63 protein-coding genes and 2 pseudogenes (1 of these 65 running past the window's edge) are annotated in these 57,671 nt (G+C 38.8%); 27 read left to right on the top strand and 38 right to left on the bottom strand.

The window, feature by feature from the left end; translation table 11 throughout:
* From HNR53_RS18555 to HNR53_RS18545, 3 genes are all read left to right on the top strand, one after another.
* Positions 1-921: the 3' portion of a rhodanese-like domain-containing protein gene (locus HNR53_RS18555; RefSeq protein WP_184528824.1), read on the top strand. Its footprint begins 444 nt before the window's first position; only the last 921 of its 1,365 coding nucleotides appear in the window; its start codon lies beyond the left edge, outside the window; the stop codon is at positions 919-921.
* Between the two features lie 128 nt (positions 922-1,049).
* Positions 1,050-1,460, top strand: coding sequence for a hypothetical protein (locus tag HNR53_RS18550; RefSeq protein ID WP_184528822.1), 411 nt, complete (start codon positions 1,050-1,052; stop codon positions 1,458-1,460).
* Between the two features lie 180 nt (positions 1,461-1,640).
* Complete coding sequence (locus HNR53_RS18545) at positions 1,641-2,708, top strand: sulfite oxidase (protein ID WP_184528820.1); 1,068 nt, start codon at positions 1,641-1,643, stop codon at positions 2,706-2,708.
* Positions 2,709-2,922: 214 nt separating this feature from the next.
* Here HNR53_RS18545 and HNR53_RS18540 read toward each other — a convergent pair whose 3' ends face one another.
* The 3 genes from HNR53_RS18540 to HNR53_RS23730 form a co-directional block, all read right to left on the bottom strand.
* Positions 2,923-3,705 carry an alpha/beta fold hydrolase gene (locus HNR53_RS18540; protein ID WP_184528818.1) on the bottom strand — a complete coding sequence of 261 codons (783 nt, stop codon included), beginning with the start codon at positions 3,703-3,705 and terminating at the stop codon, positions 2,923-2,925.
* A 163-nt stretch (positions 3,706-3,868) separates the two neighbouring features.
* The gene (locus HNR53_RS18535; protein WP_184528816.1) at positions 3,869-4,414 is read right to left on the bottom strand and encodes a DUF1697 domain-containing protein; all 546 of its coding nucleotides are present in this window, start codon (positions 4,412-4,414) and stop codon (positions 3,869-3,871) included.
* Between the two features lie 215 nt (positions 4,415-4,629).
* Positions 4,630-4,845 carry a GNAT family N-acetyltransferase gene (locus HNR53_RS23730; protein WP_425488709.1) on the bottom strand — a complete coding sequence of 72 codons (216 nt, stop codon included), beginning with the start codon at positions 4,843-4,845 and terminating at the stop codon, positions 4,630-4,632.
* An 81-nt stretch (positions 4,846-4,926) separates the two neighbouring features.
* Between HNR53_RS23730 and HNR53_RS18525 the strand changes: the two genes are divergently transcribed.
* Complete coding sequence (locus HNR53_RS18525; RefSeq protein WP_184528814.1) at positions 4,927-5,160, top strand: hypothetical protein; 234 nt, start codon at positions 4,927-4,929, stop codon at positions 5,158-5,160.
* A 1-nt stretch (position 5,161) separates the two neighbouring features.
* Here the strand turns inward: HNR53_RS18525 and HNR53_RS23295 are convergent.
* A pseudogene (locus HNR53_RS23295) lies at positions 5,162-5,350 on the bottom strand (VOC family protein); the annotation flags it as partial.
* A 16-nt stretch (positions 5,351-5,366) separates the two neighbouring features.
* Here HNR53_RS23295 and HNR53_RS18520 point away from each other — a divergent pair.
* Positions 5,367-5,801, top strand: a complete 435-nt coding sequence (locus tag HNR53_RS18520) for a VOC family protein (protein ID WP_184528812.1) — start codon at positions 5,367-5,369, stop codon at positions 5,799-5,801.
* A gap of 112 nt (positions 5,802-5,913) precedes the next feature.
* Here the strand turns inward: HNR53_RS18520 and HNR53_RS18515 are convergent, their stop codons facing one another.
* The 4 genes from HNR53_RS18515 to HNR53_RS18505 all read right to left on the bottom strand — a co-directional run bounded on the left by HNR53_RS18515 (position 5,914) and on the right by HNR53_RS18505 (position 9,942).
* Positions 5,914-7,491, bottom strand: coding sequence for an FAD-dependent oxidoreductase (locus tag HNR53_RS18515; protein WP_184528809.1), 1,578 nt, complete (start codon positions 7,489-7,491; stop codon positions 5,914-5,916).
* 314 nt (positions 7,492-7,805) lie between these two features.
* Positions 7,806-7,937 carry a hypothetical protein gene (locus HNR53_RS23505; RefSeq protein WP_281391857.1) on the bottom strand — a complete coding sequence of 44 codons (132 nt, stop codon included), beginning with the start codon at positions 7,935-7,937 and terminating at the stop codon, positions 7,806-7,808.
* Between the two features lie 166 nt (positions 7,938-8,103).
* Complete coding sequence (locus HNR53_RS18510) at positions 8,104-9,123, bottom strand: polysaccharide deacetylase family protein (protein WP_184528807.1); 1,020 nt, start codon at positions 9,121-9,123, stop codon at positions 8,104-8,106.
* A 327-nt stretch (positions 9,124-9,450) separates the two neighbouring features.
* Positions 9,451-9,942: an RrF2 family transcriptional regulator gene (locus HNR53_RS18505; protein WP_184528805.1), complete on the bottom strand. Its 492-nt coding sequence runs from the start codon at positions 9,940-9,942 to the stop codon at positions 9,451-9,453.
* A gap of 203 nt (positions 9,943-10,145) precedes the next feature.
* Between HNR53_RS18505 and HNR53_RS18500 the strand changes: the two genes are divergently transcribed.
* Both HNR53_RS18500 and HNR53_RS18495 read left to right on the top strand, forming a co-directional pair.
* A complete protein-coding gene (locus tag HNR53_RS18500) occupies positions 10,146-10,589 on the top strand; it encodes a carboxymuconolactone decarboxylase family protein (protein ID WP_184528803.1) in 444 nt (147 codons plus the stop codon).
* 93 nt (positions 10,590-10,682) lie between these two features.
* Positions 10,683-10,862: a Spo0E family sporulation regulatory protein-aspartic acid phosphatase gene (locus HNR53_RS18495; RefSeq protein WP_184528801.1), complete on the top strand. Its 180-nt coding sequence runs from the start codon at positions 10,683-10,685 to the stop codon at positions 10,860-10,862.
* 38 nt (positions 10,863-10,900) lie between these two features.
* Here the strand turns inward: HNR53_RS18495 and HNR53_RS18490 are convergent, their stop codons facing one another.
* Positions 10,901-11,704: a metallophosphoesterase gene (locus HNR53_RS18490; RefSeq protein WP_184528799.1), complete on the bottom strand. Its 804-nt coding sequence runs from the start codon at positions 11,702-11,704 to the stop codon at positions 10,901-10,903.
* Positions 11,705-12,624: 920 nt separating this feature from the next.
* Between HNR53_RS18490 and HNR53_RS18485 the strand changes: the two genes are divergently transcribed.
* Positions 12,625-12,843 (top strand): hypothetical protein, encoded by a 219-nt coding sequence (locus tag HNR53_RS18485; protein ID WP_184528797.1) that lies wholly within the window; start codon positions 12,625-12,627, stop codon positions 12,841-12,843.
* 118 nt (positions 12,844-12,961) lie between these two features.
* Here the strand turns inward: HNR53_RS18485 and HNR53_RS18480 are convergent, their stop codons facing one another.
* Positions 12,962-13,174, bottom strand: coding sequence for a hypothetical protein (locus HNR53_RS18480; RefSeq protein ID WP_184528795.1), 213 nt, complete (start codon positions 13,172-13,174; stop codon positions 12,962-12,964).
* A gap of 268 nt (positions 13,175-13,442) precedes the next feature.
* Here HNR53_RS18480 and HNR53_RS18475 point away from each other — a divergent pair, with 268 nt between their 5' ends.
* Positions 13,443-14,438, top strand: a complete 996-nt coding sequence (locus tag HNR53_RS18475) for an aldo/keto reductase (RefSeq protein WP_184528793.1) — start codon at positions 13,443-13,445, stop codon at positions 14,436-14,438.
* A gap of 128 nt (positions 14,439-14,566) precedes the next feature.
* Positions 14,567-15,274: a DNA alkylation repair protein gene (locus HNR53_RS18470; RefSeq protein WP_184528791.1), complete on the top strand. Its 708-nt coding sequence runs from the start codon at positions 14,567-14,569 to the stop codon at positions 15,272-15,274.
* 84 nt (positions 15,275-15,358) lie between these two features.
* Here the strand turns inward: HNR53_RS18470 and HNR53_RS18465 are convergent, their stop codons facing one another.
* Positions 15,359-15,568, bottom strand: a complete 210-nt coding sequence (locus HNR53_RS18465; protein ID WP_184528789.1) for a hypothetical protein — start codon at positions 15,566-15,568, stop codon at positions 15,359-15,361.
* A gap of 187 nt (positions 15,569-15,755) precedes the next feature.
* Positions 15,756-15,869: pseudogene (locus HNR53_RS23725) on the bottom strand (enoyl-CoA hydratase); the annotation flags it as partial.
* A 198-nt stretch (positions 15,870-16,067) separates the two neighbouring features.
* Here HNR53_RS23725 and HNR53_RS18460 point away from each other — a divergent pair.
* On the top strand, positions 16,068-16,997 hold the full coding sequence (locus HNR53_RS18460; RefSeq protein WP_184528787.1) for an AEC family transporter: 930 nt from the start codon (positions 16,068-16,070) through the stop codon (positions 16,995-16,997).
* 110 nt (positions 16,998-17,107) lie between these two features.
* Here the strand turns inward: HNR53_RS18460 and HNR53_RS18455 are convergent, their stop codons facing one another.
* The 3 genes from HNR53_RS18455 to HNR53_RS18445 form a co-directional block, all read right to left on the bottom strand.
* Positions 17,108-17,386: a hypothetical protein gene (locus tag HNR53_RS18455; protein ID WP_184528785.1), complete on the bottom strand. Its 279-nt coding sequence runs from the start codon at positions 17,384-17,386 to the stop codon at positions 17,108-17,110.
* A 339-nt stretch (positions 17,387-17,725) separates the two neighbouring features.
* A complete protein-coding gene (locus HNR53_RS18450; protein WP_184528783.1) occupies positions 17,726-18,907 on the bottom strand; it encodes a macrolide family glycosyltransferase in 1,182 nt (393 codons plus the stop codon).
* Complete coding sequence (locus tag HNR53_RS18445) at positions 18,904-19,344, bottom strand: helix-turn-helix domain-containing protein (protein WP_184528781.1); 441 nt, start codon at positions 19,342-19,344, stop codon at positions 18,904-18,906. The genes HNR53_RS18450 and HNR53_RS18445 overlap by 4 nt, the downstream gene beginning before the upstream one ends.
* Positions 19,345-19,653: 309 nt before the next feature.
* On the opposite strand from HNR53_RS18445, the gene HNR53_RS18440 reads away from it, so the two are divergent.
* Genes HNR53_RS18440 through HNR53_RS18430 form a run of 3 tightly spaced genes read left to right on the top strand, consistent with a single transcriptional unit; the run spans position 19,654 to position 23,638 of the window.
* Positions 19,654-21,270, top strand: a complete 1,617-nt coding sequence (locus HNR53_RS18440) for a spore germination protein (protein ID WP_184528779.1) — start codon at positions 19,654-19,656, stop codon at positions 21,268-21,270.
* A gap of 20 nt (positions 21,271-21,290) precedes the next feature.
* The gene (locus tag HNR53_RS18435) at positions 21,291-22,499 is read left to right on the top strand and encodes a Ger(x)C family spore germination protein (protein WP_184528776.1); all 1,209 of its coding nucleotides are present in this window, start codon (positions 21,291-21,293) and stop codon (positions 22,497-22,499) included.
* Between the two features lie 38 nt (positions 22,500-22,537).
* Positions 22,538-23,638, top strand: coding sequence for a GerAB/ArcD/ProY family transporter (locus tag HNR53_RS18430; protein ID WP_184528774.1), 1,101 nt, complete (start codon positions 22,538-22,540; stop codon positions 23,636-23,638).
* On the opposite strand, the gene HNR53_RS18425 is transcribed toward HNR53_RS18430, so the two are convergent.
* The gene (locus tag HNR53_RS18425) at positions 23,631-23,867 is read right to left on the bottom strand and encodes a YczF family membrane protein (RefSeq protein ID WP_184528772.1); all 237 of its coding nucleotides are present in this window, start codon (positions 23,865-23,867) and stop codon (positions 23,631-23,633) included. The genes HNR53_RS18430 and HNR53_RS18425 overlap by 8 nt on opposite strands.
* Before the next feature lie 333 nt (positions 23,868-24,200).
* Between HNR53_RS18425 and HNR53_RS18420 the strand changes: the two genes are divergently transcribed.
* Complete coding sequence (locus tag HNR53_RS18420) at positions 24,201-24,932, top strand: polysaccharide deacetylase family protein (RefSeq protein WP_184528770.1); 732 nt, start codon at positions 24,201-24,203, stop codon at positions 24,930-24,932.
* A 219-nt stretch (positions 24,933-25,151) separates the two neighbouring features.
* On the opposite strand, the gene HNR53_RS18415 is transcribed toward HNR53_RS18420, so the two are convergent.
* Positions 25,152-26,309: a conserved virulence factor C family protein gene (locus tag HNR53_RS18415; protein WP_184528768.1), complete on the bottom strand. Its 1,158-nt coding sequence runs from the start codon at positions 26,307-26,309 to the stop codon at positions 25,152-25,154.
* Between the two features lie 324 nt (positions 26,310-26,633).
* Between HNR53_RS18415 and ahpF the strand changes: the two genes are divergently transcribed.
* Complete coding sequence (gene ahpF / locus HNR53_RS18410; protein ID WP_184528766.1) at positions 26,634-28,160, top strand: alkyl hydroperoxide reductase subunit F; 1,527 nt, start codon at positions 26,634-26,636, stop codon at positions 28,158-28,160.
* A 292-nt stretch (positions 28,161-28,452) separates the two neighbouring features.
* The gene (locus HNR53_RS18405; protein ID WP_184528763.1) at positions 28,453-28,923 is read left to right on the top strand and encodes an FUSC family protein; all 471 of its coding nucleotides are present in this window, start codon (positions 28,453-28,455) and stop codon (positions 28,921-28,923) included.
* A 58-nt stretch (positions 28,924-28,981) separates the two neighbouring features.
* Here the strand turns inward: HNR53_RS18405 and HNR53_RS18400 are convergent, their stop codons facing one another.
* Positions 28,982-29,311, bottom strand: coding sequence for a hypothetical protein (locus HNR53_RS18400; protein WP_184528761.1), 330 nt, complete (start codon positions 29,309-29,311; stop codon positions 28,982-28,984).
* Between the two features lie 203 nt (positions 29,312-29,514).
* Here HNR53_RS18400 and modA point away from each other — a divergent pair, with 203 nt between their 5' ends.
* Positions 29,515-30,345, top strand: coding sequence for a molybdate ABC transporter substrate-binding protein (gene modA / locus HNR53_RS18395; protein WP_184528759.1), 831 nt, complete (start codon positions 29,515-29,517; stop codon positions 30,343-30,345).
* A gap of 180 nt (positions 30,346-30,525) precedes the next feature.
* Here modA and HNR53_RS18390 read toward each other — a convergent pair whose 3' ends face one another.
* From HNR53_RS18390 to HNR53_RS18355, 8 genes are all read right to left on the bottom strand, one after another.
* Positions 30,526-30,975 carry a cupredoxin domain-containing protein gene (locus tag HNR53_RS18390; protein WP_184528757.1) on the bottom strand — a complete coding sequence of 150 codons (450 nt, stop codon included), beginning with the start codon at positions 30,973-30,975 and terminating at the stop codon, positions 30,526-30,528.
* Between the two features lie 94 nt (positions 30,976-31,069).
* On the bottom strand, positions 31,070-32,314 hold the full coding sequence (locus HNR53_RS18385) for an anaerobic sulfatase maturase (RefSeq protein ID WP_184528755.1): 1,245 nt from the start codon (positions 32,312-32,314) through the stop codon (positions 31,070-31,072).
* A 66-nt stretch (positions 32,315-32,380) separates the two neighbouring features.
* Positions 32,381-34,702, bottom strand: coding sequence for an arylsulfatase (locus tag HNR53_RS18380; protein ID WP_184528753.1), 2,322 nt, complete (start codon positions 34,700-34,702; stop codon positions 32,381-32,383).
* A 398-nt stretch (positions 34,703-35,100) separates the two neighbouring features.
* Positions 35,101-36,279 (bottom strand): ROK family transcriptional regulator, encoded by a 1,179-nt coding sequence (locus tag HNR53_RS18375; protein ID WP_184528751.1) that lies wholly within the window; start codon positions 36,277-36,279, stop codon positions 35,101-35,103.
* Positions 36,280-36,452: 173 nt separating this feature from the next.
* The gene (locus tag HNR53_RS18370; protein ID WP_184528749.1) at positions 36,453-36,905 is read right to left on the bottom strand and encodes a hypothetical protein; all 453 of its coding nucleotides are present in this window, start codon (positions 36,903-36,905) and stop codon (positions 36,453-36,455) included.
* A 293-nt stretch (positions 36,906-37,198) separates the two neighbouring features.
* Positions 37,199-37,615, bottom strand: coding sequence for a Spx/MgsR family RNA polymerase-binding regulatory protein (locus HNR53_RS18365; protein WP_184528747.1), 417 nt, complete (start codon positions 37,613-37,615; stop codon positions 37,199-37,201).
* Positions 37,616-37,646: 31 nt separating this feature from the next.
* Positions 37,647-38,267, bottom strand: a complete 621-nt coding sequence (locus HNR53_RS18360; RefSeq protein ID WP_184528745.1) for a TetR/AcrR family transcriptional regulator — start codon at positions 38,265-38,267, stop codon at positions 37,647-37,649.
* 70 nt (positions 38,268-38,337) lie between these two features.
* Complete coding sequence (locus tag HNR53_RS18355; RefSeq protein WP_184528743.1) at positions 38,338-38,739, bottom strand: hypothetical protein; 402 nt, start codon at positions 38,737-38,739, stop codon at positions 38,338-38,340.
* Positions 38,740-39,114: 375 nt separating this feature from the next.
* On the opposite strand from HNR53_RS18355, the gene HNR53_RS18350 reads away from it, so the two are divergent.
* The 4 genes from HNR53_RS18350 to HNR53_RS18335 all read left to right on the top strand — a co-directional run bounded on the left by HNR53_RS18350 (position 39,115) and on the right by HNR53_RS18335 (position 42,226).
* Complete coding sequence (locus HNR53_RS18350; RefSeq protein ID WP_184528741.1) at positions 39,115-39,339, top strand: FeoA family protein; 225 nt, start codon at positions 39,115-39,117, stop codon at positions 39,337-39,339.
* Positions 39,339-41,345 carry a ferrous iron transport protein B gene (gene feoB / locus HNR53_RS18345; protein WP_184528738.1) on the top strand — a complete coding sequence of 669 codons (2,007 nt, stop codon included), beginning with the start codon at positions 39,339-39,341 and terminating at the stop codon, positions 41,343-41,345. The genes HNR53_RS18350 and feoB overlap by 1 nt, the downstream gene beginning before the upstream one ends.
* Positions 41,346-41,410: 65 nt before the next feature.
* Positions 41,411-41,581 (top strand): FeoB-associated Cys-rich membrane protein, encoded by a 171-nt coding sequence (locus HNR53_RS18340; protein WP_184528736.1) that lies wholly within the window; start codon positions 41,411-41,413, stop codon positions 41,579-41,581.
* A gap of 234 nt (positions 41,582-41,815) precedes the next feature.
* On the top strand, positions 41,816-42,226 hold the full coding sequence (locus HNR53_RS18335) for a hypothetical protein (RefSeq protein WP_184528734.1): 411 nt from the start codon (positions 41,816-41,818) through the stop codon (positions 42,224-42,226).
* A gap of 443 nt (positions 42,227-42,669) precedes the next feature.
* Here the strand turns inward: HNR53_RS18335 and HNR53_RS18330 are convergent, their stop codons facing one another.
* From HNR53_RS18330 to HNR53_RS18320, 3 genes are all read right to left on the bottom strand, one after another.
* Positions 42,670-42,885 carry a hypothetical protein gene (locus HNR53_RS18330; protein WP_184528732.1) on the bottom strand — a complete coding sequence of 72 codons (216 nt, stop codon included), beginning with the start codon at positions 42,883-42,885 and terminating at the stop codon, positions 42,670-42,672.
* 75 nt (positions 42,886-42,960) lie between these two features.
* Positions 42,961-43,230 (bottom strand): hypothetical protein, encoded by a 270-nt coding sequence (locus HNR53_RS18325; protein ID WP_184528730.1) that lies wholly within the window; start codon positions 43,228-43,230, stop codon positions 42,961-42,963.
* A 287-nt stretch (positions 43,231-43,517) separates the two neighbouring features.
* Positions 43,518-44,798, bottom strand: a complete 1,281-nt coding sequence (locus HNR53_RS18320; protein WP_184528728.1) for an MFS transporter — start codon at positions 44,796-44,798, stop codon at positions 43,518-43,520.
* A 313-nt stretch (positions 44,799-45,111) separates the two neighbouring features.
* On the opposite strand from HNR53_RS18320, the gene HNR53_RS18315 reads away from it, so the two are divergent.
* A complete protein-coding gene (locus HNR53_RS18315; protein ID WP_246439675.1) occupies positions 45,112-46,308 on the top strand; it encodes an MFS transporter in 1,197 nt (398 codons plus the stop codon).
* A gap of 77 nt (positions 46,309-46,385) precedes the next feature.
* Here the strand turns inward: HNR53_RS18315 and HNR53_RS18310 are convergent, their stop codons facing one another.
* The 3 genes from HNR53_RS18310 to HNR53_RS18300 all read right to left on the bottom strand — a co-directional run bounded on the left by HNR53_RS18310 (position 46,386) and on the right by HNR53_RS18300 (position 48,256).
* A complete protein-coding gene (locus HNR53_RS18310; RefSeq protein WP_184528726.1) occupies positions 46,386-46,556 on the bottom strand; it encodes a hypothetical protein in 171 nt (56 codons plus the stop codon).
* Between the two features lie 309 nt (positions 46,557-46,865).
* Positions 46,866-47,627 carry a YdcF family protein gene (locus HNR53_RS18305; protein ID WP_184528724.1) on the bottom strand — a complete coding sequence of 254 codons (762 nt, stop codon included), beginning with the start codon at positions 47,625-47,627 and terminating at the stop codon, positions 46,866-46,868.
* Positions 47,628-47,683: 56 nt separating this feature from the next.
* Complete coding sequence (locus HNR53_RS18300; protein ID WP_184528722.1) at positions 47,684-48,256, bottom strand: thymidine kinase; 573 nt, start codon at positions 48,254-48,256, stop codon at positions 47,684-47,686.
* Positions 48,257-48,458: 202 nt separating this feature from the next.
* On the opposite strand from HNR53_RS18300, the gene HNR53_RS18295 reads away from it, so the two are divergent.
* Both HNR53_RS18295 and HNR53_RS18290 read left to right on the top strand, forming a co-directional pair.
* On the top strand, positions 48,459-48,890 hold the full coding sequence (locus HNR53_RS18295; RefSeq protein ID WP_184528720.1) for a MarR family winged helix-turn-helix transcriptional regulator: 432 nt from the start codon (positions 48,459-48,461) through the stop codon (positions 48,888-48,890).
* On the top strand, positions 48,883-50,073 hold the full coding sequence (locus HNR53_RS18290) for an MFS transporter (RefSeq protein ID WP_184528718.1): 1,191 nt from the start codon (positions 48,883-48,885) through the stop codon (positions 50,071-50,073). Before HNR53_RS18295 ends, HNR53_RS18290 begins: the two co-directional genes overlap by 8 nt.
* A 105-nt stretch (positions 50,074-50,178) precedes the next feature.
* On the opposite strand, the gene HNR53_RS18285 is transcribed toward HNR53_RS18290, so the two are convergent.
* Positions 50,179-51,198, bottom strand: a complete 1,020-nt coding sequence (locus HNR53_RS18285) for an ATP-binding protein (RefSeq protein ID WP_184528716.1) — start codon at positions 51,196-51,198, stop codon at positions 50,179-50,181.
* Positions 51,199-51,430: 232 nt separating this feature from the next.
* Here HNR53_RS18285 and HNR53_RS18280 point away from each other — a divergent pair, with 232 nt between their 5' ends.
* Positions 51,431-52,339, top strand: coding sequence for a nuclease-related domain-containing protein (locus HNR53_RS18280; protein ID WP_184528707.1), 909 nt, complete (start codon positions 51,431-51,433; stop codon positions 52,337-52,339).
* 862 nt (positions 52,340-53,201) lie between these two features.
* On the opposite strand, the gene sfsA is transcribed toward HNR53_RS18280, so the two are convergent.
* The 5 genes from sfsA to HNR53_RS18255 form a co-directional block, all read right to left on the bottom strand.
* The gene (gene sfsA, locus HNR53_RS18275) at positions 53,202-53,912 is read right to left on the bottom strand and encodes a DNA/RNA nuclease SfsA (protein ID WP_184528705.1); all 711 of its coding nucleotides are present in this window, start codon (positions 53,910-53,912) and stop codon (positions 53,202-53,204) included.
* Between the two features lie 165 nt (positions 53,913-54,077).
* Positions 54,078-55,241 (bottom strand): DUF4317 domain-containing protein, encoded by a 1,164-nt coding sequence (locus HNR53_RS18270; protein ID WP_184528686.1) that lies wholly within the window; start codon positions 55,239-55,241, stop codon positions 54,078-54,080.
* 86 nt (positions 55,242-55,327) lie between these two features.
* Positions 55,328-55,819, bottom strand: coding sequence for a TetR/AcrR family transcriptional regulator (locus HNR53_RS18265; protein ID WP_221452388.1), 492 nt, complete (start codon positions 55,817-55,819; stop codon positions 55,328-55,330).
* 2 nt (positions 55,820-55,821) lie between these two features.
* Complete coding sequence (locus HNR53_RS18260; protein ID WP_343065357.1) at positions 55,822-56,013, bottom strand: hypothetical protein; 192 nt, start codon at positions 56,011-56,013, stop codon at positions 55,822-55,824.
* Between the two features lie 248 nt (positions 56,014-56,261).
* Positions 56,262-56,678 carry a hypothetical protein gene (locus tag HNR53_RS18255; RefSeq protein ID WP_184528682.1) on the bottom strand — a complete coding sequence of 139 codons (417 nt, stop codon included), beginning with the start codon at positions 56,676-56,678 and terminating at the stop codon, positions 56,262-56,264.
* Positions 56,679-57,051: 373 nt separating this feature from the next.
* On the opposite strand from HNR53_RS18255, the gene HNR53_RS18250 reads away from it, so the two are divergent.
* Positions 57,052-57,531 (top strand): CBS domain-containing protein, encoded by a 480-nt coding sequence (locus tag HNR53_RS18250; protein ID WP_184528680.1) that lies wholly within the window; start codon positions 57,052-57,054, stop codon positions 57,529-57,531.
* Positions 57,532-57,671: the final 140 nt, after the last annotated feature.

Genomic DNA, 57,671 nt, shown 5'->3' with positions numbered 1-57,671 from the left:
TTTGATGTCAACGAATGGGCTTCCACCAAGGACTTAGCGATGGAAAGCTATCCAAACTATGAAATGCTCGTTCCGGCAGCATGGGTTAATGATTTAATCAAGAACGAGAATAACGGAAAACCATACAAAATTTTTGAAGCAAGCTGGGGAGACGAAGCACCTGATTATAAAAAAGGACATATTCCTAGCGCAGTCCATATTAATACAGACGAAGTAGAAGAAGGTCCAGTTTGGAACCGATTAAAAGATCCAGCACTTGAAAAATTCGCATTGAACAACGGAATTACTACTGACACAACAGTTGTCCTTTATGGCAGTGACTCTATGCCAGCTTACCGTGTAGCTGTTATTTTAAAATACATGGGCGTAAAGGATGTCCGCGTTCTAAACGGCGGCTTTACTGCATGGAGCAACGCTGGATATGATATCGATAAAAAAGATAACGCTAAAACAGCAGGAACAGAGTTCGGAGCAACAGTACCGGCAAATCCTGGCTATATCATTGACCTGCCACAGGCTAAAGAAATTCTTGCTGATAAAGAAGGAAGCATTCTTGTCGACATTAGAAGCTGGGATGAATTCACTGGAAAAATATCAGGCTATGACTATATTGAAGCAAAAGGTCGTCCGGCAGGCTCTGTCTGGGGCCACGCAGGCTCTGACAACAGCAATCTGCAAGACTTCAGAAATATCGATAGTACGATGAAAAACGGCCAGGAAATCCTTGCTATGTGGGAAAAAGACGGCATCACTCCTGACAAAAATCTTTCTTTCTACTGTGGTACAGGCTGGAGAGCGGCTGAAGTTTTATTCTACGCAGACGTTATGGGCTTAGAACATATCTCCCTTTACGACGGCGGCTGGAATGAATGGAGCATGGATCCATCAAATCCTGTTGAAACAGGCGCTCCAAGCAAATAATATTACTAATTGCAAAAAGACAATACGGGCAACTGTATTGTCTTTTTAGTTCGTTATGTTAGAATGCTATTGCTGTTATTTTGTGCTTATTATTGAAAAAAATAAACAGGGAAACGGAACGATAATCTATGAAGAAAGTAATCTTATATTCCATCTTTTTTATCTTACAATATGCCGTCTTGAGCGGTGCAGCGGTTCTGGAATATTTAGCACCGAAAAAAATGGGTGTTGCTCGATTTTTACTCTATAGAAAAGAAATTTACGGAGAAGCCTTTTTTACAGATGGACTAGTAAAGACTTACACTATCTTTCTAATAGCAGGATGTATTATTTGCTTCGTTTTATTTATCGTAAAGCTTAAGAAAGGTAAAAAGCATTTCTCACTGTTGATGTCGGCTCTCTACAATCTAATCGGACTCGCCCTCCTCTCAGCCGAAGAGCTTAGCGCCTACCCATTCCACATCCTCGGCATCTTCATCGCCATCGTACTGCAATATCTCTTCGCAGCGGTGATAAGAAAATCCAACAAACCACTGTGACGCTATTACAGGATTTGTTTGACGGGACAGTTCAAACCTGTCCCCCCATTTCTCACTCCAGTTTATCCTTCATTCAAAGGTTTAACAGGAACCTGCATCACTTATCTTCCTTCAAAATTGAATAATCCCCTGATTATTTCATACCCATTAAATAGTCATTCATATTAAGGAGGCAATTATTTGGATCATTCATTTTTCTCAAAAGTGAAACCCTGCCTGATTACAAAATCATTCGTTCCGGAAAACAAGGAAACGCCTATCCATTTTATTGCGAATGATATTATCGGAAGAAAGCTATTTTATAGAAGGAATCATTTTCCTTACCCGCACTTCACTTCATCGTTTTACTTTCTTCCCATTAGTGGATCTGTGAATTCTCCCAGAACCTTTTCCTTACAGGAAATTTACTCATTGCCGGCAAAAACGATTAAAGTGGTTCTTGAATGCGCCGGAAATAAACGTGAATTATTCGAACCAAAAGTCTTTGGCGAACAATGGGGCAAAGGAGCGATGTCCCAAGGGATTTGGAAAGGAGTTTCTCTGCGAACCTTGCTTCAATATACAGGATTAATGAATTCAGCCAGAGAATTTGTTTTTGAGGGATATGATTATGGACAGAGACCTGGTTCAAGCCAAAGTATTTCTTTTTCAAGAAGCCTGCCGCTGAAAAAAGCACTTGATCCGGACACCATCATTGCTTATGAATATAATGACCAGCCTCTTCCCTTCAAGCATGGTTTTCCTTTAAGACTGATTGTCCCAGGATGGTATGGCATGGCATCTGTCAAATGGCTGAAAAAACTTACGGTGATTGACCATGAATTTAACGGTCCCTTTCAAGCTGATGATTACGTTTATTATCCGGACAAAGAAATCGATACCGGAAAATTCTCTGTAACGACAATGAATGTTAACTCTACGATCCAATTTCCTTTGAACATGCAATTGCTGCGTACAGGCGTATATGACATTAAGGGCATTGCCTGGACTGGAGAAGGAAATATAACAAAAGTGGAAATCAGTTTAGATGACGGTCAAACTTGGGATCTGTGTCGATACACATCTGCCTCTGAAAAAAATTCATGGGTTTCCTGGAGTTATAAATGGGAGGTTCAGAAAAAAGGTGAATATACGCTTCAATCAAGAGCAACTGATTCTCACGGCAATGTTCAGCCAAAGAAACCCTTATGGAATCGAAAAGGCTATGGTTTCAATGCCATTGACAGGATAAAAGTAAAAGTGGAATAGAAAAAAAGACCTTTTAAGCAAAGCCTGTTTAACACGAGGAACTGTTCTACAGGCTCTGGATGTTTTCTTTTTTTCATTTCTAATTGTATTTAGTATAGTCCCCTTTATATATTGTTAACCAATTTAGTCCAATTAAAAAGGACGTATTCTCCTGTATGTGAGAATAACGCCCTATCTGGGAATCATGCAGACCGTTGAAAAGAATTCACAATTATTAACCAATAAATTGTCTCAATAGCTGGTTAAACTTGTCACGTTCTTCCCAGAAAGGACCATGACCGCTGTAATGAAACGGAACAAGCTGTGAATTTACTATTTTTTGATTCAGTTCCTGAGCTTGTGCGAATGGAATCACTTTGTCGTGAACACCGTGAACAATTAAGGTTGGTGCAAATACTTTTGGCAAATCCCTATCAAGCTTCTCGTCCCTTAGCATCTTAATGATGGCTGCTGTTGACCAGCCTGCTGCTTGTAATCCTAATTGAAAAAACCAATCAGAGAATGATTTCGTAATATATTGAAAGAAAAAACCATCTGTGACGTCCTGCATCATTTTAGGGCGGTCATTTAAGGCTTCTTTAAGAAAGGTATTTGCCGTTTCTGTCGTAAAACCGATAGGAGCTGCAGCGTCTACAAGGACAAGCTTGGACACTTCGTAACCATGATGGCGGGACATATAGCGAATCGCGATCGCTCCGCCCGTAGAATGACCGACAAGCGTGATGTTATCTAATTGCAGTACACCGATTACTGTACGAATATCATCAGCCAATCGATTATAATTGTAGCCGCTCATTGGTTTATCCGATTTTCCAAACCCTCTCCAATCAATTCCGATACAGCGGTAGCCCATGGCAAGAAGAACATTGAATTGATACTCAAACTGTTTATGGTTTAACGGCCACCCATGTAAAAACACTACCGTCTTACTGCCCTCGGGATTGATATCTTCCACATATAATTTCACACCTGATTCTACACGCACATAGTATCCCATACCGATTCCCCCGAATAATCAAAATGACTTTAACAATAAGATACTCACTTAAGTAAACATAGGTGAATACCTATTCCTTGTAAGCAAGCCGAGTCGGTGGAAATGGACAAACAAGATGATTTTGCAAATTGACTTAAGTCTGGAACAATGATAATTGGGAGTGCTAATTGTTTTGAGCTTGCATCAATTCATATATCTTACGAGCAGTGTTGACATTTCTTATTGTCACTTGTTTGTATAACTTTGATCCAACAATCTTTGACATTCCGCCTTTGGTTATATTTCTCTTGTCTACAGACCACAGAATCGCACCAGGGACATATGTCACCGTATCAATATTTGGTTTAATGGCCAAATTCATCAGTACGGATTCATCATCCATGTCATCCCATAGAAACATAACTTCACTTTTCATGTTTTTATCATTTTTCCATGTGTCAGGAATAGCGTTAATGATTCCTTTGACATCATCGATACTACGAATTAGTACTTTAATTTGCATTCCAAATTCATTTTGGATCGCTTCTCCCAAAATAGTTGATAGTTTAATTTTTGAATGGTCTTTGTATGAAAAAATAATATTACCTGTATTGATATATGTCACCACGTCATTCATCCCGGCTTGTTCAAACGTTTGTTTAAGCAATTTCATGTCAATTTTATTTTTTCCACCCACATTGATCCCCCGAAGAAGAGCGACATAAACCATCCCCCCATCCTCCTTTCGACTTTTTACTGCTTAACCCATTGTATCTTATTGTCTTTATTACTGAAGATTTACAATAAATAAGCGGCAAGAAGCCCTGTTTTTATGCAGATAGACTGCTTGCCGCTTATTTTTTATGCTAGATTTTTTTGGTCTGGATATGTGTTTGAGTTTTTTAGTAGATGAATTCAATATTTTAATTTGAATTGATATTTATGCTAGGTCCTACATACGGGGAGATTATTACCTAATTTCGGCATAGATTCATTTATGTGGCATTTATCACAAAACGCAACTGTATTTTCATTGGGAACAAAATGAGTATCTTTATGAAGTTCTTTGAGGGCCTTTACCATTCTTTTGCCGACCCCTTTCCCACGATGGGAAGGGTCAACTGAAATGTGCTGTATTTTAATTAGGTGATTATCAAAAATACGACACCTATTATTCCAATGATGCCTTCCTCCTCTTTCCAGAAAAAAAGCTGGTGGTCTATAGTCGCTCTCATAGAAGAATTGATTCTATGGAGCAAATATCCTGATGTAATTGGTTCCAATATCCCTGAAAATAAACAAAAGAGCAAGATTGCCGTTTCCGTCGTTTCGTCCAAGCGGCTGTTCCCAGTTCTCCTGCCTGCAGAGTGCTGCCCAACAGTTAAAGAAGCGACAAGTTTGTTCAGCTATCTCACCCGTTTAAGTATATTTTTCCACAATCTTGTCGAGCGCATCGGACCAGCCGTCGTCGTTTAGTTTATTGTTTCATTGCGCTTTCATCCATATAAGCAACTTCCCATAAATGGCCGTCTAAATCTTGAAACCCCCATATATACATAAACCCATGATCTATAGGCTCACTAAAAGTTTTACCACCAGATGACAATGCCTTATTGACTATCTCATCTACTTGATCCCGACTTTCAGTTGAAAAGCAGAGAATGACAGGGAGATGAGTGATTATGACATTGAAATTGTCCCCCTATTTAATGATGAATGGAAATGCAAAGGAAGCGATCCGATTTTACGAGAATGCTTTGAATGCGAAGGTCCTATTTAGCCAAACCTTTGGAGAAATGCCAGAAAATCCTGAATTTCCTCTACCGGAGGAAGCAAAGGAACTTGTGTCACATGCAATTCTTATGGTTGGCGAAACGGAACTCATGTTTTCAGATAATTTTCCAGGTCAAACGAGTCAAATTGGAGATCAAGTAACGATCTGTATTTCAACCAACGACATCGAATCATCAAAACAAATGTTTGAATCCTTGCTGAGGGGCGGTCAAGTAAAAATGCCACTGCAGGAGGTTTTTTTTAGCCCTGCCTATGGAATTGTAACTGATAAGTTCGGTGTAACCTTTCAAATTCACACAGAGAGTCAACAAAAAAATGAATAGAATGGTTTAATGTTGACCTTTTTAAATATTTTATATATATGGTGACATTTTAAGAGAGCCATTTGGCTCTCTTTTTGAATCAGTTATTATTTTTAAATTCCCCCTCTACTAATTAATAACCGGAGTCCTCTGATAGGAGATTGTCAATCATCTTATAATCATACTTCTGTAATGGTTTTTCCGCCGGACCTTCAATGACGTCACCGGTATACGAAAATCTAGAGCCGTGGCACGGACAATCCCAGCTCCTGTCCCCGCTGTTCCATTCAACCTCACATCCTATGTGAGTACAAGTTGTATCAACAATATGAAGTTTTCCTTCTGTATCTCGATAGGCACCTTTTCTTTCTCCATTAATGCTGATAACAGCCCCCTCATCATTGGGTAGCATGTTCGGGTTAAGATTGGTTATTTCAAGTTTTCCTTTAATTAAATGTGAAACAACATTGGCATTCTCGACGAAAAAGCTTTTTAAGCTGGGATTTGCGTAAAATCTTGATGGGGTGTAGAGCTTTTGAAATTTGCTCTTTTCACCCAAAACAGTGTCGCATAGCAGCAGGGCAGCAGCAGTACCATTGGACATTCCCCATTTCCTATACCCTGTAGCTATCAATATATTAGGCTGATCAGATGTAATGGCTCCGATATATGGGACCTTATCCAAGGTTGTTAAATCTTGTGCAGACCAGCGGTAAGGAATGGTTTCAAGTCCGAAGATTTCTTGGCCAAAGACCTCGAGCGCCTCGTAGTGTTTCATCGTGTCTATCCCTTGCCCAGTCTTGTGATTCTCCCCAACAATAAGGATCATTTCCTCCCCATTCACGGTTACGGACCTTAGAGAGCGTGTCGGTTTGCCCGCATTAATGTAGATTCCACCTGGAAATTTACTTTTGGGCTTGGCTGCAAGTACATACGAACGCTCGGCATACATTCTTGCTGAATAAAGCCCAAGTCCTTCATAGAAGGGGAAATGCGAACAGGCTAGGACATGATTGGCTGTAACACGGCCCCCGTCCCGCGTAAGAACCGTTGGCTGCTTTCCCGTCTCTACATTTACCGCAACTGTATTTTCAAAGATGAGCCCGCCTTTTTCTGTAATGTTTTGGACAAGACGCTGGAGGTATTTAAGCGGGTGAAACTGGGCTTGATCTCTCATGATTAGCGCGTTTCTAACAGTTATATTCAGGGGAATGGCATCAACCAGTTTCCCATCAATATGGAGCTTTTCATAAGCTTTAGCCTCTTTTTCGATCTTTTGTGCATATTCTTCTGTGGCTGCATACATATATGCATCCTGTGTACTAAAGTCACAGTCAATATGATCCCGTTCGATTGTTTTTTTGATAAATTCTAAGGCCTCTATGTTGGCTTCATAATACAACCTTGCTTTACTGCTTCCCATACTGGTAATCAATTCATCATAGATTAAATCATGCTGGGCCGTAATTTTTGCCGTTGTATGTCCCGTTGTTCCATTGAGTAACTTGTCTGCCTCCAATATCGCCACCTTTAATCCCTTATTGGCTAAAAGGTAGGCAGATGTTATTCCGGTAATACCGCCGCCTACAATAACAGCATCAACATGAATATCTTGATCCAGACGAGGAAAGTTTGGTAACTCTGTTGAGTCCGTCCAAAAGGATTCGGGAAACTCCGGTAACTTTCCCTCACCATAATTCTTGTTCGTCATTACATAGCCTCCATTCAATAACTTGGTAATATTAGGATACCCATCTCCTTATTACCCCATTCCCCACAACGAATACTGAAGTTAATTAAAGAAGCTTCTATAACCGGCTCTTATATGCAAAATGGGCGCTCATCCTTATAGGAAAAGCGCCCGTCAGTGGAACAAAAGGGATTATTCAATTTATTAGAATTTCTGAACTCCTACATTAATCAATGTTTGAATTGATAAAAGTAAGAAAAAATCAATTGGAGAGGTTCTTTATGAAAAGCCCTCATATTAGTTGAATATAATGTCCTCTACATTTATTGCAGAACTTATATTTTACCGGTTCCCTGGCAATAATCACAAGTTTCGTGATCAGGTCCACTTGGAGTGTTAACCCAGATTTCCCCTTCACCATTACATAGAGGGCATTCTTCTTCATCCGTTAAATTTGATTGACTCATTATAAAACCCTTCTTATACTTTTGATTATTTATTCTGCTTTCTAAATCGTCCTTTTCCGTAAACACGGATAATCCTCCTAAAATATATACCTGATTATATACCTTATTTTTAGGCAACTCAACCATCATATCACAATTGCCTAACAAAATGGCGGCTGTTAAATCGCTAGTTGCGGTCTATAGCAGCCTCGCTAGGTTGTGGATTATCAATACGTTTCTCACTCATTAGGTCACTCACAGTACCGAGTTGAAATCCTTTCTCCTTGATACCCGCTATCATAGCACCAAGCCCCTCAGCAACAGGCTTCGTAGGATGCATGAGAACCATGGAGCCTTTATCCACATTTGTAATAATATGCCTTACCATTACCTCCGTTGCCGGCTTTCTCCAATCAACTGTATCCACCGTCCATAGAACCGTTTTCATATTTAGCTCTTCAGCAACCTGGACCGTTACCTGATTAAAACTTCCGCTTGGCGGTGCAAACCATTTTGGTTTCACTCCAATGGTCTCTTCTATCACATCATTTGTTTTACTTATTTCCTGAACCGTTTCACCTTTGGAGCGTCTTTGCAGGTCAGGATGACTATACGCATGATTGCCAATCTCGTGACCAGCCTTATAGATCATCTTTGCCAGATCTGGATTCTTTTTAACCCAACTGCCATCGTAAAAGAACGTGGCATTAACATTAGATTTCTCTAAGGTATTTAGGATGATTGGAATATATTCATTTCCCCAGGCAACATTAATTAACAAGGCTGCCATCGGCTTTTGCGGATTGCCCCTATAAATGGGTTCAGCAGCTAAATCCTCGAGATGAACATTTGGCGGTATTTCCTCAAAAACAATTTTATTTGCATCAAATTTGCCTTTCTTCTCCATTTTTTTATAACTTGCCTGACTATTTACATCCAATCCATTATAACCGGGGATCGCTTTCCAAACTCTATCTATGGTTGCATCTATTGGGGCAATCCTATGTTCGCTCCTAAATTCCTCTATTTTTTTATATAGCTCATCGTTTTCCTTCGCTTTGGTCTGGGTAGCAGTGTTTGAAGCTGCAGCAGTGACATCAAATGGATTTGTAAAATTACCCAGTGCCAATATAAAAACAAATAAAGAAACCGCTAGAATGAATATTTTCTCTTTCTTCACCCCGTTTTCACTTCCATTCCGATTCATTTATTTTCCCCCCACCTTTATGTCCTCGATTTCAAGCAGTCGTCCCTTCATCGCAAGCCCACCCCGATAACCCCTCTTTAGATTGGGGTATAAAGTGGTTTTTTATTCGTAATTATATATGCTACATAGGCGCTAATCCTTATTTGGAATAGCGCCTGTCAGTGGCACAAGAAGGATCATTCGATTTAATTAGCTGAAAGAGACAAAAGGATCTAAAGAGAAAATCTCTTGGAGTCAAGGCAATCACGCTTTGTTTGATTTGTTAGATTTTTCGTTTATCTTTAGCACCGTATTCCCCCTAATCAAGGAATTTCACGAGAGTTTTTTTTATTGATTGCCTTTCGAAAAATATTCACGAGTACCTTCACGTATTTGTTTGGATAGGACATGATTAAGCTCTTCATTTAACCATGAAAGTGTTTTACTGCGTAAATAATCACGCATTTTTTCTTCCCCTGAGAGCATAACTAAATTGATGGTGCATGAAGAGGGAGCTGAACAGCAGCCTTCCTTATACAAATAGCCATTATCTTTAATATTTTTACATTGGAAAATAGGCTTGGCGCCTTCAACTGCTTCAACCACATCCCAAAAGGAAATATCTTCGGGAGATTTGGCAAGTCTATAACCACCTTTAACACCAGGAACTGAATTGACAATACCTGCCTTGGATAATTTGCTGAAAATTTTTGAAAGAAATGTCTCAGAAAGACCTTGAAATTCTGCTAAATCCTTTATCCCAATACTTTCCGTGGAAGGAGCATCTATTAAATAAACCAGACAATGTAAAGCATATTCAACTCCAACACTATATTGCATATAACTCACCTACTTTTGAATTAAGGATTATTCAAATTGTATCTTAGGAGTGTTTAGGGTTCTAGTCAAATTAAAAGAAATCCCCTGTCTTTTGGAAAACCCTATTTATTTGACAGATTTAATTATACTTTATATTATAGATAATGTTAATCGTCGATTAATTTAATCCATAATCGTAACTCTATTTTAAGGAGGAAATGAAATTGGAACAACGGGTTGATTATTACAATGTAGCACCAGAAGGACTTAACATAATGATGGAAATGGAGAAGTATACGAAAACTACTGGTATAGACAGTAAAACTCGTGAACTGATAAAAATTCGGGCTTCGCAGATAAATGGTTGTGCGTTTTGCTTGAATATGCACACGGCAGATGCTAGAAAAATGGGAGAAACAGAACAACGTTTATATTGCATTAGTGCTTGGAGGGAATGCACATTTTACACAGATGCAGAAAAAGCGGCTCTTGAGTTGACAGAGTACGTGACTTTAATCCCTACAAAACGTGTACCAGATGAACTCTATCGACAAGTACGTGAACATTATGACGAAAAACAATATGTTGACCTTATTCTAATCATCAATCAAATCAACAGCTGGAATAGAATTTCTATCGCAATGGGGAATACGGCTAGCGAAAAATAATCATTCACAATACACATCTTAATGATTGTTGGGCAATTGCGATATGATGGTTGAGTTGCTTAGAATGAGGTATATTTTTTAGGAGGATTATCCGTGTTTACGGAAAAGAACGATTTAGAAAGCAGGATAAATCAACTGAAAAGGGAGTTGGACCAAACGGTAAGAGTAACCGGGTTAAATAGCGATGACACCCTTCGTTGCAGTCAAAAGTTAGACGAACTCATCACGATTTATCAAAAACAGGACAAACCTCTCAATCACAAGAAAGATTGAGAGGTAAGTCTGTTACAAACCAAAATATTTTTTACAGTTCAAATCTCTAATACCTTTATTCCTGAAAAAATCTCTTTTTCCGCATTAGCTGAATTCCATTCGTGTGGGTAATAGCCTAATGGGTTACAGATTACTTCGATGCCATTGTAAAATTCATGGTACCGGGTATGAATATGTCCGAAAATATATTTTTCAACACCATATTTGAGCGCTAATTCTCCAAATCGTGAGCTTCCCATCATCGCATTAAAAAAATCCCAGCTTGGGTCGTTCTTCTTTATAACAAATTGCGAGAAGGGCACAAAATGTGAAACCATGATGATATTTTTCCCTTGATAGTCAATTAACCAACCTTCTATTTTTTCAAGATATCGATTCGTTTCATCCTGATCAGATTTTGGCCAATGAGCGTATGTTTTGTCTGGCCAGGTAAAATCGTTATATTTACCTAATGAAAACTCCTCTGTTGAAAATCCATCGATCCCAAATGTATAATCATACCATCCTCCGTCACCAATCACCACCCAATCTTCATTCAATTCTACCGGCCCATTTCCTAGATTCCCCGGAAATTGTAATAGTGTTTCATAACCAAGCATGGAATCTTCATGGTAAACATCGTGATTACCATGGACAAATAATAATTTGGTTTGTGGACAGTCCATTTGCAGCTGGTTTAACAAGTTTAGACTTTTCTCTGGTCCGGCCGTCATATCACCACTAATGATAAATACATCGGGAGAGTCGCTGTTGATCCATTTTTTTAAAATTGCCATAATATCTTCCCCTGTATTTTTCCGATTCAGGCCCTCATGAATATCCGACAAAACTGCAATTCTCATTACAAAACCCCATTTTTTTCAATTTTACTAATAAATTCGTTAGGATTATTGTTTTTCCTCCAATAATCCTCCATTTGAATCAATTTCATAATTGCTTCTTTTAAAAAAATCTAGACTGTTCCTAACGGGGCCTATTCAATTTTTTAAAATTTAGTTTTGTGAAGAAAGTAAAAGACACATCAAAACAAAAGGGTCTTAGCTAATCATCTTAGCTAAGACCCTTTTGTTTATTTTTAACCTTTAGCCTATCAATCAAAGAAGGATCAGATCTCTCTAAAATTGTTTATTGCTAATCAGTTGTTCATTTTGAGCATTGCCCTTTTCATAAAGCTTTTGGAATATGAAATTTAATAAGGCATTTGAAAGCAACAGCAAATAAAATGAAGTTTGACTTATTTTCAATTTAAAAAAGCGTAATTTGTTAAATAAACTAATGATCGGAAATGCATAAATATAATCTGCGATAATATTTATCAAACTGTACGGGAGAAACTTTCCCTTAGATAAATGAAATACCCACAAATTAGCAAAAAAATAAGGTCCCACAATTAATACCGATGTATTACACGTCATTACACCAGGCCCGCCTTTTGCTTTCCACAGTTTGTGAATTGTAAAATAGAACATTTCAGAAAGCAGAATACTAGATGAAAATAGGGTAACAGGTAAATATTTAATAAAGGACCTTTTGGGAATGTACCAGGCCGCCAAGATTGAACTAACTGTTAAAAAGATCCGTATGCTGTTTTTTATCATATTATCCTTCCTTTCTATTTTAGTTTGCTAAAAGGCAATGTTTTTATACTTAGAAGACAAATTACCTCACATTCCCAGTATAAAAAGTTTAGGCGAACGCCCTAAAGTATTTTACATAAAATAAGTAATACGAAGACCTTTATAAAGGAGAGTGAGTAATCAGGATGAACACACCGCAATATTTCAATCCTTATTACGCAGTTCAACCGAGAAACGCTCAGATGGACCAAATAAATATTCATCAAAGAATCATAAACATTGAGAAGCAGCTAGATATGCTTATTAAAATGGTTGACTATAATAATCAGATGCTTCGCTATATGCAACAGAATAATATTAATACCAATGCAGGTGGCGGTGGAGCAATCATTGTACGTATGTAGTTCCGAAGGTCGTCTCATTGATAAAAAATACACGGTTAGCATAGTAGAAATAAGATAGGAAGGCAAAATCTCGAATGTGGTTTTGTATTCATGATTTTATCCATGAGAGGGGGGGAAATTATGCATCGACATTTGAACTCGTATAATAACCATTATACTCGCGCAAAGACAAGAGCAGAGTCACAACAACTTGCTGAAAGGATGGCAAATATAGAATTTCGATTAAATCAGCTTCTTGAAACTTTATCAAGACAACAGCAATTTTACCAACAAATTCAACAGAGCTATTTAAAACGCTCATCCCAGCAACCGTACGAACAGTCCGAGCCAATAAATACGAATCCTGATCAACCAGAACCAGGGATACCATCTGAAAAACATAAATTACCAGAAAAACCTAGACGTGTATTTATTCCAGCTGGAAAAAACGGAGTTGTTCGGATGTAGCTCCCCTTTTCCATTATCTTTTTCGATAATCTTCAAAACATCCTGCTAGGGCGTTCAAAAGAATTGACTTTCATTTCCATCCTTCATTACACTAAATGAGAATATGTTAGTGTACAGAAATCACCATAAACAGAAACTGGGGGGTTACGAAAATGAAATATCGCTATCTCGGAAATAGTGGATTACGTGTTTCTGCTTTAGGTCTTGGGACAAATGCATTCGGCAAACGAGCTGACAAGGCTGCTTCTACCCGCGTCATTCACCAAGCACTGGATCAAGGCATCAATTTTATTGATACCGCCAATATTTATACAAATACTATGTCTGAGAGTATCATCGGAGAAGCATTGGAAAGCAAGAGACATGAGGTCATCCTTGCTACGAAAGCAGGACTTCCTTGTGGGAAAGGGCCAAATGACAAAGGTTCTTCCCGATACCATATTCAACGTGAGATTGAGGGCAGCCTTAAGCGGCTCCGAACCGACTATATCGATTTGTACCAAATTCATAGTTTCGATCCGAATACCCCTTTAGAAGAGACATTAAGAACACTTGATGATCTTGTCCGTGCCGGAAAGGTCCGCTATATTGGTGCTTCCAACTATGCAGCATGGGAACTGATGAAGGCGCTAGGCATTAGCGAACGAGATGGGCTTTCACAATTTATCTCCGTGCAGCAATCCTATTCCCTTGCTGACCGTACCATTGAACGAGAGCTGATTCCATGTTGTCTCGATCAAGGCGCTGGAGTCATTCCTTATTTCCCTCTTGCAGCCGGCATTTTAACCGGGAAGTATGGCGATGGGACAAAAGTTCCTGAAGGTTCCCGATTAGACACAGATCCGAATTCGATTATCAGCCAACGGCTTGGCGCCAAATATTTGCAGCTTGCGAACCAAGTTTCTACGATAGCAAAAGAACTTGATGCATCCCCTGCAGCATTATCGCTCTCCTGGCTGTTAAGCCGCCCGGTCGTTTCTACGATTATTGTCGGTGCCACACGGGAAGAACAAGTCATTGAAAATATGGAATGTCTATCGCTAAACTTAGACTCATCAACTCTCGAAGCACTCGATCACGTAAGCCTGCCTTTCAAAAATGGAGAACCATTTGCCTCTTATCGTTTGCCTAAAGAAGTGGGGAATTGACTTTTCCTTACGATAAAGAATATGTAATGTATTCCGGGGGCGTTTCTGCAACAGCATCAGGTACGGTTATTATAAAGAGTAGGGAGATTTTTTTCTGGGTCTTAATTATAAGAAAGGATGTGCCAAATATGGATTGCGAAACCGTGATGCAAGAGCTTGAAGCATTGGGTAAGGAACGAACGAAAAAAATATACATATCCAATGGCGCGCACGAGCCGCTTTTTGGTGTGGCTACAGGTGCTATGAAACCAATCGCAAAGAAAATAAAAATCAATCAACGTTTAGCCGAAGAGCTTTATGCCACAGGAAACTACGATGCTATGTACTTTGCAGGCATTATTGCAGACCCAAAAGCCATGACGGAGTCGGATTTTGACCGTTGGATGGATGGGGCGTATTTTTATATGCTGTCCGATTATGTGGTGGCCGTCACTTTATCGGAGTCAGACATTGCCCAAGACGTTGCGGATAAATGGATTACAAGCGGTGATGAACTGAGAATGTCAGCGGGTTGGAGCTGCTACTGCTGGCTTTTAGGAAATCACCCGGACCATGAATTTTCCGAAAGAAAGATTTCCGATATGCTTGTTCTTGTGAAAAATACGATTCATGACGCACCAGAACGAACGAAGGCTTCGATGAATAATTTTCTCTACACCGTGGGAATTTCCTATTTGCCGCTCCATGAAAAAGCAGTCCAAACCGCAGAAGAAGTGGGTACAGTAGAAATCAAACGGGACAAGAAAAAAAGCAGTTTCCTAAATGCTTACCAAAGTATTCAAAAAGAAATAGAAAAAGACAGGATTGGTTTCAAACGCAAATATGTAAGATGTTAACATGAGCTTCGCCTATCATGATGGAAGAAACAAATTTCTTAAGGGAAACAAAGAAAGCTGTGGAGATCATCCCCAAAGCTTTCTTTATTTTTCAAAATGATTGATCAGAAACTTCTCATACAACATGAGCCAAATGTCTCCCAGTTCCTCTTCCGTCAATTCATATTTTGCCGTAATTTGCGCCATTACGGTTGAAATGGCCTCCAGCAGCGGCAGCTCATGCGACAAAAGAAAAAACACGGAATTAATCGGATCAAATCTTTTCCCCGGGAATGCAACAACATTGTCTTTCATGAATCTCTCTTCCTCCAAAGCATCCTATTAGTCTTTTTCTCTATCTTATTCATTATAGAAGGCAGGAGGAAGATAAAACAGATCCAATATATGGGGGATTAACCAAAAAGAAAGAGTTATGGGAGTATAGCCCAAAATCCCGCTTCCTCCCTCTTCCTGTCCTTTTGCCGTCTTCATAAAGACAGCTTTTCTCGGTTTCCGCCTCTTCCTGTTTCACTTCGCAAGTAATGATATCCCCGGTAAACACAGGTCTTAAAAACTCAAAATTCATCGTACGCGCCAACACATTTGCATCCCCGCCATTTTCGCTGGAAGCATTGCGGTTTGCTTTCCCTACAAAAAGCGACTAAAATATGATCTATCTATTAATCAATTATTCGTATTAGCAACATAGCAAAATAGTTAATGATGAAGGACACACTAGCATAATACGAATTTTATAAATTTGGAGACATCTTGGAACACCATTATTGATGTTAGGAAGAAGGAATTCGAAGCAATGCAGCAAATGACGACTTTAATTGAAAATTTATGGGTCTTTTTAATTATTATTATTATCGGGTATTTCATTGGGGCGAAAAAATATGTGAGGTCTGGATTTAAGAATGACCTAACCTTTGTTTTGCTTAAGGTCACTTTGCCGCTTATGGTGGTTGATGCTGTTGTACAGCCTTACAATGGAGAATTGTTCAAAAAGGGGATCATGACTCTTGTTTTGACTAGTGCTGGGTTTTTCGTCTGTTTTGTTATCGGGTTTATATTTATGATACTTTTTAAAGTAGAGTCCGGCAAGCAAGGGATATGGCTGTTAGGTTCTACTTTTTCCAATCTGGGCTATATGGGTTTCCCGGTCATAAATGCCATGTATGGATCCGATGGATTGTTCCTGGCAACCTTCGCGAATATCGCGTATAGTCTTTTCTTCTTTTCCGCTGGCGTTATCGTCATTGCCGGTGATAAAAAGAATTTCAAATTTAACTGGAAGGCCGTATTCCTTAATAACGTCATGATCGGACTTTATATTGCGCTGTTCCTCTTTTTCACGCAGATTCCATTGCCTGGTTTCGTGCAGGGAACGGTGTCGATGCTTGGTGATATGACCGGTCCGCTTTCCATGTTCATTATCGGATTGACGCTAAGTGAGTATCCTTTAAAAGAATTGTTTAATAACCGTACGCAATATCAAATTTCCTTTGTCCGCTTGATTGCCGCACCGCTGGTCATCGTCCTGCTGCTTAAATTGTTCCCATCTGATGGGAATGAACTGATGATTGCGGTTTTGGCGATATTGCTTGCGATGCCAATCGCCGGAAATACGACACTTATGGCCACGGAATACGGCGGAGATGAAGAATTTGCAGCCAAAAGCACCATCCTTTCATCCATCCTCTGCATCGCAACAACACCGCTTATCTTTTTAATGATTTAACACAAGGGGACGTTTCTCGCGTTTCCCTAATTTATTCCAGGGACAAGGGACCAGTTTCATAGAAAGTGGAAAATGAGACAGGTTTCAACCTGTCTCATTTTATTTACAATCTAATTGATGTCCTCTTCGTATATTTCACCAGATGCAGAATCAGACGAGTATCTGATTCCAGATTGTTTTCCTTCTTCGAACCAAGAAATCGTCATGCTTTTGTTTAAGAAATTTTTTCTTAAACTGAAGCCTCTAAAGTTCTTTGCTAATAAAGATTCTAGTTCAATTAAGCCCATGCTTTTATAATCCGTAAGGTTCTTATTTTCTGCCAATTCCCTTAATTTCTGTTTTACGCAATATTCAAGATTCTTTTGACCCTCCAATACTCTTTTCACCATATCCCCCCATTTCCTTGTTTATATTTTCCGACAAAAAATAATAATTTTCAATAGTAACAAGGCAACAAAAGCACGGTTTAGTGTGTTTCTATTTATTCCAATTGGTTATTTAAAGGAGAAAAAACCGGGATAATTGAAGACATCTGCTGAGGCAAAGCTTTTTCCTATTTGACCGGTACCCAGATTCCTGTTTTGGCTGTGGGACCATCAGTCACTCAATCAAAATAACATTTAAAACACCTTTTTTTGTTTTCTTCGTTCGTTTTAGAGGGAGGAATTTTTGAAATTCCATGTTCATTTTTCCGGACGATGTCCCTGTTTTCGACAAGCCTATCTCCATTAAGATTCTTTCTCGATTTTAGCAAGAATGACATCGGCTGCCTTAACTGCACCGCCGGCTCTGTGAAAGGTTTCGGACAGTTTCTGTGCATTTTCCTTATAGATAGGATTCGCGAGCACCTCAGCTGCCGCTGCTGCCAGATCTTTTGCCTTCTTCCCCTTCAGCATTATTCCTGCACCTAGTTCCACAACCCGGTTGGCGACTGTTCTTTGTTCACTATGCTGTGGGAATAAGACCATTGGAACTCCGAAATACAGACTTTCATTCACACTATTCATACCGCAATGCGTTATAAATATATCGGCTGTTTGAAATACAGCTATCTGATCCACAGAGGCTTTTATTGTAAAATTTCCCGGGATGCTGCCAAAGGAAGAAATCTCCGTTTTGCCGCCAACTGACATCACAACTTCATAGTCCGTATTGGCAAAGGCTTTGATGCAGGTGTGGTAAAAATCCTGATTTTGATTGAGTACCGTTCCAAGAGAAATATAGACTACTTTTCTATCTTTTTTAACATTCTGCACTGGCAGAGATTGCCTAATAGATGGCCCGACAAAGGCATAGCGGTTAGAAAAGGTATCTGCCATCGGCTGAAATTCTTTCGCTGTGTAAACAATGGTATCCGTTTCATTATCATTTTGAATCAGAGAGACAAAACTCTCTACCTCATATCCATGGCGTTTGAGTTCCTGAATTTTAATGTTTATGCGCGGCATACCCCTGATCATTCTCCATATTTCGCTAAAACTTCGCTTCATCAATTTTGCTGTATGCTGATTAAAAGCGAATGTTGTTGTCGAGCAAATATAGGAGATTCCCAGCTTCTTGGCAAATAATTTTCCCCAAAAGCATATAGAATCGGATACAATGCAATCCGGCTGAATTTCTTGCAATTCCCTGCATACCTTTTCATCTAAAGCCATCGTTGTATCAGCAGCCATTTCAATTAATGCTGCAAAATCCTTGCCAACCTTCCGATCCAATTCTTTTTGCGAAGCTTTTGGCAAAAACTCATCACAAGCAATAAATACTGCCCCAGTGTCTACGATTTTCCCCTGAAATTCTTGAAAGGAATAATACCAAACTTGATGACCTCTATTGACCAGCTCTGCAACAATCGGGATCGTCGGATTGGTATGACCATGAGCGGGAATTGAAAAAAAGACGATCTTGCTCATTCTGCTTCCTCTCCCTTTAATTCGGCTTTTCGAATCATTTCGGCAAATTCCAGAAAACCCTCACTTTTTAGGATGGCAATTCCTTTTGTGGCATCCTCCCCCAATACAATCAGTTTATCACCGGGATGAATCTGATACATTTCGCGTGCCTGTTTAGGAATGACAATCTGGCCCCGTTCTCCAACCTTCACTACCCCAAAAAACTGCTTCCCCTTGGGGCCGAGTTGGTTGATCTCTTCTTCCCTCATATCCCGTGATAATTGATCCAAACTGACTTGAAAAAAATCTGCAAGAACTTGGCATTTATAGATATCAGGCAAAGCTTCCCCGTTTTCCCACTTTGCTACTGTCTGACGCGATACATTTACCTTCTCAGCCAGTTGTTCCTGACTCCATTTCTGCTTTTTCCGTAAAACACGAATATTCATACCAATCATGTTTTTCATCTCCTTATATTTTTACTATAAAGAAGATAACAGCTGAAGTCTATCAACAGTCCGCAACAGTTATTGTTAAAAATTGTGGCAAAACACTCAAGCATATGCTATGGCTTGCCAATTGGAAAAACCATCATTAATGAGCCGCTGGGAATTGTGGAAGAAGCAGGATCTGATGTTACCAGGGGGTTTATGGCGGTTTGTACAATATGTTTCCATTATGCAATAGATTTCTATGGTAAGTGTATTAAAAATTGGAAATATAGGCATTCTAAAGGAAGACTCTACCACCTTGGAGTGTTGAAAGATATGAGCAGTTCATGGAATCGATTCATAAAGAATGTAAAAAACAGCAAGAAGACAACACAGTTTGAAGAAAGAGAAATTCTCGTAAACCAACGGGAATTGAATGAACATTTACGTAAAAATCTGCAAATTGTTAAAGAAGCTTTAGGGAATAGCAGTGATCTGGCTATTCGAGAATTTAAAATGGGGAAACCCTCTTTTCATCCAGTAGCCATTGTTTATATCAATGGGTTAACCGATATGGAAGTCGTTAGCAATTTTATGATCGAAAGACTCATGAATTATGCTGACCATACAGATGAGGCTGCTCCACAGTCACCAATGCCATTATTTACAGAGATTAAAGAGCATATTTTATCCGTTGGAACCATTAAGGAGATAACGGATATGGACAAACTGTTGCATTCTCTCTTATCAGGGGAATCCATTCTTCTCATGGATGACTGCAATCATGCCCTTAGCTGTTCGGCACAAGGCGGCGAGTTAAGGGCGATTACAGAACCGACATCAGAACCGGCTGTCCGGGGACCGAAAGAAAGTTTTGTTGAGGCTCTTATTACCAACACAGCCATGGTTCGCCATCGCATTAAAAGTCCAAACCTGTGGGTTGAAACGATGAAACTAGGAAAAATCACCCAAAATGATGTATCCATGATGTATGTGAATGGGATCGTCAATGATAAACTTCTGACCGAAGTCAAAGAACGGCTCGGTAAAATTGAAGCCGATGAGATTATTGGTGCAAATACCATCGAAGAATGGATTAATGATGATGTATGGACGTTATGGCCAACCACGTTTATCACAGAACGTCCAGATGTAGTTGCCGGTCAATTATTGGAAGGACGTGTGGTTATTTTTGTTGACGGCACACCGGACGCTTTAATTTTACCAGCGACCTGGATTGAATTTTTCCAAACAGCAGAAGATTATTACTTACGCTGGAATATCGCCAGTTTTTTGCGAGTTTTGCGGATCATTGCTTTCTTAATCACTCTTTTAGGACCGGCCCTTTTTATAGCCTTTATTGCCTATCACCCTGAATTGATTCCGACCCCTTTACTCATCAACTTAACAGCGCAACGGCAGGGGATTCCATTTCCGATCTTTATTGAGGCACTATTAATGGAATTTACCTTTGAGGTATTACGGGAAGCTGGAGTACGAATGCCGCGCCCGGTTGGGCAGGCAGTTTCCATCGTTGGTGCACTTGTGTTAGGGGACGCAGCTGTTTCAGCAGGGATTGTCTCAAGTGCCATGGTCATTGTGGTGGCAGGAACGGCCATCGCCAGTTTTACGATCCCCCATTATTCGATGATGGATGCAGTCCGCTTATTTCGCTTCTTGATGATGGTATTAGCAGCTTCCTTTGGGCTTTATGGCATTGGCCTAGGCGTCATGGCTTTAGTCGCGCACACGTGCAGCATCCGCTCGTTTGGAATCCCGTATTTGACTCCTTTTGCTCCACTCATTCTTACTGATTGGAAGGATACTTTTGTGCGTGTGCCAAAACCATTTTTATCCACACGTCCGCGCTTAATCAATCAAAAGAAAATCAAGAGGACAGGGTCTACTCAAAATCTTGGTCCTTCCCCAAGAGACAATCGAACACAAGAATAACGGATTAAAGAGGGATTCTCATGATACGTAAACCACTCTTCCTCATGGTGTTGCTTTTATCTATTGTATGTCTGTCAGGCTGTTGGGATCGTAAAGAATTACAAGATATTGATATTGTCAGTGCGATTGGGATTGATGCAGGTGGCGATGATGCCGAAAACAGATATCTTGTTACCGTCCAAGTGATTAATGAAGGATTAGTGGCTGGCGGATCACAGAAAGGCGGGATGACAAATACTTCCCCAGTTACGATTTTTTCAGCAAAAGGGAGCACGGTTGCTGAGGCACTTCGGAAAATTGCGCCAAAATTACCTCAGGAACTATTTTTTCCTCATGTTCAATTAATGGTCTTAGGGCAAGAGTTAGTACAAGAAAAAGGAATTAAAGATTTATTTGATTGGATTGAACGTGATTCCCAATTTCGCACCCTCTTCCCTATTTTAATCGTTAAGGATCACACAGCAAGGGATGTTCTTAAAATCATGACATCTTTAGAGCCCATCCCTTCTGCTAAAATTGTTGGCGGACTGGAATCCACGCAAAAAATGTGGGGCGAGTTTGCAAGCACCCGTGCTGATAAAGTGATTCAACAAATAGGTGGTGAAGTGACCCATATCGCAGGTGTTCAAATTACCGGTGATTCGGAAAAAGGGAATAAATTAACCAATGTTCAACAAATAGCACCGGATGCAGAGCTGGAAATAAAAGGGCTTGCGATCATTAAAGAGGGGAAACTTGTAAAATGGTTAGACGGAGATGCGGCGCGCGGTGTGACATGGATTAATAATGAATTAAAAAAAACGGTTTTGAACCTTGATTGCAAAGGAAAAGATTTGGGGATTGCCATCGACGTATTGCGCTCAAAATCAAACATTACTGCGGAAATAAAAAAGGGAAAACCTATTATTCATATTGCAATTCGTGCAGAAGGTCACATTTCTGAGGTACATTGTCCGATTGCTCTTGATAAATCTGAAACGTTTTACCAGCTTGAAGAACAGATGGAACAAGAAATCAAAGAAGAAGTCTTGCTGGCTTTAAAAGCCGCAAGAGCAGAAAAAAGTGATATTTTTCATTTTGATGAGACGCTCAACCGCAAAGACCCTAAATTGTGGAAGGAAATCAAGGGAAAGTGGAATGATGAAATCTTTCCCGAGACTGAAATCGATGTTAAGGTAAAGGGATTTATCAGACGATCAGGATTACGAACGAAGCCATATATAAAATAAAGGTAAAAGGATGCAGCGAAAGGAGGTATTTTAAAAATATGGAAAAAGTCAAAATTAGTGTCACTCAATTATTTATTCTGATGTTTATGTTTGAGATAGGTACGTCATTGGTCATCAATTATGGGATAGAGGCAAAAAAAGATGCCTGGCTTGCTATTCTTTTAGGAATGTTCGGGGGAGTGTGCTTATTTTTTATCAATTACTATTTATTTCGTCAATATCCTACTCTGCCGCTTACTGGATATGTCAGAATAATATTTGGCAAATATTTAGGTTGGCTGATTGGTTTGCTTTATATTCTGTTCTTTCTGTATAATTCGGCACATAATATTCGTATATCTGCTGAATTACTGCTATCATCGATATTACCGGAAACCCCCATATTAGCCATTATTATCTTAATGGTTCTTTTGATATGTTATGTACTTTATTTAGGGATTGAAGTATTAGCTCGGACAGCTGAAGTATTTATTGTCGTGTTAATAGCTATAGGATTGTTAGGAAATCTTTTCGTATTTTTATCAGGAAATGTCGATCTTACGAATTTGCAGCCGTTTTTAGAAAATGGATGGAAACCCATCTTTAAGACTACATTTTCCTTCACACTTATGCAGCCTTTCGCGCAAATGTTTGCCTTTTCCATGATTCTTCCTTACTTAAATCGCCCGGAATCAGCTAAAAGGGCGGGGGTGACTGCCATCATTGCAAGCGGACTTGTCTTAAGTTATACGATCAGCTTAGATATCGCCGTACTAGGTATCGAAGAAGTGGAGAGATCTCCGTTTCCTTTGTTATCAACTGTCGGAAAGGTCAACATTATGGAGTTTATTCAAAGGCTTGATGCCATTGCGGTGTTTACCTTGTTGATTACGGTCTTTTTCAAAGCCTCTATCTTTGTATATGGAGCCGTAGTAGGAATTGTTGATTTGTTTAAGTTAAAAAATCACCAATCCATTCTTTTACCAACTGGACTTATTATTGTATTCCTTTCAATGGTATGGGCTTCAGATTCTGCCGAAGTCAGACAAGAAAGTTTGCTGGCCATTAAATACATATTGGGCTTTTATCTCATCGTGCTCCCCTTCCCAATGCTGCTAATTGCCATGATTCGTAATCGCATGAAGAAGAAGGCTAGCTAGAACCATTTTGTTTGTTTGCTTTATTTTTTCTAATCAATAGGATTTGGTGACCAATTGTCAATAGAAAAAAAAAGACTAACATGATAATCTCTCCGGCTTCAATCACCCAAAATGGGTTAAGTAAATGAGAGACGGCGTAAGTAAACTTATATCCTAATAACATATCTATTAATAAATTTTGAGCAGTGGCTAATAGAAGAATAAAGATAAATACCCCAAATACTTTCATTTCTTTCTCCCCATTAATCAGAAAACAAAGGGACGGTTCTCGCGTTTCCCTAATATCTTCCAAGTTATTTTTTAGGAACGAGCGAGTCTGTCGTGATACATTTAGCTGCTCAGATAGCCGTTGATAGCCGTTCCTGACTCCACTTCTTAACTAATAATATTTATATTGTCTCTCAATTCTTTCAAATTATTATGAAGGCAGATTGTTGTGCATAAAGAACTTCATTCAACAAAAAGAATATATCATGTTTTATGTTTTAGAAAATCTTGGGCATAGGGCAGTCTACTTCGTGGGAAAATAAAGGGGAGAATTTAAAAAAGGTGAGGAATATTTTTGAAAAAAACTGTATCTTTTTTTCTATTTCTATTTATTCTGTTTCTGCCGTTTCAAGTCTTTGCTGAGCGAAGAGTACCGATTCTAGTTTACCACTGGATTGATGAGTATACCGGAGTCGGTCCGAAGGATTTGTATGTCATGCCTAAAAATTTTGCGGAACAAATGAAGTACTTACGGGATCAAGGCTTCACCCTATTGACCTTTGAACGCTGGCAGGACATCGATAAAGTAAACAAACCGATTTTTATTACTTTTGATGACGGCTATAAAGACAATCTGAATGTATTGGCCATTTTTGAAAAACTGCAAAGCGATTCTTTTAAGCCTGCTGGCACCATTTTCGTGATTTCTGATTTTATCGGGCGCTCCAATCGTTTATCTCGTGCTGATTTAAAAAAGCTCTCGGACTCTGGACTATTTTCCATTCAGTCCCATACTGCGACCCATCCAAACTTAACAAAAATCACAAATTATTCATTTGAGCTGAAGGAATCGAAAGAAAAAATTCAAAACATTACCGGCAAACCCGTCATTGCGCTTGCTTATCCGTACGGAAGTTATAATGACAAGGTAATAGCAGAAACGAAAAAATACTATTCTTTCGGGATTACGACCATTCCAAAACTCTATTCTAAGCAAGGCATCAAGGACGAAAACTACTTGATACCAAGAATCTATATTAATTATTCAACTTCTCTTAAAGAATTTGCCAATATGGTCGGTGAATAGAAGATTATGGATATTTTTATGTATATGTCAGGCTTTAGAACAACCTGACATATACACTGCTAACAATATCAATCTAATTTCCCAGAAAAAACTGCGTTAATAGATTTAAGAAGATTTCGCATTTTTAAATTTTGCATCCCATGCACGCAGCCTTAATCAGGTGTAACTGAGCATTTGGCAGAGACGTAAGCCCTTCCACTGCCCATAAGAAGAACTTTTTCAAACCGTTCTAGTGCCGCCGTCATCACCAAGTTCATTGATTTTTCTAGCCTCGGTCATTTGCTTCCACACAGAACCTTTCGCTTCCTCACCTTGTTCAATTCGTGACATCGCCAATTTCACCTGCAGGCTGACTTCAAATTCAGGATCCTGTTCGGCTGCCTTTAAGGCTGGAAGAACACTTTCATCGCCGACCTCATATAAAAACATGGCGGCACGCCAGCGGACCAGCTTGCTTTCATCCCTTAACGCCTCCATCATAGTCTGCATCGCTTCAGGATATCCTAAGTCTGATAAACAATCTCCGGCAGTCCTTCTTACTGTTACACTCCTATCTTTCAAGGCACGGTAAAGATATGGCAAGACAGTCTTATCTTTAATCATCCCTAGATAAACGGCTGCCAGTCTTCGAATCGAGGCTTTTTCATCCCCTAATGCTTTCTCCAGCATAGGTAAATCCTCAGTCGTTGGATCAGGCATTTGTTCTAATAATTGATATCTTTTACGCCAATCAGGTTGATTGAAATCTTCAATACTAACCTTTTTCCGTTGTTTTACTACTGCTTGATTGTCAGGGTTTTGGGCCTCTTTAATGATCTCTTCCAATCTCTCCGGCGGATAAGCGGCCAGCAGCTCCTCTAACATTTCGGCACCAATTTGGTCCATTTCTCCGTATCGGACACCAAAATCCTTCCATCGTCTAACCAGTACATAATTGTCGTTCAAACCCTGTACCTTAAGAGTTGCATTTGCAAAGTTTTCCGGAAGTCCAAACCGTTTTTCTTCCGTCCCATCTGTCAACTTGATTTGCACAGGCACCCCCTTGTACATAAGGACTTGTGCTTTAATTTCTCCAAAATGGTCATCCATTGTCTGGCTTCGCTCGTTATCATCAGTCTCATCAGTTCCAAATGCCCTCTTGATTTGGGATAAAATCTCTCTCCAATCAAAACGCGGGTTTCTTTCAACCGCCAAAAAATCCGCCACATGGTAGACACCCTTAACACCATCAATCTCTAGAATCTTTTGCACCACTTCAGGTGCCCCTACCTTCGATTCCTTCTTATAATTATGGCTTTTTCCCATCGGCAGCTCTTCATTTAAATTGATTTTCATCGTGTTTGGACTTGGAGTTGGTTCGATTGAGATAATCTTCATTTTTTCCCACCCCTGTATAGTAAGTAACAGCTATTTTAACATATACAGATGCAATGAACATAACTTCTGCCTGGGGGCTGACTCTTTATTTCTGGTCAATTTAATTGAAATCATTTGACAAATAAAAATATTAATTTATAATATTAATTATATAATAATTATTATAAATTAGTATTTAATATTATTAACGTAATTAATATGAAAATGAAACTTGATAAAAGAAGTGCAACATCCTCACAATCTTATGAACTAAGGGAGCAGATGAATATTTATCAATCGGACACCCATCCTAATTCTATGGAAAAATTAAGGAGGACGTAAAATATGATGTTAGATACTGAAATTAAATCCCAATTATCCCAATACCTGCAGCTTATGGAGGGAGACATTCAGATCAAATTAAGCGTGGGAACGGATGACGTTTCACGTGATATGTCGGCTTTAGTAGATGAATTGGCATCTATGTCGGCAAATATTCATGTAGAAAGAACGGAACTAGATCGAACACCAAGCTTCAGTGTGAACCGTCCAAGTGAAGATACAGGGATTACTTTTGCCGGCATCCCGCTTGGACATGAGTTTACCTCATTAATCTTAGCTTTATTGCAAGTAAGCGGCCGTGCTCCCAAAACGGATCAAAAGGTCATTGACCAAATTAAGAAACTCAATGGCAGTTATCATTTTGAAATCTATGCCAGCTTAAGCTGTCATAATTGCCCTGATGTGGTTCAGGCACTTAACGTGATGAGTGTTCTGCATCCGAATATTACCTCTACCATGATTGACGGTGCTGTTTTTAAAGAAGAAGTAGAAGCAAGAGAGATTATGGCTGTACCAACAGTCTATTTAAATGGAGAACCCTTTTCCAGCGGCCGCATGTCACTAGAAGAAATTCTCTTGAAGCTTGGGAGCGGACCGGATGCATCTGAATTTGCTCATAAAAAACCATATGACGTTCTTATTGTCGGCGGTGGTCCGGCAGGTGCAAGCGCGGCAATCTACTCGGCACGTAAAGGAATTCGTACCGGAATTGTCGCGGATCGCTTTGGCGGACAGGTTTTGGACACAGTTGGGATCGAAAACTTAATTGCCGTCAATTATACAGAAGGTCCTAAGCTTGCTGCCACCCTTGAAGAACATGTGAAACAATATGACGTCGATATCATGAATCTGCAGCGTGCGAAACGAATCGAAAAGAAGGACTTCATCGAGGTGGAATTAGAAAACGGTGCTGTTCTTAAAGGAAAAACCGTCATCCTCTCAACAGGAGCCCGTTGGCGCAAAGCCGGCGTACCGGGAGAAGAAGAGTATCGCAATAAAGGAATTGCCTACTGTGCCCACTGTGATGGTCCATTGTTTGCCGGAAAAAATGTGGCTGTTATCGGCGGCGGAAATTCCGGTGTAGAAGCAGCCATTGACCTGGCTGGTATCGTTAAGCATGTCACTCTTTTAGCAAGGTCAACGGTAAAAGCGGATCCGATTTTGCAGGACCGTTTGCATACTCTTTCTAACGTGACTGTCATTGAAAATGCGAAAATAAAAGAAATCACGGGGACTGACAAAGTAAATGGAATTTCCTACATCGATCGGGAAACAGAGAAGGAACAACATATTGAGCTGCAAGGTGTATTTGTACAAATTGGAACGATACCAAATACCGAATGGCTGGCAGACAATATCGAACAAAATGAAAATGGCGAAATCATTACTAGCAAGGATGGATCGACAAGCATTCCGGGAGTATTTGCAGCCGGGGACTGTACAGACAGCCTGTATAAACAGATTATCGTCTCCATGGGATCCGGGGCAACAGCAGCCTTAGGGGCATTTGATTATTTGATTCGGAATTAATAACAAGACATATTTCCTAATAACTTATACAAAGAAAGAGCGTATTTTTTTAAAATTACCTAAAATACGCTCTTTCTATATTGTATTGAATTCTCCTTTCCGCGTTCACTTCGCTCGAAGTACGACGTGAATTTGTACATAGTAATACCTGAGTAAGGTTATTCTATTTTTAGAAGCATAGCATTATTTGACCCGTAAAGGCAGGATTTCTCTTCCATCTGACTAATAAGATTTTATCGTATGGAAATAATTTTAAAAACTTGAGGTTAATATGGTCTCACAAGGTAAAAAATTGTCAAATAAAAATCTATCTATATTAGCATGGAAATTAGCAATAGGCTCTACTTTAGCTTGGGAATTAGCCAAGCTTTTAGGATCCGACCATCCTTATTTAGCTCCGCTTTCTGTGATCCTCACGATTCAATCAACAATGGATAAAACAGTGAGCCTCTCGATAAAACGGATGATGGGAACCATTATCGGAATATTTGTTACACTTTTAATAGCAAAACATTTACCCGTTAGTGGATGGAGCTTAGGAATATTAATCCTTTTAGGTTGTTACATCTCCATCTATTTGAAACTGGATAAAAAAATCCTTCATCAAGTCGCACTAACGATCCTATTTGTTTTTGTTTTTGAACACCAATCAAAACAATATGCCACAGACCGGTTGAGAGACACGCTAATCGGTGTATTGCTTGCCGGGATTCTTCAATTAGTTTGGTCTCGGTTCATTTCGCGAAAAACTCAACTGCAGTAACGTTACGATGTTCAACAAAAAGGGAAATCACCTTTTTGAATGATGATTTCCCTCATTTCTACTTTCCTTTAATCTTTTCGTGAATGCTTTGAAGTTCTTCCAAAGATAGTTCTCCTAACGAATCCCGTATTTCTTGTTCTATTTTATTGCGATTGTTTTCCTGATAATCCTCCCACCATTCCCGAAGCCCTTCGGTGTTCGTGAGAAGATACTCGATATCGATTACTTCGACTTCATCATCAGACAGATATTCCAATACCGCAGCTAAAAAACGGGTGAGTTTTTCTACCTGTTCTTCTGAGCTGCCTTCTGGTGCAGCATCTTGTTTCTCTTCCGCTTCTTTTTCCAGTTCCGTTTCATTATCATTCACAGCAGGCTTTCGCGGCATCGTTTCACCCCTTTCACCTTTTAAAGTTTAGAGATTTAGATTATCATTGAACTCATTTCTTAATTTTTCCTATTGCCTTATTTTTAACCATTCTGATCGCAGCTAACATAGAGTTATCAATAAAATATCAATCAAATTAGTTATAATAAGATATAAATAGTTATAATCAATTATAACTATTTATAATTATTCGAGGTGAAGTCATGCGAAAACAGTTTAAATTAGCCAGTGTTCTCTTATTTTTACTTATATTTTCAGTGGCGTGTTCTAATAACCAAAGCCCTGATCAAGCATTAGACATGAAAGAAACACAAACAGCATCTGAGAGTAAGGAAAAGGTAAAAAACGTTGAATTGACCATTTCAGCAGCAGCTAGTTTGAAAGATGCAATGGATGTGATTCAACAGACCTATCAAGAAGAACATCCCGAAGTACGCCTGAAATTCAACTACGGAGCTTCTGGTTCTTTGCAGCAGCAAATCTCTCAAGGAGCGCCGGTTGATCTATTTTTCTCGGCAGCAGAAGATAAGTTTGATTTATTGGTTGAAGAAGGGGTTATTACAAAAGGAGATGGGATGGATCTTCTGGGGAATTCACTCGTATTAGTTGTCCCAAAAGCGGATCGATCGATTAAAGCTTTCGAAGATCTTGCCAAAGCCGATGTAAAGAAAATTTCTATTGGAACTCCTGAAACAGTACCTGCGGGAAAATATGCACAAGAGTCTCTTGAAAAGATAGGCATTTGGAAAGATGTTAAGTCAAAAGTGGTTTATGCGAAAGACGTCCGTCAAGTATTATCCTATGTGGGGACAGGCAATGTTGCCGCTGGAATTGTATACAAAACAGATGCATTGGTTTCAGATAAAGTGGAAATTGCCGCAGCCGCCGATCCTGCCACACATACTCCTATTGTTTATCCTGCCGGGATCATTAAAGATTCTAAACAGTACGAAGCAGCAAAAGAATTTTACAAGTATTTACAAAGCAACGCTGCATTAAAGGTTTTTGAGGAATATGGATTTGCTACTAAATAAAGATTTTTTTTGGTACTGATTTTTCCGTGAAGAGTTTGGGATGTCAACAAAATTTGAAATCACCTTTTTGAGTGATGATTTCTTTCATCTTAACTTTCCTTTAATCTTTTCGTGAATGCTTTGAAGTTAGCGCAGCCAAACAAGAGGTGGAAACCTCTTCCACCTCTTCATCTCTGATTATTAATCCACGACAATATACCCAATCATGGGACCGTTCTTTTCGATAGAGGAATGGGTTAAACAAATTAAGCGATAGGTTCCCTCTTTCTCAAACCTCGCATTAAAAACGGTTTCTTTCCCTTTTTGAACAGTCCCCTTATAGTCGGTTCCTTCAATGATAAAAGGATGCTCTTTTCCGTTTACCCCATAAATACTGATCGTTACTTCCTCACCCTTTGGAATAACAATCGTACCGGGGTCCCAGCGGTATGCCTCTATTTCTTTTCCAGCTTCTGTTTTAGAAGCAAACTCACCCGTGACCAAATTGATCTTAAATTGATTCTCAGGATTTGTTACTTGACCAGTTGTAGTAATAGCTGAAGGTTGAGACCATTGCCAGCCTGCAAATGCTAATAACAGAATAAGAAATGAAGATAATAGCCATCGTTTACGAATATAAATGAGTTTCATCAAATCCCCTCCTTAAGCAGCTTGTCTATAATAGTGTATGAAGAGGGAACAGAAAACTTGTCTTTTAAAAAATAGAACAAGTGTGATTCCAATTTTACTTCGCAATGACAATCGGTTGTTTGATGACATCTTTTATTGCAGGGACCGGAATTCCGTTTTCAAGGAGCTGGACCATTACTTTCATATAACGATGGATGTGGGTAAAGTATTTTTTATATCCGGAGCAAAGATAGTTTAGTCCGGGTTCTCCATCGGGAGTGGTAAGAAAACGGTGTTTTGGGCATTCTCCATTACAGGCAAATTTCACTTCGCAATTTTGGCAATACTTAGGAAGGGTAGATTTTTTTGCCTGGCCAAAATCGTTCTGTTGCATGGAGTCCATCATTTCTTTAAACGTACTAGATTTTATGTTTCCTAATTTATAATCTGGATACATAAAATGATCGCAGGAGTATACATCCCCATTATGTTCGATAATCGCCGCTTTCCCGCATGTCTCTGCGAAAATACAGACCGTTGCCGGCAGTCCCATCCAGGAAACAAGAGAACTCTCAAAATTCATCACATTGACTGTCCCAATATCTTCTCTAACCCATTCATCAAAAACAGTAATCAAGAAGTCACCATATTTCTCCGGCTCTACTGTCCATGGCGCTAAATGAACACCTTCTTCATCGATCGATGCAGGTGTGGCATGACGCAGCCCTAATGCTTTTGCTTCTTGGTCGGCCAATCTCTCAACAATTGGAATAAACTGAATAAATTCCACGCCTTCCTTTTTCAAAAATCGGTAAATTTCCAATGGTTTCATTGAGGATTCATTGGTTACACATGTTAAAACGTTATATTGAATATTGTATTTCTGCAGGCTATGCAGTGTCCTTAACACCCGATGAAAGGTAGGCTGTCCGCCCTTGTCTACACGGTATTTGTCATGTATTTCTTCAGGTCCGTCAAGACTTAAGCCGACGAGAAAATGATTTTCCGCCAGAAAAGGAAACCATTCATCGGTTAACAAAGTTCCATTTGTTTGCAGTGAGTTGGCTATTCTTTTACCATTTGCGTATTTCTTTTGCAATTCAACCACTTTTTTATAAAAATCCAAGCCCATTAATGCGGGCTCTCCTCCTTGCCAGACAAAGGGAATTTCTTCAGCGTTTTGAGCGGCGATATAGTTTTTTATAAATTTCTCCAGTGTTTCTTCTGACATGCGAAAAGAAGTTCTCGGTTCAAATAATGACTCCTTTTCCGTATAAAAGCAATAATGGCAGTCCAAATTGCAAATCGGTCCGGATGGTTTCGCCAGCATATGAAAGTTCGTTTCTGCCTTTTCAATCATTTGTTGTCACTCCTTATGAAAAATAATGAACCAGTGGCAAAATGATGCTGCCACTGGTTATGTTCCTTACTTACCTGGTGTAAAAAACTCCTCATCGTCTCCAAGGAAATACTCCACTTTCACCAATTTCCCGTCAAATTCAAATTCTCCTTCATTTGCATATTCCGGGCTGACTGGATATTTGCTGTCTTTCCCGATATCAAGTCCTTCGAAGGTAAGCTTTAACGGCAATGTATTTTCAATGGAAGTCTCCCCGACTTTTGTATCATTGACAAACAATGTTCCATTTCCTTTATTTGAACCAGTTTTTTCAAATTTAAAAGTAACCACTGATTTTCCGACAGGGACATCGATACTAGATTCAATTTTATACCCTTTGTTGCCAATTCGATATTCATAGATCGCTTTATTGTTTTTAATATAGATGGTGTAACCGCTCTCGTTTCCGCCATGCGCCACAAGAACCCCATCTTCCTTCTCGTTTGAGCGCTCAATCGGTATTTTGATTTCATAGGAACGATTAACCGTAATTGCTGCAGCTGAATCTGTGAGGCGGTCCATTCCGCGATAATACGCATAATAGTTTTTGGCTCTGATATTATCATCCGGTACAGATAATAAACCTTCTAAGAATAGGTCCGTTAAAGGAAGTGCTCCGTATTTTTCGGCTTCTTTATGCCACAACTTCTGCATTTCAGCCAATTTTTTTGGATACTTTTCTGCTAGATTGTTTGTTTCAGAGAAATCTTCCTCCACATGATATAAGAACCATTTGTCGTTTTCAAAATCATCACCTTTTTTATGCTGCGTAAAGGCCCTCCATCCGTCATGGTATATGGCACGATGTCCAGAAACCTCAAAATATTGTGTTTGTTTTCCTTCTGCATTTGGATTCGTTAAAGAATCTTTAAAGCTTTGACCCGAAATGGTCATTTGCTTAATCCCATCAATTTCTTTCGGCGGTTTAATTCCTAATACATCATAAATGGTTGGGGTAATATCGCTTACATGCACATATTGTGTTCGAATGGCACCAGGATCTTTAATCAATTTTGGGTTATAGACAATCAATGGTGTATTCGTTCCAGCCGCAAAGGCAGTGTTTTTGTACATGGCAAAAGGAGTATTACTTACTTGAGCCCAGCCGTTTGGATATTCGGTTCCAGCTGTTGTGCTGCCAAACTCTTCATATTTTTGTGCGATATCATCAAAAGACTCAGGAAGCCCGTTGTAATTGACCGTATGATTCACCGAACCATTCGCCTGTCCGCCGCCGCTTGCTCCATTATCCGATAGAAAGACAATCATCGTATTTTCCAATTGTCCCTTTTCACGCAGGTTATCAATTAATTTACCAACTTGTTCATCCGTATGAGTTAAGAATCCGGCATACGTTTCCTGGAACTTTGTGTAAACTTTCTTTTCTTGCTCTGTTAAATCATCCCATGCTTTAACACCTGGGTTTCTCTGAGCCAGCTTGGCATTTTCCGGAATAATCCCTAACTCTTTCTGTCTTTCAAAACGCTCTTCTCGGATCTGATCCCAGCCTTTATTGTAGATCCCCTTATACATATCAATATATTTCTGTGGTACTTGATGCGGAGAATGCTGAGCACCAAGGGCTAAGTATAAGAAAAATGGTTTGTCCGGATAAACGCTTGTTTGATTGGTAATATACCGATTGGCGTTTTCAATTATCGCTTCTGTAAAATGATAGTTTTCATCTGTTGGTGATGGGACTTGCGTATTGTCAATCGTTAAGTCCGGTCTGTATTGATCGGATGAATCCTCGAGAAATCCATAATATTGATCGAAACCTTTCTGCAGCGGCCAGTTATTAAATGGTCCCGCAGGTGTTGTATCCGCAGTCGGAGCTAAATGCCATTTTCCTAAGGCGTATGTATTAAAATCATTTTCTTTTAATACTTGTGCAATGGTTCCAGCTTCTGGTTTCAACTCTCCCCTTTTATTAGGAAAGTCCGGACCTAAATCAAAATTCGTTACGGTACCAATCCCTACTTCATGCGCATTTCTCCCTGTCAACAGAGATGCACGAGTCGGTGAGCAAAGCGGTGTTACGTGGGAATTATTGTAACGCAATCCATTTTCCGCCAACCAATCTAAATGAGGTGTTTTAATTTCAGAACCATAGCTGCCTAAGTCTGAAAATCCAGAATCATCTAACACGATATAGACAACATTTGTTTTCGATTCGTCCTTTTTTGCTGCAGCTTTGCTTACCTTTTTATCTGTATTTTTTTCTTTTGCGGCATCTGATGTAGTTGCTGAGACTCCATTCAGCGTGATGGCTGATGCCATTATAGCAGCTGTGCCAAATAAGGTTAATTTTCCTAACGGAAATTTGGGCTTTAATTTTTTGTCCTTCAAGTTTCACATCTCCTCTTTTTGAATTTAGAGCTGGGTAACGATAAAGTTTGGAAAATTCTCCCTCTACATTGAATGTCCATATAACATTAGAACTTTTGCACAATTTGTGCATAAGTACTACTAATAAGGTATTAAATTTTTAGAAAATTGTCAATATTAAATTTATTGGAATGGAAATAAATATAAATTAAGGCTTCTCTGTAGATTTTCACCATTTTATAAAGAAATCAGCCTATAAAAGAGCGTGAGGCACTGAAGCATCTGTTGATAGTTTATGAATTAATAAAAAGATTTCGTTATATAGGAATATTCCCAAACCCAAAAAAGTCCCCTACTATTTATGATAGGGGACTTCTCATTCATACCTGCTGAAACAGCTGCAATATTGAAATGATCGTTCATTCGAAATAATGATTTAATATTTGCATCGCGGCACCTGCTACACCGACACCTTTATGGAAATTCCCTCGGCTAAATTGAATCGTTTTCGGGTCATTTACATTTAATGATACATGACCCATAATTTCTTCAAAATAACCCGGATATTGATCAATCAATGGACCATTGACCAAAACCAATTCCGAGTGAAAAACAGTGACCAAATTTGCAACAGCTGCCCCGATATATTTGGAGGAATCTAGAATCGCTTTATGTGATTCAGGATCTTTAGAAGCTATAATGGTTTGAATTTGTTCCATAGGGTCCCGATTTTCTAATTTGTCGTGATAAAATGCCGGAGAACAATCTTTTATTCTGTCTAGAATTGCATAGAGGGATGAGTACCCAGTCAAACAGCCTTTTTTCCCGCAAAAGCATGTTTTTCCATCCAAATGAATCACAATGTGGCCATAACCACTAATATCACCGCTGTCAACCTGAAGTAATTTATTATCGAGGATGGCCCCGCATCCAATCGTCCACCCAACTGTCACATTTAGAATGTTTTTATAACCCGGATATTGTTTGCATTCCCCTAGTACAATCGTATTGGCGGCATTATCCAGCTTTGTCAGTACGGGAAATTCACTTTGAATCTCATCCACTATCAGTATATTTTCCCAAACATAGGCTAAAAACGGCTCACTATGTAAAATGATTCCTTTCTTAGGATCTAATGGTCCAATTGCCCCGATTCCTATTCCAAGCAGTTGTTCGATCGTAAAATGGTGTAATGTCATATAGCTTCGAATCGTCTTCTTAATCTCTTCGATCACCATCTCCGGTGAATGCTTTAAGGTCATGACGATGCTTGTCTCACTGATTGGTTTTAATAATAGATCGAATAAAAATACTTTTGTCGTATACCTCATAATCTGGATTCCTATGATATAACTGCTCACAGGATTTATCTGATAAAGTGCCGGAGGTCTTCCGCCTTCAGAATCACCATGCCCAATTTCCAGAATATAATGTTCATCCAAAAGTTCCTTTAACGAACGTGCAACCTTCCCGCGGTTCAAGTTCACTTCATTCATAATATCAGACCGAGAGGCCAATCCTTTCTGATAAATATATTGATAAATCAACTTTAAAGGCCGATTCTGAATAGACTGATCCTGAAGGAACTGAGTTAACAAACAGATCCCTCCTTTACTTTGTTGGTTTAAAATACAAAGCACGGTTACTTGCCGGTTTTGCTGCATTTTATGTCAGGATTTCTCTGCTGAATCCATAACGGCTTTTCTGGAACATTATTAAATTCTATTACTGTTTTATGTTTAATCATTCTCCATTTGCCGCTCAATAAATATTATAATTTAATCTCTACATCATAGTCTTCGGAAAAATCATGACTCCATGAAAAAATATGCAGTTCCAATTCTATCTTTTCTTCAATAGGAGGCAATTCACTGCTTGCATAGCTTTGCAGTGTTAAAATACATTCTTCTTTTTTGCCAGGTTTTATTTCTTGACTCATGCTGGCTGAGCCTTGGTTAATTCTCTTTCCATCGGCGAAGATATTAAGAGCTTGAACCTCAATGGCTTGATCGCTTCTATTCTCCACATTAAATGTGACTACCTTATATTCACCCATGACTTCATCGTATTTATTTTCAATACTGCTAAGTGTGGCCTTAATTTTTTTCGTATTGGTAATTTCTGTGTGAAATTCTATCTTATACTCCCCTTTTAGTTTCTGTGATGTTTCAACGCCGCAGGCACTCAGAAACAGTAACATGAACACAAGCAATACTTTCCTCACCAATGGTCCTCCTATATTCTCACTAGACAAAGGAACTACTAATCCTTCTCCTGCCTCGTATCATGCGAGTCTATTTAATCAAATTTTTGGTTTATTTTATAAAACAATATTATATTACCAAATTTTTAATTAAACTCAAACAATTCAAAAATATCAAATAATTTTATATCTATTTCCTTACCAATTACCATAATATTACATATTTGAGGTTTATAGGAATAGGAGGAACATACCATTATAGAACATAAAAATAGCCGCAGCGTTGAACAGCTGCGGCAAAATGATTACATAAATTAACTTTCAGCAAGTTTTAGTTGATTAATTCTCCAATTAAGCCACTGTGTTTTGCGAATTTCTCGAGGTAAAAACTGACTAATTTCCTCTTTATTATACCCGGCCTGAAGTTTCCTGCCATCTGTAATTATTGGGCTTCTAAGCAATCTTGGCTCCTCATGAATTAACTCAAGCAGTTCCTGTAATGAGAGTTCATCTAAATCGATACTTAAATTTAATTCTTTATACGCATTTGATTTCTCTGCAATAATTCCATCTGTCCCGTCTACGGTTATCTGCAGAATCCCTTGCAGTTCCCTCACTGTCAGAGGTTCTTTAAGAATATTTCGTTCTACAAAGGGAATCTCATTCTTTTTGAACCACTGTCTAGCTTTCTTAGTTGACTGACACTCTTGTCCGTATATTGTAACTGTCATCAGGCATTCTCCTCTGTTTTTTTCCTAAAAATTACTGGTCTCGTTTGTAAATTCCATACTTTATTAAATCAATCTCGAATGTAAAATGCTTCATCGCTTCTTCATCGGACATCTTTTTCGATATCTTTTCGATAAAATTACGAAATGCCACAGCCGTAACAATTTGCAGGATATGGTACAAATCTTTGTCTTCTTCAATAGTAAAACGCTGCTTATCAATTAATCCCGTAATTTCTTTGAAACGCTCATTATTCAAGGTAAAATCAAAAAAATCCATCAGGGAGTGTTCGACCTTATGAGTAGCATATAAAAAGGCATTTTTTAAAAAATTATGCTCTTCTTCGTCCGGCAGTTTCACGAGAAAACGATTGTACATTTCCGTCAAGGCATCGATGATATCCCCTTTATGTTTCTTTAACAAAACAATAAAATCCTCTCTGCCCTCTTTTAATTTTTCATCTAATAAATAAAAGTACAAATCCTCTTTGTCTGCAAAGTATTGATAAAAGCTTCCTCTTGGTATATTGGCCATCTTAATGATATTGGCAATAGAAGCTTCAAATATTGGCACTCTTGTAAATTCCTTTTCCGCTGCTTCCATTAATATTTTTCGTTTCTGTTCCGGCAGATTAAAAAATGTTTGCTTCGGCAATGGTCTTCCTCCAAGCTTCTCATGATGGTTCCACTAATGCTCCAATAGCATCCTTTTATCATCTCGTCTGTTAATGCGAAATAAGTTCTTTTGTTGGAAAAGAGAGCTTTTCTTTATTGGATTCAGCTAATTTCTTATCCATAAATTTTGTTAATACTGCAATAATCACACTTTCAAAATATTTACAGTGGGATTTTCTTTTAAATTGGAACAACATTTCCTCATTCATTTTTAACAATTGATTGCTTGCTTCCATTTCAGATTGATATTGACTGATATACACAAACATCGGTGAAAAATTTAAAATCCAGAAGACTGGATTTAAATATGTATGCAGGAAGTATTCTTCCTGAAGAAGGATCTGACTGATTTGTTCTTCGATATGACGATTATCTGCTGTTATTTTTATGGTCGTTTGAAATGGCTTGCTTGATGACTGATTTTCAGTTGAAGTCATTTGGATTTCGTACATAACGCGCACCCGCTTTTCTATTATTCAACATTCTATTTCGTTATTATTCCCTTTTATTTCATTAGAAGGATTGCTGTCCTCCAGATTTATTAGTTAGTGACACTGTGTCACTTAACTCATACTTTTATATTATATGACACTGTGTCATTTGTCCACTTCCTTTATGACACAGTGTCATATTTTTTTGTCATTAATACTAAAAAAGTGACTTTATTCTACAAGTTTAGCAGCACCTATGAAAAAAGCAGTGTTTTTTTACATGTGTGAAATATATCATTGTCAAACACCTTCATTGATGATATAAATAAATAAAAGAGAATCATTCTCAATTAAAATATTAGAGACGATCACAGTGAAATATAAGAGGGTGCATGTATGATGGTACAATTAGAAGTAGGTCAAAAGGCTAGAATTATAGATACTGCCGGTATCGATCAATTGGTTCGCCGCCGTTTGCTTGACCTCGGAATTACAGAAGGGTCGGAAATATGCATCAAACACAAAATGCCTTTTGGCGGACCTTTGATGTTGGAATCCCGTGGACAATGTGTGGCGATTCGCCGTAAAGAAGCATTGTCAATAAAGGTGGTAGCAATATAATGGAAATCGCACTTTTAGGTAATCCAAATACGGGAAAAACTTCGATGTTTAATAACCTGACAGGCTCCTATGATTATGTGGGAAACTGGAGCGGTGTAACCGTTGAAAAAAAAGTCGGGGTTTTCAAATCAAATGAATCTAAACTTATAGATTTACCAGGAATTTATTCACTAAGCCCCCTTTCTGAAGACGAAGGCGTAGTAACAAAATTTCTATTGCACGATCCCTTCGATCGAATCTTAAATATTGTCGATGCTTCTCAGTTAGAACGGAATTTACAATTAACCATTCAGCTGCTGGAGTTTGGCAAACCAATCGTCATTGGCTTAAATATGATGGATGTAGCCAAAAATCGCGGCATACTTGTTAACGTTGAAAAACTAGGTGAAATGCTTGGTGTTCCGGTAACACCTGTAGTGGCAAGAAGCGGTAAAGGCTGCAGAGAATTGGAAGAGCAGGTTACGACACACTTTGATGGTTCATTCTCCAGCAATCTAGTAGATTACGGCAAAGAAATAGATGAAGCCATCCTAGCATTAGAAGCATTGCTTCAGAACCACTCAGCCCATTCAACTAGATGGCTGACGATTCAACTGCTGGAAGGGAATGAATATGTCAAAGACTATTTAACTACCTTTATCGCTGAATCTAACTTAGATTCCCTCATTCAGCAAACAACCGAAAAGGCATTAGCAAACAGTAATGCGAAAACAATCGCCCAGTTTATTTACAAACAGAGACAAGCTGCTATAGCCGCAATACTAAAAGAAAGTACGAAGAGAGATGAAAACAAAGGCATTCCGTTAACAGAGAAAATAGACGCAATTGTTACCAACCGCTGGCTTGGAATTCCGATTTTCCTGCTGTTGATGTATTTCATGTTTATGCTTACGTTTGACTGGCTCGGAACCCCTCTATCAGACGCATTAGACGGACTGATCACGGGTCCTGTTACAGATGGACTGACAAACCTTCTAAATGCAGCCGGGGCTTCAGAATTTATTCATTCTCTGGTGATTGACGGGATTGTCGCCGGTGTCGGAGGAGTACTTGTCTTTGTACCGCAGATTTTTATTCTCTTTCTCTTTATTTCAATCCTTGAGGATTCCGGTTATATGGCTCGTGTTGCGTTTGTCATGGACCGGCTTATGGAAAAGGTCGGGCTTAACGGGAAAGCATTTATTCCAATGATTATCGGTTTTGGCTGCAATGTGCCGGGCGTTATGGCAGCGAGAACGATTGAGACACCGAGAGAGCGGCTATTAACCATTTTGCTGACTCCATTAATGTCTTGTTCGGCAAGGCTTCCGGTATATGCCCTTTTTGTTGGTGCTTTTTTCACCATTAATAAGGCATTTATCGTGTTATCCCTATATGTCCTCGGAATTGTCGTGGCACTTATTCTCGCTTCTGTTTTTTCGAAAACGATTTTAAAAGGGGAAACATCGATGTTTGTTATCGAGCTTCCGCCTTATCGTGTCCCGCAAGTGAAAGCATTATGGAGAAGCACATGGGATAAGAGCAAAGGTTTTGTTAGAAAAGCGGGTACCATTATCTTTGCTGGATCTGTTATGATTTGGATCCTATCTTATGCAGGACCGAATGGAATGAATGTTGCCATGGATGATAGTTTCCTAGCGATGATTGGCGGGATATTTGCTCCGCTGCTTGCGCCGATTGGTTTTGGAAATTGGCAGGCAGGAGCAGCACTTTTAACAGGATTTTTAGCCAAGGAAGCGATTATCTCAACGATGAACATCATTTATTTCGCACCTACTGAAGCTGGATTGCAGGAGCTTTTAAGTCAATATTTCACACCACTTGCGGCATATAGTTTTATGGTGTTCATTTTATTGTATATCCCGTGCTTGGCCACTGTGGCAACGATTTATAAAGAAACCCGCTCGAAAAAATGGACGGCGATTTCCATCGTTTATGCTTTAGCACTTGCCTATGTCCTGTCATTGATTATTTATCAGGGCGGGAAATTGCTAGGATTGATGTAATATACGGTTCCATTTTCATTCTCACTTGAAAAATGGAGCGCGATTTCAATTAGAAGGTGAAAACAATGATCATCAATATTCTTATCGGTGTCCTGATTTTTGGTTATGCCGGCTGGACCATGTGGAAATTTATCAATAAATCAAAGCAAGGAAAATGTGCCGCATGCGAATTAAAGAAGGGTTGCGCTGAAAAGACTAGCGTCTGCTCGACATCAGGTATTGCCGACCATAAATAAACTTTTTGGGGATTTCAGGTGCTTAGAGGGAGCGTGAAGCTTGGCTTCACTCTGAGGAAGGACGAGTTTTAAGGGGAATGGGGGATTTTTGCTCCATTCCCCTTTTTACTGATAAAGGGAAAATCGTTTTGTTCCTTCCCTTCCATTTATTACTTTCTAAAATGAACTGAAATCTAAAGTATAATGAAGATGAAGAGATTCAGAGAACAATTCTTGCCATATAAGGAGTTCACCATGTCTAATCATCTTGCGAAATATTATACGAATCTATTTTTTATTGTAATACTGGCTTTTGGTACTGTTGTGGTTTCTTTGTTAAGCTCCTTTACAGAAATGCTCGAGCTGTATGACACCACCTATAGAATCGATATCCTTTTATGCGGCTTTAATGGCGTCATGATTATGGCGATTTTAAAAAGCTGGCGCTGTATAGATCAGGAAATGAAAAGAAGACTGAGCCATTCGCCGCTTAATCAAATTGAAAAAGAATGGATGGAGAAAAACAGTCACTTGCTGCTTCTCATAAAGAATCCGCAGCAACAAACAAAACCTGTCTGTTATTCAAAAACGTCCAGGATTAAAATTAATGGTTTGCTTGCTATTGTTTTGCTTGCGAATATCATTTCGTTTTGGGTTAATATATGACTTTTGGGGATTTCAGGTGCTTAGAGGGAGCGTGAAGCTTGGCTTCACGCTGAGGAAGGATAAGTTTTAAGGGGAATGGGGGCTTGTGCTCCATTCCCCTTATTATAGAATCTGAAAAGAATTGCTTATTTTGATAGCGGTGTCAGGCATCGGAAAGAATCGCGTTATTACTTTAAAATTAAGTTTGATAAAGATAAGTGGTGCCACTACAAAAATAATAATGAAAAGAAACAATATTTGATTCATATCATTTATAGCATCTGTAGTAAGAAAGGAATTTAATACTATAGCTATTGATACCAAAAATAAAACGATCATTTCAATATTCATCGCAAAAAAACGCAGATCCATCCTCCGGATTTGCGCCCGATAACAGAAAACTTGAAATCAAGATAAGATTAATAATGATCCTCCGTATTTGTCCCCGTTTGTTAAAGAAGAAGTTATTGAAGTCCATATTTTAGTATCTGATGTCTTATAACCTCATTGCCAAATGTGAACCACAATAAAAGCAATAAAACTATAACTCCCATCACAAGGCTAAACCAAGCAAAGTATTTATTCTCCCTATTTATTAGGGGGTATAGGACAATTAACAACGCCCCAAAAGCAAGGGTAATCACAATCGCAAGTTGTCCTATTAATATTTCAAAAACCACATAATCCCTCCCTTATTCCTAGTAATTTTTGAACATTATCTTCGAATTTCATGTTGAAGTATTCTGCCCTTTAATTTAGGAACTCTTCTCCTTTGAACTCCAAAAATTGACAAGAGCCAATGGAATAATAAGTGGAATAACAAGAAAAAATGAGAATGTCCAAAGTATATCTAAAATTAATACTATATTGTTACAGCCCTGCGCCCCACATACTACTTCTCGTAATCCTCTTTCATTTATGGCTGAAAAATAACCAACTAGTCGTATTCCAAATAAGAAAAACCATACTATAACAATTGCAATTGAAATTATAATAAGTTTAGATTTTGCTTCTCCTCGTTCCATGTAGAATCCCCCCTGTTTATTTCACCTTCCTCACCCATCATTTTAACATAAATATCCAGCCATTTTTTAGGAGATCTACAACAATTTGGCCCGATTGCGGAAAACTCTATTGTTACTTAACCATTTCCTAATACACCTTTTAGTTCAGAAATACTTTTTCTTTCACGAAAGCAAAACCCCTTTAGATTTCCATTATCTAAAGGGGTAAAGCATCTTAGCTTTTTTCAAATATCGCATCTTTTTTATAAACATCTTAACTTTATTTTAAATACACAGCCATATTCCGCTTATAGCGCCTTTTGTTTTAATGGTAATTCTGTTTCTGTTAATTGAGCTTCTTTCAATTGAACACTTGCAATTGCCTTTTTACCTGTCCCTTTTAAGGTTAAGATAACAGTTATAATGCATGCTGCTCCTGCTGCTGCTAAAAACAGATGGTATGAACCAGTTGCGTCAAAGATGATGCCGGCCAGAGGGGCCCCGATCATCCCTCCGATGTTACCGGCGGCATTGGCAAACCCGATTAAGCTGCCGGCTTCTTTTGTCCCGAATATGCTTGGAAAACTGACCGCACCAATCATACCAGCCACATTTAAAACACTGAGCAGCGCGGCAATCATAACGGCACCCGAAAAGCCAGTTAAGAAAATGGCCACGAAAAATACAACCGCTCCTGCCAATCCATAAATGGCCGTTGCAAATCCAGGACCCATTTTATCCACTAATAATCCATAAATGGGAACCCACATTAATTGCACTCCATTAAAAATAGAAATACATAAGGCTGCTGCCATTGCATCTAATCCAATGCTTTGATAAAAAGCAGATCCGTTATTCATAAAACCCGTCACCGCTATGCTAACCAATATAATGGAAACAATAATCATCCAAAATGCAGGCATCTTTGTTATTTCTTTTACCGACAAATGACTTTCAACATAATCATTGGTCATAACTGATTGATTAGCTTGCTGTGCAAAACCTACAGGGCTTAAACCATATCTATCGGGATGTTCAGAGATCAAAAATAAGGCCATGACGATGATTAACCCCCCGCCAATCACGCCTTGAAAAAGGGCTATATTTTGAACTCCATAACTTTCGATTACTTTGGCGATAACTGGAACAAAAATAAGACCAAATAGACCAAGACCCACGTTTAAAAAGCTCATCATTTTAGCCCGGCCTTTCACAAACCACCATGTAATTTCTGTCTGCGCAATGGCAAAGCCAGCAAAGATGGTTGAAAAGCCAAACAAAATGGATGCTAAATAGATCAGCGTTATGCTTTCTCCATAGAATATGCTGCAAAAAAATAAGGTCAGAGCAACTCCGGAGGTGGATACGAGTGTCCTCACTTTCAGCATTTTTAACAACCGTCCGAATAATAGAGATGTGATTAACCCGCCGATAGCTGTACAGGTAAACAAAAGAGCTGCCTGGGCAATGGAAACATTCAGCAATTCTGTAAGCGGTACCAAATAGACCGGCAATGTAATGTAGGAACCTAATGAAACACTTGAAATTGCAATACTGCCGATTGCAACATTCCGTGCCCTTGAATGCATAATATTCACCTCCAGATATAGTTATAATGACAGATTAAGTGTTTTCAATAATGCAATGCACAATGATTAAAAATCTCTAAAATTACTATATTAAATGATCACATTCAAGACTCGTAATATATTGTTTAAAATCGCACTCTGAAAACATCATTTATTTTGTCGAAAATAAAACAAGCTAATATTCCAAAAACAAGCGATACTATTATCCCCATTTTAAAGTCCTTATTAATCATATAATAGGTTATTAATATGTTAATATACTTTAATGTATGATAAAGTAAGTTGTGAATATTTTATGAACGGGGGGATCATTTTGCAAACGCGTTTATGGACAAAGGATTTTATCCTTGTCTGTGCAACCAATTTATTTTTATTTTTAAACTATTATTATTTATTAGTCACACTTCCTATTTATTTAATTCAGGAAATGAATGGTCCTAAATCACAAGTAGGACTTGTTATCACCGTCTTTTTCATATCAGCCATCCTGATTCGTCCGTTTGCCGGCCAGTGGATTATGTCGTACGGGATTAAAAAGATATTCTTTATCGCACTTGCGATTTACTTAGCATCATCATTCATGTACTTTTTTACCACGACACTTTCAAGTTTACTGATTTTACGCTTGATTCATGGAGTTGGTTTTGGAATGGTTACCACGACTGCCGGAACGATTGTAGCCAATCTTATTCCTGACTCCAGAAAAGGCGAAGGGATGGGCTATTTTGGATTAACGATGAATATTTCGATGGCCTTAGGTCCCTTTTTAGGTTTAATCGCCATGTACAACTGGGGAGCAACTATCATGTTTGCTGTTAGTGCTGCGAGTGTTATGATCGGAACGATCACAGGGCTGTTGATTTCCCTTCCGAAAAAGGATATCAAAGTAGAAAGACCTGTAAAAAAAGGAATTGATCTTCATTCTGTTTTTGAAATTTCGGCATTGAAAATTTCAATAGTGGCCTTATTCTTTGGCTTTATTTATTCCTCTATTGTTTCATTTGTGTCGGTTTATGCAGAAGAAATCCATTTATCACATGTAGCAAGCTATTTCTTTATTGTATATGCTGTTGTTCTTATTTTATCAAGACCATTCACAGGCAGATGGTTTGACCAGTATGGTGCCAACTTTATTATCTATCCTGCGATTTTATTATTTGCGGCAGGTTTATACCTTTTAAGCTCTGCTGCCAGTGCCTTTATCTTTCTTTTAGCAGCGGCTTTTGTGGGATTAGGATGGGGAACGATTTTTCCAAGTGCACAAACGATTGCCATCCAAGTTGCACGACCTGAAAGAAGAGGGGTCGCAACCGCTACGTTTCTTTCACTGTTTGATACGGGAATCGGCATCGGTTCATTAATCATTGGCTATGTTGGAGCAGGAATCGGTTATAGCTCATTATATTTTTACTGTTCGATATTTACCATTTTAGGAATTGGTGTTTATTACCTGCTGCACGGAAGAATCAGCCAGGAAGTCAAAAACTTTTCAAAAGAGAAAACAGTCTAAAAAAATCGGGGCGTCTTTGGGACGCCCCGATTTTTTTACCATCAATCTAATTTAAAGACTGCCTATCGTAAACCGCTTTATTTACTCTTCATCTGCTTTTTAATGATTTTATCTCGCTCGCCCCCATCAGAAAGTTCTTCTGAGAACTCATGGCTCGCTATCCCCTTCTTGCCGACTAGTTTTGAGGTTTGAATGGTTCCTGCTGTCAGATTATTGTTTGGAGCAGCTTGTTCATTCCAATCTCCCATTGAATCATCTCCTTTTTTCTTAGTATTTCTCTTACCGCTTAAAGTAACCAATAAACAGAGACTTTATCAAATTCGCCCCGTCGAATTTGCGCACGATTTTTTTCACGCTCAAAGCGCCACATCCTGTTGCTTTGCCTGACTAGGACGTCCTGTCCGTCGTCGAGCTCGCTCGAAAAATTCCCTTTGAAAAATCGAGGCATCCGCCGGAGGCTTAACTTCATTCAGCCGGGGGTTGAACCCCCACTAAATTGGAAAACTTTTTTGCACTCATCCCTTAACTTTAGAAGTGGGGACTTCTGCTGAATGAAGTTATATTTCCTGTAATAACCATGTTTTCAAAAAAGCAAAATACTCTCGTATTAAATAATTGATTTTTACAAACGGCGGCGACTTGGCATGGAGATAGCTGCTTTTTAGACCCACCTCTTTTGCAATGATTTTGGTTCTAGCTATATGAAAATCATTCGTTACAATTAGTACGGTCGGTTCTTTTACCCCTAATTCCTCTAGCAGCTGCTTCGAAAACTTTAGATTCTCATAAGTTGAGGTTGATTGATTTTCATAGTGTATCCTGTCTTCCGCTATCCCATTTTTCTTTAAGTACCTTCCCATCGCTTCCGCTTCGGAAATGGTTTCTCCAGCACCTTGTCCGCCTGAGACAACTACGGGTATCTCTTGATTTTCCTTTAGATAGCGCGTTCCAGCTATTAATCTTGTTTCGAGTGATCTCGAAGGCTTTTCTCCATGAAGCCCTGCCCCTAGTATAATAACAACATCAATATGATACGGTGCAGCTTCATTGCTTCCTCGCATTTCGGAAATCACAAAAGCTTCAACCATAATAAATGACAGAAGGAATAAACTATAGGCAATGGTGATTATTCGACCCACCGCTTTTAACTTTTGATTACCCGTTTTCTTTATGTACATAATCACCGTTACGGCAAGGAGATTGGCTATGATGAATAAAACCCCGAAGCTTTTGCCAAATAAGATTAATAATAGAATCATAATTAAAATCAGGATAAGATAGATTAAATTTTGTTTTTTTGATTGATTGTTTTTTTCCATATACTCCCTCTTAGCATAAAAGTTTATGACCGAGTGACACCGTTAACACTCCAACTTTATAATGGTGGATTCCGATGATGCTTGCGGCAGACCGGGTAGTAGCTGTCATTGCCGCCGATTTGGATTTGTGCCCCAGCTCTTACTGGTTTGTTGTTTTCATCGACCCGCAGTGCCATCGTGGCTTTTTTTTCACAAAACCAGCAGATTGTTTTCATTTCTTCAATTTTGTCCGCATACAAGAGCATATTCTTGCTGCCCTCGAACAGGTTATTTTGAAAATCATTTTTCAAACCGAAGCCCATGACGGGAATGTTCAATTCGTCGACAATATCGACCATTTGCAGCACATGCTCCTTCGAAACGAACTGGACTTCATCAATCAAGACACAGCTGATGCGCTGTGAGGCTTCACTAACGATTTTATAAAGATCCGTGTTATGATCAATGAGAATGGCTTCCCGTTGCAGACCAATCCTTGATGATACAAAGCCTAGTTTGTAGCGGTCATCGAGCGCCGAAGTAAAAATCAACACATGTTTATTCTGTTCCTCATAATTATGGGCCACCTTCAGTATTTCGATCGACTTCCCGCTGTTCATTGCACCGTATTTAAAAAATAATTGCGCCATTTTACTTTCATCCTTTATTTTCCCAGATTTATTCCATAAATGTTTTTTTACATCAACTGATATTGTAACACTTTTTCATCAAAATAGACTGCCGAAACGTCATCCCAAAGCAATCTCCTTGACAAATGGTTCAGATCGTCATATAGTTACTCACACTAACAGTTATCCATAGTAACTATTTTACAAAAGGAAGTGAAGGGATTTGGAAGGTTTCTTTCAACGCTATTTAAGTTTATATCGAAAGCTAATTACAGAATTAAATGCCTTGATGAGTCCTTATGAGCTTTCTTACTCATTATGGCTGGTTCTTTATTATGTGAAAAATAACGGTCCTTCTACACTGGTTGAAATATCCAATTACTACCAAGTGGAAAAACCAACGATTACAAGGCGGGTTCAGCGTCTGGAAGATATGAAAATGGTGGAGCAAATTCCCGGAAAGGACAAACGGGAAAAAGTAATGGGGTTAACAGCATTGGGTGAAGAAGTCTATCAGGAATGCAGAAAAAAAATTACGGACTTAGAAAACAGCATCATGGAAGGAATTTCGGAAAAAGATCAACTTGCTACATTCCAAACCCTTCCAAAAATAAGAGAAAACATCATAAAAAGTGAGGGTAACAAATGTGAGTAATTCTAAATTGTGGACAAAAGATTTTATCATTGTCTCCTCGATTAATTTTTTCTTAGCGTTAGTGTTTTATTTATTAATCGTTATTATCGGTGTCTATGCCGTTGAAGAATATCATGCGACAGCAAGCCAGGCCGGCCTGGTTACAGGGATTTTTGTTATCGGAACATTAATCGGACGTTTATTCATCGGACGCAGTATTGATTCATTCGGCATGAAGAAAACGATGTTTACCGGCTTAATTCTCTATATCTTGACGACATCCCTATATTTTATCCATGGGGGAATTCACTTTCTGCTTTTGAACCGATTTTTACACGGGATTGCCCTTGGCATCGCCAGCACCGCTGTCGGGACCATTGTGGCAAGGATTATCCCGCCGGAACGCAAAGGGGAAGGCATCGGTTATTTCAGTATGAGTACGACGCTGGCTACAGCCATCGGTCCATTTATCGGCATGACTATGACACAATTCACCAGTTTTCAAACGATGTTTGCTCTTTGTCTTGCTTTAGGAATCATCAGTTTAATTACAGGAGTATGGGTCCAAGTGCCTGCATCTGAGAGAGCAGCGACATCGGCTGATATCAAAGAATTTAAGATTTCCAGCTTTATAGAACCGAAGGCGGTCCCTATTGCCTTGATCACTTTTTTTATTGCTTTTGGATATTCGGGCGTCCTGTCTTTCATCAATTTTTATGCAAAGGAAATTGACCTTGTTCATGCGGCCAGCTACTTCTTTCTCGTTTATTCGATAGCTATCCTGCTTTCCCGGCCATTTACCGGACGTTTAATGGATGAAAAAGGCGCCAACTATGTGATGTATCCGGCATTTATTCTCTATACTGCCGGATTGCTTTTATTAAGCCTGGCGTCCAATGGTATGATGATGATTGCTGCTGCTGTCCTGATTGGACTTGGTTTTGGAAATATGCAATCCTGTACCCAGGCAATTGCCATTAAGGTTACCCCTGTACACCGTATGGGACTGGCTACATCGACCTTCTTTATTTTCCTGGATGCAGGACTTGGATTCGGTCCCTATTTGCTTGGATTTTTCATCCCGGCTATGAGCTATAGTTCCATGTACATGATATTGAGTTTGGTGGTTATAGCATCCGCAGCACTTTACTTCCTCCTTCATGGAAAAAAAGATAAGGCTGCATTCAAGACGGTTGTCCGGTAAAAAAGAATATACAAACAGTCCCTGTCATCATTGGCAGGGACTTGTTTACCATCTATCATTACCTAGATTGAAGAAAGAAAATTCCCTCAGCAGGTTAATATACGATTATTTGCGAAAACGGATAAAGAAGGTTGTTCCTTTCGTACTCGATGTAAAATTCATTTTTGCATTATTTCTTTTGGCAATCGAAAAACAAATGGGCAGACCCAGCCCTGTGCCGTTTGACTTAGAAGTGACAAAGGGGACCGATACTTTATGAATGAGTTCTGGCGGAATTCCAGACCCTTCATCTTTTATCGATAAAACTACATGATCCTCATCATCCACAGTCATTATGTGTACCGACTGTCCTTTTTCCATTGCATCTAAAGCATTATTAATTAAGTTAAGCAGCAGTTGTCTGATTTCATTTTTATCCACATTGATTTCAGGAATACTGCTTAATTCTAATTCAATAAATTTACCTTCCTTGATTGCTCTCGTTTCCAGTAATGGGTACAAGGTATTAATAGTATCATTCAAATTGCAATATTCTAATTTGTTTGGTTTTTCCTTCGCTAAATCGAGGAAGTTCGTGATGATTTCATTGACACGGTTCACCTCTTCGATCATCAAGCGAAAAATATCATTGTATTTTATTAAATCTGCATCTTGATTCATCAATTGCAAAAATCCTTTAATCGTCGTCATCGGATTTCTAACTTCATGAGCGACACCTGCCGCCATTTCGGCAACTATCTTCAATTGGTCAAAATATCTCTGCTGCTGCTCATCCTTTTTTCTTTTTGTAATATCGTTAAAAATAAGAAATAACCCGTCCTTATTGGGGAAAACCTTGATTTCAATAGGAACTTTTGAATATTCCGTCACAAACTCAAAGCTTTGAACTTCCTGCTCCTGGAATGCTTTATTATACAGTTCAAATACTTTTGAATCTTTATACTTTGGCAGAACCTCCCACTGACATTGACCCATAATTTCTTCCTTAGGCTTTTCCAGCAATGCTTCTCCTGCTTTATTTATGAATTCCACTTCCATTTTTGCATTTAAAAAACAACAACCCTCGGAAATATCCTCTAATATTTCTAGCATTTTTTGGCTTGATAATGTGTCAATTGTTCTCACCACTTACTTCATATGATATTAAATTGTTTTTCGATAGAATCAGGTATTTTCCTTCTTAAAGATTCGCTTCCTTTAATTTAGCATAAACCTTCTTATTTTTACATTAAAAAAGTAGTTTCTTACCGCTGGCTGTATTTTCCAATAAACAGATAAAATGTTAACATAATTTCCACATCTTTCTGATAGAAGCCTGATAATTTTTTATAAAATGAAAATAGAAAGGAAGTGTCGTATGATACTCAAAGAGCGAACTGAATCCGAAGAATTATTGGTGATGCGCAGTTTAAACGCACGAATGGAACTAACTGAAAAGGAAAGATTTCATTATCAAAACATCGAAAAAGGATATGAAGGCGAGTTACAATTTGACTTACTAGCACAAGATCTTGTTGAAGAAAGATATATCATTAATGATATTCTGCTAGAGGTTAACAACTCTTATTTTCAAATTGATTCTTTAATTATCTCACAAGGAGTTATTCACTTGTTGGATATTAAAAATTTTCAAGGTGATTGTTTCTTTGAATTGGACAAACTTTATTCGGTAAAAACCAGTCGTGAATTTAAGAATCCTATTATTCAGCTACAAAGAAGTGCCACTCTCTTCCGCCAGCTGCTCCAAAACCTCAAGCAAAATTACCTTGTTGAAGCCTCTGTTATCTTTATCAACCCGGAATTCACCTTATATCAAGCCCCACTAGATCAGCCAATCATTCTACCAACCCGATTAAATAGTTTTATGATGGAGTTCAATAATACTTCTTCTAAGCTGAATGATGGTCACAATAAACTAGCTCAGTCATTAATCTCCTTACATCAACCGAAAAATCCATTCTCCAAAATACCGGATTATCATTATGATCAGTTACAGAAGGGGATATATTGCTGCAAGTGCAGGTCTTTTCTGGTGTTTATTAAAAATTTTGATGTGGTTTGTAAAAATTGTGGGGAACACGAAAGGCTTGAACAAGCGATATTACGGGGTGTAGAGGAATTTAAGCTGCTTTTTCCTGAAAGAAAGATAACCACACCAGATATCTACGAGTGGTGCAGGTTGGATTTAAGTAAAAAGACAATTTTCAGGATATTAAAGAAACACTTTACCGCGGTTGGAATTAGAAGACATACTTACTACGAATAAATCTTTATAAGCGTATTTTTCAGTTTGAATGGTTTCGCATTCAGACTGTTTTTTTTGTTGCTGTTTTGTTCAGATGAAAACTGAATTTAGACCGCTTTTTGAGTTTCCTGGCTTAACTTGTCCATTTGGGACATTTGGGACCTGCTTTTAGACAGCTTTTCTGGTTTACCTCCTCATCCTGTCCTTTTGGTTCCTTCATAAAGACACCTTTTCTGAGGAATCGACTCATCCTGTCCTTTTGGCTCCTTCATAAAGACAGCTTTTCTTAGGAATCGACTCATCCTGTCCTTTTGGCTCCTTCATAAAGACAGCTTTTCTTAGGAATCGACTCATCCTGTCCTTTTGACGCCTTCATAAAGACACCTTTTCTGCGTTCCTGCCTCATCCTGTCCTTTTGACACCTTCATAAAGACAGCTTTTCTGAGGAATCGACTCATCCTGTCCTTTTGGCTCCTTCATAAGGACTGCTTTTCTTAGGAATCGACTCATCCTGTCCTTTTGACGCCTTCATAAAGACACCTTTTCTTAGGAATCGACTCATCCTGTCCTTTTGACGCCTTCATAAAGACAGTTTTTCCGAGGAATCGACTCATCCTGTCCTTTTGACACCTTCATAAGGACAGCTTTTCTTAGGAATCGACTCATCCTGTCCTTTTGGCTCCTTCATAAAGACAGCTTTTCTTAGGAATCGACTCATCCTGTCCTTTTGACGCCTTCATAAAGACACCTTTTCTTAGGAATCGACTCATCCTGTCCTTTTGACGCCTTCATAAAGACAGCTTTTCTGCGTTCCTACCTCATCCTGTCCTTTTGGCTCCTTCATAAAGACAGCTTTTCCGAGTTCCCCCCCTCCCCATCTATTTTAGTCTCTATTTAGTTGTTTTCCTTCTAGGTCAACCGGAACCGGTTGATTCAGCACCAATTCATCCTCGCTGACAATTGAGTCATATGCTAAAATCTGCACCCCCTTCTGGTATGCATGCAATAAAGCATCTGCAAAGGCAAAATCCATTTCCCTAAATGGAGCGAAAACCCGGCAGCCTTTCATTTGCACAACAAACAAAATCGCGCAACTATATCCCTCCTGTACAGCTCTTGCCAATTCCAGCACATGTTTCGTCCCTCTGGAAGTCGGTGCATCTGGAAACAAAGCAGCACCATTATTCACAAGTGTCACACCTTTTACTTCAATAAAGCCCTTTTCCGCCTCTTTTTCAAAATAAAGATCAAATCGCGAATCTCCATAGGTAACTTCCCGCTTTGCCTTTAATACAAAACCGAACTCCTCCAATTTTCCCGCCTTTAACGCTTCAAAAGCTACAGCATTCGGGGCTTGGGAATCAATATTAACCAGATTGCCATTGTTCACAACTGATATCAAAGAGTACCTTGTCTTCCGCTTTGGATTATCACTTAACTCCAGCAACACTTCAGCCCCTGGTTGCAGCAGTTCTTTTAGACGACCGGTATTTTTAATATGAACCTGTTCTTTCACTCCATTTATGTATACCTCGGCAATAAACCGATTGGCCTTTCTCTCCAAAATACCCTGTACAATTTTTCCATATCTCATAGCTTCACCTCCAATTAAACTTACCTTGAACAAAAGCTAATGCACCTAAGATTGTTGTTGTAACTCAATCATTATAGCGCATTAAAAAACGATCCTTCATAATGAAGAATCGTCCAACCTCATCTGGTTATGTAATCATCCCGAAAATCTACGCCTGCCTCATCCTTAAAATCCCAGAGTCTCTGATTCTAGCTTGAACCCTTCAATAACCACATCTTCGTCAATCTCCACTAATAGGCAGCGTTTTCCATTGTATGTGATATAGCGGATATTTTTCAGATCCTTCGAGCTAATCGACACGTTCGCCACATTCGTTTTGATTTTTATCGTTTTAGGAAGGACATTGCTTGCTTTGAACTCGTGTGTTTCATCAGAGACGACCGCTTTAAAAGCATGCTCGACTTTTGCGGTATCGACATTTTCAACTCCGCTTACCTCTAAAATACGGCTGACGTCCTTGTAGTCCAGCATGGGGATTTCACTTTCTTTTGCTTCTTCGTTCTCCTGAAGGATTTTATCAATCTCCTCATAAACATTGGAGATCACCCTGGAATCTACTTCGTCACCAATCACATTAATTAAGATCTGTTCGAAGCAGTCCTTGTCTTCCGCGGCGGTGATGATTTCCTCACAATTGAGAACTTCATCAATATAAGACCAGCTCGGTTCGTTCGCTTTCCCCGCTGAATAGAGAAGATGGTTCACATCTGCTGCATTTTCATTAAAAGCAGGGAACAAAAAGCCGGATAAAGGAGAGTCTAAATTAATAATCGGATCAATGACGGTATTCGGTTTGAATTCTTTTTCAATATAATCAAACAACAACGCTTTCTTCGGCTGATCCATCTTATTTAGACTGCAGAGGATAAAATGGCTGGAAAATACTTCATCATCCCCGCCCTCTTCTGATTCCGGATCCCGCTTTTTCTTTGGTTTACGGTATTCTCCGCGAATAAATGTCACCACAGTATCAAATTCATAAACCGAATTCGCATACATTTTCTCGACAATTTGCAGCATTTTTTCCTGCCAATCTGATGATCCCATATGTATTCCTTCAAAAAGAATCCTTTGCGTGCTATCTTCCACATCCCGTTTAAATTTCAGTTCAAAAAGTTTAGCATCGAGAGGACCTGTTAAAACCTTTTTGAAATTAGCCAAAAATAGCTCCTGTGCTTCCTGTTCCAGCATTTGAAACGGCTGGCATATATGATGATAAATCTCGCCCGATTCTTTTTGCACATATACATGGAAGATTTCCCGAATATTCATGCGATAGTTGTTTAATTTAAATTGTGAGCGAATCGCTGATATATCTTTTTTATTCAAATGTCTCAACTCCCATTCCTGATTATACTGTTCAGACAGAAAAATAGTAATACTTGATCTTTTTAAAAAAAATAATGGAAGTAAGACTATTCAACTTCCTTTACTAAATTGGGCAGTACCTGTGAAATCATTTTTAACGGTCCGCTTGACTTTTGTGTCAGACACAAAAGCATAGCCCCTTCAATGGCTTCCGTCACGGAGAGAGCTATGATATGAGCATTTTCTTCTGAAAAACCATCTGCTGTCAACTTGTCAGCAATAATCCTTTGAATCTTTACATAAAGTTCTAAACATGCATTCCGCACCGGTTCACTTACGGATGCCATTTCACTGACCATACTGCTAAATGTATGGCCAACAATCGTCCCTTCCCGCTCAAAATCGGTGATTAATTTTTCAAGCATTGGCTGTGCTGCTTCAAGAGCAGTCGGAAATCGATTGAAAGTATCTTCAATGTCCGTCGTAATCGTTTTATGCATCGACTGCAGACATGTGATAAGCAGTTCTTCTTTTCCATTCGGAAAATGATGATAGAGTGAACCTTTTGTAATATTACATTCTCTTAATATTTCGTACAATCCTACTCCCTTATATCCCTTTTTCTGAACGTCATTCCCTTTTCCTCTAATTTATTTTTAAGGATAAAATGTAATTTCCCAAATGACCAATTGGATAATTTTTGATTTGCACTTTTCCTTCTCGTCTTTTTAATAGTATTCCGTTGAACACCTACTACATTCCCCATTACAATATGATTGACTTCATGATTCACGCACCACTCGACAAACTGTTTCGTTGTTTTATGTAACGCATCCCCCAAATTGAGCGTTACTTTTCGATAGAGCAAATTTCTTTGCTTGATTGTATTTTCTCCATTGTCTAGAGCCTTTTTTACAACGACTCATGAGAATCGGGAGTTCCTTTAGCGGCGGCTGAGTAATAACAAAAGGATAGCCCCTGCAAAAGTTCCTCTGCATGGTCTATCCTTGATTTTTGTATAATAGGTTCCAAATCACCTAACTATCTTTCACGTCTGTAGGCTTCCAGCTCCGATTTATCTAATTTAGTGAAATATCTTCCCATATTTTTTCTTAGCTGTATCTGAATGCTGCTTAAGGATTCCACTGTTTGATCAGGCTCCGCAAATGTAAACTCGTCAGAAACATGTTCCCGATTGATTTGCAGCGTAAAAGGTCTTTCTTTTGTGGTGATTGCTGGCATAATCCCTTGTAAAACGACGATTTTGCTATTTTCTTTATTGCCCCTAAATGGAATACTAGCATCCCAAATCAGAAAGCTGCCATATTGTTCTTCTAGTTTTTCCATTAATACATAGGATTCGGATATGGCGTTTTCTACATCTGGGAACCACACATTTCTTCCAATCATTTCCCCGGAGACAGGGTCACCTAATTTTACCTGATAAGCAATTTTCATTTTCTTTCACTCCTCTTCTTCATTTTTCAAAAAGTTCAAGCTGGATTTTGCTGCAAAATGAAGCATTTATAAAACCAATTTCATTTCAAATTTGCATTACGAAATTTTTCACTATCATTAACTTGTAATCTTAATATTTATTATAAAAGTTTTTACTATGAATAGCTTGTAAATTGCTCAAACATTCTAACAGATTAATTTGGATGAACCGCAGACCTCCATAAAAATCGGACATCTTTGCGAAAAGCTCCCTACGTAACCTTATTTATTCCATTACATTGATGTATTGTTAGCGTTACATAAAAACCGTATTTATGTTATTATATTAATATATCGATTTGTAAACGGTTACATACAAAGGAGAGGGATTAGCGTGAAAGTTAGAGATTTCATGATTACTAAAGTTTGTACAGTAAAACCTTCTACTACTATCAAAGAATTATTACATGTGCTCCATACAAACCGGATTGGCGGGGTACCGGTTGTAGATGATAAAGGGAATTTAGCGGGGATGGTATCTGACGGCGACGTATTACGCTACCTTGTGCCAAAACCTCTGGGTATTGCCGGTCCTGTATATCTCATCGAAGTTGGAAAAAGAGACGATTTCCTGCAAGAAAATCTGAAGACTCAGGTTAAAGAGATTATGACGAAACGGAATATTGCCTTCGTCTCGCCAGATGCAGACTTTGAATACACGCTTCGCCTATTATCCAAGCATCATTTCAAAAAACTCCCAGTTGTCAATGGCGCTGGCCGTGTCATTGGTGTGATCAGCAGAGGTGATCTCATCGATAATATTTCGCAAAAGATTATTAACTCGGAAACGAAAGAATCACTTCCATTCATTTAAATACTTTGTAAACAATTCACAGAAAAAGAAACCATTTGTAAAGTATTTTTAAATAGACTACTCTGATAAGAGGATAATATGTTCAATATAAGAGCATATATCCTCTTATTTTTTACATAATATAAACATTAAATATATTT

The organism is Bacillus benzoevorans, from assembly GCF_014207535.1.
Taxonomy (GTDB): domain Bacteria; phylum Bacillota; class Bacilli; order Bacillales; family Cytobacillaceae; genus Bacillus_BD; species Bacillus_BD benzoevorans.
This window is presented reverse-complemented; position numbering and strand designations above follow the sequence as displayed.

Excerpts from the sequence above, each read along its gene's own strand:
- HNR53_RS18455 (WP_184528785.1), bottom strand. The coding sequence starts at position 17,386 with ATGGTGAAAAGAGTATTGGAGGGTCAAAAGAATCTTGAATATTGCGTA.
- HNR53_RS18385 (WP_184528755.1), bottom strand. The coding sequence starts at position 32,314 with ATGATTGAAAAGGCAGAAACGAACTTTCATATGCTGGCGAAACCATCC.
- HNR53_RS18435 (WP_184528776.1), top strand. The coding sequence starts at position 21,291 with ATGATACGTAAACCACTCTTCCTCATGGTGTTGCTTTTATCTATTGTA.
- sfsA (WP_184528705.1), bottom strand. The coding sequence starts at position 53,912 with ATGAGATATGGAAAAATTGTACAGGGTATTTTGGAGAGAAAGGCCAAT.
- HNR53_RS18460 (WP_184528787.1), top strand. The coding sequence starts at position 16,068 with ATGCAGCAAATGACGACTTTAATTGAAAATTTATGGGTCTTTTTAATT.
- HNR53_RS18300 (WP_184528722.1), bottom strand. The coding sequence starts at position 48,256 with ATGGCGCAATTATTTTTTAAATACGGTGCAATGAACAGCGGGAAGTCG.
- HNR53_RS18520 (WP_184528812.1), top strand. The coding sequence starts at position 5,367 with ATGACATTGAAATTGTCCCCCTATTTAATGATGAATGGAAATGCAAAG.
- HNR53_RS18350 (WP_184528741.1), top strand. The coding sequence starts at position 39,115 with ATGATGGTACAATTAGAAGTAGGTCAAAAGGCTAGAATTATAGATACT.
- HNR53_RS18475 (WP_184528793.1), top strand. The coding sequence starts at position 13,443 with ATGAAATATCGCTATCTCGGAAATAGTGGATTACGTGTTTCTGCTTTA.
- HNR53_RS18425 (WP_184528772.1), bottom strand. The coding sequence starts at position 23,867 with ATGAAAGTATTTGGGGTATTTATCTTTATTCTTCTATTAGCCACTGCT.
- HNR53_RS18280 (WP_184528707.1), top strand. The coding sequence starts at position 51,431 with ATGATACTCAAAGAGCGAACTGAATCCGAAGAATTATTGGTGATGCGC.
- HNR53_RS18450 (WP_184528783.1), bottom strand. The coding sequence starts at position 18,907 with ATGAGCAAGATCGTCTTTTTTTCAATTCCCGCTCATGGTCATACCAAT.
- HNR53_RS18505 (WP_184528805.1), bottom strand. The coding sequence starts at position 9,942 with ATGCAATATAGTGTTGGAGTTGAATATGCTTTACATTGTCTGGTTTAT.
- HNR53_RS18510 (WP_184528807.1), bottom strand. The coding sequence starts at position 9,123 with ATGAATCGGAATGGAAGTGAAAACGGGGTGAAGAAAGAGAAAATATTC.
- HNR53_RS18355 (WP_184528743.1), bottom strand. The coding sequence starts at position 38,739 with ATGTACGAAATCCAAATGACTTCAACTGAAAATCAGTCATCAAGCAAG.
- HNR53_RS18465 (WP_184528789.1), bottom strand. The coding sequence starts at position 15,568 with ATGAAAGACAATGTTGTTGCATTCCCGGGGAAAAGATTTGATCCGATT.
- HNR53_RS18310 (WP_184528726.1), bottom strand. The coding sequence starts at position 46,556 with ATGGGAGATTGGAATGAACAAGCTGCTCCAAACAATAATCTGACAGCA.
- HNR53_RS18485 (WP_184528797.1), top strand. The coding sequence starts at position 12,625 with ATGAACACACCGCAATATTTCAATCCTTATTACGCAGTTCAACCGAGA.
- HNR53_RS18535 (WP_184528816.1), bottom strand. The coding sequence starts at position 4,414 with ATGGTTTATGTCGCTCTTCTTCGGGGGATCAATGTGGGTGGAAAAAAT.
- HNR53_RS18255 (WP_184528682.1), bottom strand. The coding sequence starts at position 56,678 with ATGAAAATTGCTTATCAGGTAAAATTAGGTGACCCTGTCTCCGGGGAA.
- HNR53_RS18305 (WP_184528724.1), bottom strand. The coding sequence starts at position 47,627 with ATGGAAAAAAACAATCAATCAAAAAAACAAAATTTAATCTATCTTATC.
- HNR53_RS18365 (WP_184528747.1), bottom strand. The coding sequence starts at position 37,615 with ATGACAGTTACAATATACGGACAAGAGTGTCAGTCAACTAAGAAAGCT.
- HNR53_RS18515 (WP_184528809.1), bottom strand. The coding sequence starts at position 7,491 with ATGACGAACAAGAATTATGGTGAGGGAAAGTTACCGGAGTTTCCCGAA.
- HNR53_RS18470 (WP_184528791.1), top strand. The coding sequence starts at position 14,567 with ATGGATTGCGAAACCGTGATGCAAGAGCTTGAAGCATTGGGTAAGGAA.
- modA (WP_184528759.1), top strand. The coding sequence starts at position 29,515 with ATGCGAAAACAGTTTAAATTAGCCAGTGTTCTCTTATTTTTACTTATA.
- HNR53_RS18440 (WP_184528779.1), top strand. The coding sequence starts at position 19,654 with ATGAGCAGTTCATGGAATCGATTCATAAAGAATGTAAAAAACAGCAAG.
- HNR53_RS18540 (WP_184528818.1), bottom strand. The coding sequence starts at position 3,705 with ATGGGATACTATGTGCGTGTAGAATCAGGTGTGAAATTATATGTGGAA.
- HNR53_RS18430 (WP_184528774.1), top strand. The coding sequence starts at position 22,538 with ATGGAAAAAGTCAAAATTAGTGTCACTCAATTATTTATTCTGATGTTT.
- ahpF (WP_184528766.1), top strand. The coding sequence starts at position 26,634 with ATGATGTTAGATACTGAAATTAAATCCCAATTATCCCAATACCTGCAG.
- HNR53_RS18445 (WP_184528781.1), bottom strand. The coding sequence starts at position 19,344 with ATGATTGGTATGAATATTCGTGTTTTACGGAAAAAGCAGAAATGGAGT.
- HNR53_RS23505 (WP_281391857.1), bottom strand. The coding sequence starts at position 7,937 with ATGAGTCAATCAAATTTAACGGATGAAGAAGAATGCCCTCTATGTAAT.
- HNR53_RS18340 (WP_184528736.1), top strand. The coding sequence starts at position 41,411 with ATGATCATCAATATTCTTATCGGTGTCCTGATTTTTGGTTATGCCGGC.
- HNR53_RS18390 (WP_184528757.1), bottom strand. The coding sequence starts at position 30,975 with ATGAAACTCATTTATATTCGTAAACGATGGCTATTATCTTCATTTCTT.
- HNR53_RS18490 (WP_184528799.1), bottom strand. The coding sequence starts at position 11,704 with ATGAGAATTGCAGTTTTGTCGGATATTCATGAGGGCCTGAATCGGAAA.
- feoB (WP_184528738.1), top strand. The coding sequence starts at position 39,339 with ATGGAAATCGCACTTTTAGGTAATCCAAATACGGGAAAAACTTCGATG.
- HNR53_RS18415 (WP_184528768.1), bottom strand. The coding sequence starts at position 26,309 with ATGAAGATTATCTCAATCGAACCAACTCCAAGTCCAAACACGATGAAA.
- HNR53_RS18335 (WP_184528734.1), top strand. The coding sequence starts at position 41,816 with ATGTCTAATCATCTTGCGAAATATTATACGAATCTATTTTTTATTGTA.
- HNR53_RS18550 (WP_184528822.1), top strand. The coding sequence starts at position 1,050 with ATGAAGAAAGTAATCTTATATTCCATCTTTTTTATCTTACAATATGCC.
- HNR53_RS18320 (WP_184528728.1), bottom strand. The coding sequence starts at position 44,798 with ATGCATTCAAGGGCACGGAATGTTGCAATCGGCAGTATTGCAATTTCA.
- HNR53_RS18325 (WP_184528730.1), bottom strand. The coding sequence starts at position 43,230 with ATGGAACGAGGAGAAGCAAAATCTAAACTTATTATAATTTCAATTGCA.
- HNR53_RS18400 (WP_184528761.1), bottom strand. The coding sequence starts at position 29,311 with ATGCCGCGAAAGCCTGCTGTGAATGATAATGAAACGGAACTGGAAAAA.